A 54,982-nucleotide genomic window follows, 5' to 3' on the forward strand; every position below is an offset into this window, starting at 1 on the left:
ACCGGGTTCGACGCCGGTGATGCGCAGCCGTTCGTCGTGGTCGACCTCCTTGTCCTTGTCGTTCAGGGTCTGGTTCGGCCCCCAGTCGTTCTTGCCGGCGGGAGACAGCTGAAAGCCGGAAATCGTCGCGGTGGTCAGGTTCCACAGCCGGATGCCCTTGCCTTTGCCTTGCGCCATCAGCGGGTTCGGCGCGACGAGCAGGACGGCGATGATGATTAACAGAGCGCGCGGCATGGTGACCTCCCGAAATATTGGTTACGTCCTCAGGGCAGAAGACAGCTCATACGTTTACAACATTCAACCGCGCCAGGTCGGCCTTGATCCTGTTCAAGTCAGCTTCGCTGCGTGCAGCCCGTGGCGTCAGAATCGGGACTGTCGCAAGGATCTGAGCGGGCCGCGGCGATAGAAAGAACAACCGATCGCCGAGCCGGACGGCGTCGTCGATGTCGTGGGTCACCAGCATGGTCGTCACCGAGCGATTGTCCACCAGCGCGGCGATCTGGTCACGCAGATTAGCGGCAAGGGTGGCATCAAGCGACGCTAGCGGCTCGTCGAGAATGAGGATGTCGGGCTCGACCGCGAAGGCGCGGGCGAGCGCGACGCGGCGGGCGAGGCCGAGCGACAATTCGTGCGGGAAATGATTGCGGTGCCCGTTCAATTCCAGCGCGGCAAACAGCTGGGAGAGCCTCGCAGCGCCTGCCTGCGGCGCGGCGAGCCGGACATTGTCCTCGACTGACCGCCACGGCAACAGCCGCGGCTCCTGGAACACCATGCCGATCCGCGCATCGGCCGGGCGGGAGACCTGGCCCTGAAAGTCGTGGTCGAGGCCGGTCAGAATTCGCAGCATGGTGCTCTTGCCACAGCCCGAAGGGCCGATGAAGACGCCGACTTCTCCGGTCGCCAGCACAAAGTTGATGCCGGACAGCACGTCGGTGCGTTCGCCTGCCGCGTTGATGAACGTCTTGCGCGCGATATCGACGTCAAGCCGCATGGGGGCGCCACCGAAATAGCCGGGCTTCGAGCGGCTGCACCAGCACGGTTTCGATGACGAGGACCACTGCGGCGAAGGTCAGCGAATAGGCGAGCAAGAGCGGGATATCGAACAGCTGGAACGCCACGCCGATCTCGAAGCCGACGCCATTGGGACGTCCGAGCAATTCCGCAACCAGCACGATCTTCCAGACCAGCGACAAGCCCGAGCGCGCGGCGGCCGCGATATAGGGCGCCAACTGCGGCAGGATAACGTGCCGAAACGCTCTGCTGCGGGGCACCGCAAAGATGGCCGCCATTTCCTCGAGCGCAGGATCGAGTGCCCGCGTTCCCTCCCGCAGGGTGACGACGGCGGTCGGAAGCTTGTTGATCGCAATCGCCGCGATCGCGGCGGCCTCGGTCAATCCGGCCCAGATGTAGGCCAGCACGATGACGACGAGCGCCGGCAGGTTGAGCAGCAGGATCAGCCAGGGATCGCCGAGCCGGTCGGCCAGCCGGACCCGGCCCATCAGGTAACCGATCGCGGCGCCCAACGTCATCGCCAGCGTGAAGGCGAGAGCTACCCGCGCCAGGGTCACGCCGAGATTGAAGAACAGTGCGCCGGATCTGGCTTCGGCTACCGCCGCGGCGAGCACGGCGGGAGGAGCCGGCAGTTTCGCGTCGCCGACAACCAGTGAGGCGATCCACCAGCTGGCGAGGAACACGACGAATGACAGCAGTCGCAGCACCTCAGTCTCCCGGGATCGCGTGATAGAATGTGCCGGGTTCGAGATCCGGCACCGGCCCGACCAGTTCGCGCCCGCCGATTGCGGCCAGCACCCGATAGATCACCCGCGCGTCGGTTTCTTCGTCGGCGATCGGTCGGCGCGGAATTCCTTCGCGATAGCGTTCGCGGTAGGCCCGCAGCGTCGCTGCGTCGGCGCCCCCCGTAAGTGGCCCGATGGTGTCCCACTCTGCGTCGGACGCCGCCAAGATCTCCTTTGCCTTGCGGGTGACGGCGATGAAACGCGCGACTACGTCGGGCTTTGCGCTCGCCCATGCTTCATCGAAGACGTAGCCGATCATCGCGATGCGGCCTTTGGCTCCCAGTCCGGGCAGCAGGTTCTCGATGCCGGCGACGCGGCGGAAGCCCTTGGCTTCCAGCGCAGCGGAAAAATTCCAGTAGTTGACCGCCGCATCCATTTCGCCGCCGAGCATCTTTGCCGCCAGCAGCGGCGGCGCGCCGTACACGATGGTCGCCTCCGACTTCAGGTCGATGCCGTCCTGTTTCAGCCGGGCTTGTAGCAGCAGCCAGTTTTTGTCGAGCGGGCCGCCGGCAACAGCGAGGCTGCGGCCCTTCAGATCGGCCAGGCTCCGGATCGGAGACCGTTCCGGAACCATCACCGCGCCGAGTGCGTTCGAATAGGGATAGAATGTCAGCTTGGCACCGAGCCCGCGTTCGCGAGAGACCCACAGCCAATCGGATACGATGATATCGGCGTTGCCGGCGCGTAGCGCGATCTTGCCCGCCTCGGGACTGGCGAGTTCGAGAGTCTGAATCGAGAGATCAGCCTGCCTGTCAAGGCCGTGCGCGCGGATCACCGCCAGCTCCCAGGCGAACGTTCCGGTCTTCTGCACCGCAACCCGCACCGTCTCTGCGCTGCAGCATGCGACCGGCACCGTCGTCAAGATCGCCACAGCCAGCGCTCGACCAAGGAGTTTCATGGTCACCTGATCCGTTTTCTTGATCGTTTCCTTTTCTGCATGTTGGTCATAGCATAACTTCCACGCGGTGCGGCGGAGTGAACACATGGCATTTGACAGATCGAGACGGCTTATTGTCTCCGTGCTGGCAGCGGTGTCGGCGACAGTTAGCAGCGCACCCGCGCAGGAGGTCAACGACTATCCGACGTCGGCGCGGGCGGAGTATGTCTTCGGCTGCCTGAAAGCCAATGGCGAGACCCGCCAGGCGATCGAACAATGCTCGTGTTCGATCGACGTCGTCGCGTCGCTGGTGCCGTTCGAACGGTATGTCACTGCCGAAACCGTCCTGAGCTTATCGCAGGTCCGGGGCAATTTGGGCGGACAGTTCCGCACCTCCGAACAGGCCACCAACGCACTCAACGATCTCAGGCGCGCCCAGGCAGAAGCGGAAGTCCGATGCTTCTAGCGCCGTCCCGCTTCGAGAGGATCAGGTGAATTGTATCGCATCAGATGCCGGAGTCGTCGATTTTCCATTCGTGTTGGAACAAATGGCCTTCGGTGTCCTTGGCCTCTGCCCGGAACCGCTTCGCGCCATTCGAAACGTAGGTGAATCGAATATTGGGGTCTTCCGAAATCGAAATGCCGCCTTCCACCGCCAGCACCAGGCTGTCGTCTTGCCACAGCCGCAATTCGTTGACGAAGAAGGCCGGAATATAGAGTTGCGTGACCTGATCCATCTGCAGGCCTGAATTGTTGGGATGTCCGATCATGATCTGCGCCTCGCGGAAGCCGCTGACAGGACCCTGACCGGGCTTCGCGAATTGCCGGTATCGCATCTGGCCCAGTCTGTTCTTGGCTTCGTCGGCGTTCTTGGCGGCCGGGGCGGAGCATCCGCCGGACGCCTTGACGTAGGTCTTGGTCATATAGAGCTTGCCGTCGCTCAGTTCGGCCACGGCGTGAACGTCGGTGTAGTTGTTGACGCGCACCCGAGTGGAGATTTCCGAAACCCGCGCCTCCGGCCCCAATTCGAACTTCGCCGCCATCGGTGCGGGATTCTGATCGATCACCAGGGTGATCCTCAGCACGCGGCGGCTGTCGTCGAGCGGAAGCAGCGTGCGCAGGGTGACCGGAACGATCGCCGCATCTTCGGCGCGGTAGGGCATCTCGATAGCGATCACGCCGGCGCCGTCGTTCATCGGGCGGTTTTCGAAGATGTCCTGGGCGAGAAGGGGCCACGGGTCGTATGCATCGGGTCCCGCAGCCTGTACGAGGGTCGCCCCGGTGATGCCGCTCAGAACGCCGGCGACGCAAAGTAAGCGAAAATGCAATCCGAACATGGTCGCGCCCTCCGCAGGGTGGAAGTACCAATGAAGTCAACATACGGCATCGAGATCGCTATTCCCATTCAATTTCCGAAAATGCTGCAGTTGCGTTCCGCGCATTGAAGTCGTCGAACAGCTGCCAATGCGACCGCTCGGTCGCTGCGGCGGTGTCGGCAGCGGCCCTGATCTGTTCGCCGCGGCCGATTAGTGCGCGAATATCCGAGGCCAGCGTTTCGAGATAGCGGCGTTCATCGGCGAGTCCCGCCGGCCAGCCGCTCACGGGACCGTGACCAGGAACCACGCGGAGTGCGGGGACGGCACTGAGTTCGCCGATCGCGCTAAGCCAGCCATGAAGATTACCGTCCAGCACCGGCGTGTGGTCCAGAAACACAAGATCGCCCGCGAACAGTGTTCCGGTTTTCTCGTCGAGGACGGTGAGATCGTTGTCGCTGTGCGCGGCTGGCCAAGCTCGCAAGGCCAGGCTGCGCGAGCCGAGATCGAGCTTCAGCGAGCCATCGACCAGCAGTGTCGGCGGTACCAGCCGCACCTCGTCGATCAGCTCATCGCCCATGGTCCGGCGAAATGCATCGATATAGAACGGTCCGTGCGTGGCGAGGGCGCGCGGCAGGTTTCGATGACCGACAAACGTGATTCCGTCATTCGAGAAGGCTGCGTTGCCGAAAACGTGATCGGGATGGCCGTGGGTGTTGATGACGTATCGGATCGGCTTGGCGGTCCGGGCACGGATGGCCGCAAGTAATTGCCGTCCCTCACGAACGCTGCCGCCGGTGTCGACCACCGCGACCGCGTTGTCGCCGATGATGAATCCGACATTGGCAATTGCGCCGTCGTTCTGGCGCGTCATCAGTTCGGTCACGCCGTGATGCACGAACAGACCGGGAGCGATCTCGGTGACGGACAACTCCGGTTGCTGCGCCAACGAAATTGTCGAGGCACCGAGTATAGCGAGCGCAGCAAGTAGCGCGCGATGAACCATACGTCGACCTCCCTGTTTCCTCGAAGCAATGCCGAGCACCACGCATTGAGTGATCGGGACTTGTTTGCGTTGCAGCACGTGCAGCAGTTCCATCGCAAGGATATTCCTGTTGCAGGCTGCAATCGAGCAGCATAGCATTTTGCTTGTCTACGGCCTCCGTGAACTTCGGTTCATTTCGATTGCGGATGTTTGTTAGAAATTGGCAAGGATTGGCAGGCCGGTCGTGCGAGAGCCTTTGACGATACATCCCATTCGGCATCGCTGGCTGCTGATTTTGCTTCTCGGCATTGCCACTGTGTTCGTCAGCCCGAAGTTGTCCCGGGCACAAAGCAATGATGCCACCGATCTTTCGATCGAATTGGTCGATCCCAAGGTGTTGAGAGTATGTGCGGACCCGCGCAATTTGCCGTTCTCGAACGACAAGGGCGAAGGGTTCGAGAACAAGCTCGCCGAATTCTTCGCGGCGAAGCTGCAGAAGAAGCTGGACTATATGTATTTTCCGCAGGCGACCGGCTTCGTTCGGATGACGCTTGCAGCGCATCGCTGTGACGTCATCATGGGCTTTCCGCAGGGTGACGAACTGGTCCAGGGCACCAATCCTTATTACCGAACCGCCTACGCCCTGGTCGCCAAGCAAGGCAGCGGTTTGGAGGATGTCGCGACGCTGGAAGATCAGCGGCTGAAGAACAAGCACATCGGCATCGTCGCCGGCACACCGCCCGCCACCAACATGGCGGTCAACGGCTTGATGGCGAATGCCAAGCCCTATCCGCTGATGATCGACACGCGCTTGGATTCCTCCGCAGAGGCGATGATCACGGATCTGACATCGGGGCAGATCGACGCCGGCATCCTGTGGGGACCGATGGCGGGCTTTTACGCCAAGCGGGCGAATCCGCCACTTCATGTCACGCCTTTGGTCAAGGAGACGACGGGACCGAAGCTGGCCTACCGCATCGGCATGGGGGTGCGGCCGGCAGACCAGAACTGGAAGCGCCAGCTGAACCGTCTGATCCAGGAGAACCAGCCCGCCATCAACAAAGTGCTGCTCGACTTCGGCGTTCCCTTGCTCGACGAGAACGACCAGCCGATCGGCGCGGTGGCGGCGACCAAGTCGCCATGAACTGGACGCTTGCGGGCGCCGCGCTCGCGCTCGTTGCCTTCACGGCACCGATCGCCGCGCAGGAAATCGTTTCGGAGCCTGACGAGTACCGTGGCGAAAACTATCGCGCGCCTGTCCCTGCCACCCTAAAGGGTGCTCGCGTTCTCACGACGGAGCAGGCCGAGACGATCTGGCGCGCCGGCACCGCTGTTTTCGTCGACGTGCTGCCGCGGGCGCCGAAGCCGCCAAATCTTCCTGCCGGCACGATCTGGCGCGACAAGCCGCGGCGCAACATTCCCGGCAGCGTATGGCTACCCGACACCGGCTACGGAAAGCTGTCAGCCGCGACCGAAGACTATCTGCGGCGTAGCTTGGCCGGCGCCTCCGGTGGCGACAATGCCAGGCTGCTGGTGATCTATTGCCTGACCAATTGCTGGATGTCCTGGAATGCGGCAAAGCGAGCCCTGTCGTACGGCTATCGCAATGTGGCCTGGTATCCGGACGGGACCGATGGCTGGGAGCAAGCCGATCTGCCGATGACGGAATCGCAACCGGAGCCGCGAGCGGATCAGCAGATTCAAACACCGAAGTAGTTGCGCTACCTCGCGCGGCGTTCGCTATTCGATCTCCTGCTGGATCGTGCGGCCGAGCGCGAACAGGCGTTGGTCGATGGCGGTGGGTACTTCGCAGACGAATTTGATCACCCGCCGCCGGTCCTCGAAAATTCGGGTTTCCCACACCAACTGATTGCCGAGTTCGTCGATCTTGGCTTGATCGGGCGGAGACGCACCCTGCAGCGCTTGCAGCGCCAGCGAATCGGATCGGATCTTGTCGGCGGCTTCGCGTTGTTTGCGGGTCACCCGTTCCAGGCCGTTCAGCACCGAGGAGCGCTGGGCGTTAAGCGTATCGAACAGGCCAGCGAACAGCAGCCTGCCGGCCATGGCCTTATCAGTCGCCGCATTGGCGAGAAATTCGGTGATCTGCTTCTCGGCCTGGTCGAGTGGCGTCTTGCGCGCAGCTAGGACCGGCACCAGCGCATTGATCCTGGCATCGTCTTTCCATTTGGTCCCGACCTCATCGAGCGGTGGGCCGGCCCACACCGCTGCGATCGAAATTTCCGGCACTTTTGCCTGGGCGCAGGGCCAGTCCGGATAGCGCGGATCGGCGGCGAAGCTTGATCCGCTCGACATCGTAAGCAGCAGTCCCGCGATTGCGATTTGGCGTCTCATGCGTCGCCTCCGGCCGGGCTGCGGCGGATCAGGCCGCGCGATGGATCATAGGCATAGATCGCGCCGATCATGAAGACCGCGGTGCAGCCGCCGACCACCGCCAGCGACATCCAGTTGACCTGTCCGTACAGCGCAAAGCGGATCAGTTCGACGGCATGGGTGAAGGGATTGAACTGGCAGACATAGTACAGCACCGGGCTCCCCTCCTGCACGCGCCAGAGCGGATAGAGCGCGGAGGAGGCAAAAAACATCGGAAAGATCACGAAATTCATTACCCCGGCAAAGTTTTCGAGCTGCTTGATGCCGGAGGAAATCAGCATGCCCAGCGCGCCGAGCATCAGCCCCGCCAGCATCAACGCCGGCAACACCGTCAGATAGCCGATCGGCGGCGGCGCAATATCCCAGAACCAGGCGATCAGCAGGAAGGCATAGACCTGCAGCAGCGACACCGCGGTGCCGGCGAGCAGCTTGCAGAACAGCAGATAGCCGCGCGGCAGCGGGCTCACCAGTAAGGTGCGCATATTGCCCATCTCGCGGTCATAGACCATCGACAGCGAGGACTGCATACCGTTGAACAGCTGGATCATCGCCATCAGGCCGGGCGCGATGTAGACCTCATAGAGGATGTAGGTTTCGTAGGGCGGAATGATCGAGATGCCGAGCACCTGGCGGAAGCCGGCGGCAAAGATGAACAGCCAGACCAGCGGCCGCACCAGCGCGGAGACGAAGCGCTCGCGCTGATGCAGGAAGCGCAGTGCCTCGCGCCAGACGATGCCATTCAGGCAGGTCAGGTACTGCGCGAAGGAGAAGCCGGTTCGGGCTGGCGTGACGGCGCTGATACTCATGGCGCGGGACTCCCGCCGGCCACCGCGCCGGTCAGCCGCATGAAGGCGGCGTTGATATCCTGCGCGCCGGCTTCGACGATCACGCGCGTTACCTCGCCATGCGCCAGCACCCGACCCTGGTGCAGCACCACAAGGTCGTCGCTGGGCGCGATTTCGTCGAACAGATGCGTGGCCCACAACACGCCGATCCCCTGTTCGGCGACCAGCTGCCGGACGTGGTGCAGGATGTCGGCACGGGCCTTGACGTCGAGTCCGACGGTGGCTTCGTCGAGCAACAGCAGTCTTGGGCGATGCAGCAGCGCGCGGGCGATTTCCAGCCGCCGCATCTGTCCGCCCGACAGGTCGCGCACCTTGCTGGCGGTGCGGTCCGCCAGGCCGATCCGCGCCAGCACCTCGCCGCTGCGCAATCGTGCTTCGCGGCGATCGATGCCGTGCAGAGCGGCGTGATACAGCAGGTTTTGTGTCACCGACAGATCGAGGTCGAGGGTGCGCGGCTGGAACACCACGCCGAGCAGCCGCAGCGCTTCGCCGGGGGCGGTGCCGATGTCGTGGCCGAAAATGCTGATCCGTCCGGTCTGAATGCCGAACAGTCTTGTCACCAGCGAAAACAGCGTGCTCTTGCCGGCGCCATTGAGGCCGAGCAACGCCGTGAAGCTCGCCGGTGCGACGCCGAAGCTGATATCGATCAGCGCACGTCGCGCGCCATAATTATGGCTAACGCCGGCGATTGACAGCGCAGGAAGCGCCGCGGGATCTCTCCGGGCTGTAGCGTCCGGCGCGGTCCGAACGGTGGGCGTTGCGTCAGTTGTGATCATTGCGGCGCCATCGTGATGCCCCAGGGCAGCTCGCCGACCTGGATCGTCTTGACTACTTTTTGCGCGGCGACATCGATCACCGAGACGTCGTTGGAGACGCCATTGGTCACCAGCAGATATTTTTCGTCCGGGGTAAACACCATGTGCCAGACCCGCTGTCCAACCAGGAGATATTTGCTCACCTTGTGAGTTGCGGCATCCACCACTGCGACGCGGTTGGCGGGACCAAGCGCGATGAACGCGGTCTTGCCGTCGCGGGTCATGCCGATGCCGACCGGCTGGATCGCCTCGCGGCGCAGGCCGGGAATGCTGAACGCAATTTTGTCGATCACCGCGTGGCTTGCCGGATCGATCACCGACACGGTGCCTCCGATCTCCGACGAGACCCACAATTCCGAGCCGTCGCGCTTGAATTCGGCAAAGCGCGGCCGCGCATCGACCAGCACATTGCCGACAATCTCGCGCGTCGCGGTGTCGATGAAGTGCGCCATGTTGGTGGTTTCCGAGGTGTTGATCAGGATCTTGCCATCCGGGCTCAGCGCCATGCCTTCGGGCTCGACGCCGACCTGGATGTCACCGACGCGAACCCGCTTGTCGAGATCGATCACCGTCACCGTGTTGTCGTTCTCGTTGGCGACATACAGGGTCTTGCCGGCGGCATCCTGGGTGAACAGTTCGGGGTCGGGACCGGAGGGCAGCGAGTCCACTACCTGCTGGATCGCAGTGTCGATCACCTCGATCTTGTCGTCATCGCCGACCGCGACCATCACGAACTTGCCGTTTCGCGTGAATTCGATGCCGCGCGGCCGCTGGCCGACCTTGATCGTCTTGGTGACGCTCCAGCTGTCGGTATCGATCACCGACACGGTGTTGCCCTTCTCATTCGAGACATAGGCGATGAAGGCGGCGGCGGGCGTCGCGGCGGCGAGCCACGCGGCCAGAATGGACAGCAGACAACGACGCCACATGTGCGATCCATCCTTGGTCATTGCAGCTTGCACTTGGTTTCAGGGTGATCGACGCCCAGCGTGTCGAGTTCCGAGACTTGATGCAGAAAGCCTTCCTGCGGCGACACTGAGACCACCATGCGGCCATCGACCAGCAGGATCGGCTGACGCAGCTGCAGGTTCCAATCCCGCAGCGTCAATCGCTGACCCTTGAAGGCGGCGATCGAAAAGTCCGGTCCCTTGATGAAGTCGAAGGCCAATTTGGCATCGCCGGAATGAACGCGGGTGGCGGCTTCTCCGATCATTCGCGCGGCTGTCCATGCCTGCATGTCCAGCGCGGTCATGCGTCGGGAATTCAGCTTGATGAAGCGGTTCTGCATCTGGATTGCGCCCCATTGATCCTGCGCCGCGTCCCAGCTGGTCGGCACCAGACCGGCCGAGCCGGCGACGGGCCGGGCATCCCAGGTCCGGTACGGCAGATAGGACGCGAACACCTCGCTTTCGTCCGCCGCGACCAGCACATCGTAGGCCGGCGCAGCTTGCGTAAACACCGGCATCTGCCGCTGGATCAAGGTGACGCCGCTGTCGGTACGACGGGCGCCGCCGGTATCTTCGAACACCCGCTCCTGAACGATCTTCGCGCCGAAGCGTGCAGCGGCACGACGCAGCGCAGCCGCGTAGGCCTTGTCGGCCTCGTGCGAACCGACCACCAGGAGCCAGCGCTTCCACTGCTTCCACACCAGATACTGGGCCAGCGCATCCGCCAGCATCGAGCGGGTCGGCGCGACGTGGATCAGATTGGCGCGGCATTGTTCCTCACGCAGCAGGTCGTCGGTCGATCCGGCGTTGAACAGCACGGTTCCGCGCTCGCGCAGCGCGTCGGCGGCCTTCAGCAGGGCGCCCGTGGGAAGATCGGCAATGATGAATCCGTTGCGGCTGGCCAGCGCCGTCGCTGCCTCGGCGGCATCGTCGCCGTCGCCGAGCCGAACTTCTTCCAGGCTGAAATGCTGATTCAGGAACTTGCCGGTGGTGTTGTTATCCTCGATCGCGAGTCGTGCGCCAGCGATGCCGTCGTTGCCGGCCGGCTGTTCAACCAGCGACAGTTTCGATGCGACGCCGGAGCGGCCGAGATAACCGATGCCGATCTCGACCGGGTCAGCCGCAAGCGCGTGCGGGGCCACGACGCAGAGGCCGATCGCACCGACCAACCATCGGATCATTGTTCCTCCCTGAATTCCTGCTCGACTGAACGGACAACGGAGAGCCGCTTGGCCTGCAAGGATTGTTGACTTGAAACATGACCGAATTGTCCTAGCTTGCAACCCTCATTTTGCGTCGCATTGGGATCACTCCGATGAGAGCACTTTTGATATTCTTCGCACTGATGTTGGTCGTTGCAGTGCCGGCGCATGCCGATCAGCCCAAACTAGCGGTTTTCGACTTCGAAATGATGGATACCAGCCTGCAGGGCGAGGTCGATGGCGTACGGCGTGACGAGCAAGACCGGTTGCTGCGCGTCAGCGATCAGCTGCGCCGGGAGTTGACGCAATCCGGGAGGTTCGATCTGCTCGATATCTCCCCGATCAATGCTGCGGCGCACGGCAGCCATCTGCAGGCTTGCGGCGGCTGCGACGTGCAGTATGCACAGCGGATCGGTGCCGATCTCTCCATCACCGGCGTGGTGCAGAAGGTTTCCAACCTCATTCTCAGTGTCACGATCTATTTGCGGAACGCCCGTACCGGACGCCTCATCACGTCGGCGAGTGCCGACATGCGCGGCAATACCGACGAATCCTGGTCGCGCGCGATCAGTTACCTGGTTCGCAACCGGCTGCTTGCGCCGAATTACGGCGTGCCCCAACCGCAATAACGGCGCAGGTCATGCCGCCAGACGTTTGGCGTGCCAGCGCAGGTGATCGGCCATGAAGGTGGAGATGAAGTAATAGCTGTGGTCGTAACCGGGCTGGCGGCGCAGCAGCAGTGAAATGCCTGCCTTCTCGCAGGCACTCTGCAGCAGTTCCGGTCGGAGTTGTTCGGCCAGAAACGGGTCGGCATCGCCGTAGTCTACCAGCAAATCGGGGAGCCTCGCGCCGTCCTCGATCAGCGCAACCGAATCGTGCCGGCGCCACGCTTCCTTGTCGGTACCGAGATAGCCGCGCAATGCCTTGATGCCCCACGGCACTTGCGAGGGGGCAACGATCGGCGAAAAGGCGCTGGCGGCGCGGTAGCGATCGGGATGACACAGCGCAACAGTGAGCGCGCCGTGGCCGCCCATCGAGTGACCGAGGATCGACTGCCGGGCCGGATCGACCGGGAAATTGCCAGCAATTAGCTGCGGCAATTCCTCCGTGACATAGCTCCACATCCGGTAATTCACCGCAAATTGCGCTTCCGTCGCATCGACATAGAAGCCGGCGCCAAGACCGAAATCATAGGCGTTCGCCGGGTCGCCAGGCACCTGATCGCCGCGCGGGCTGGTGTCTGGTGCGACCAGGATTAATCCAAGCTCGGCGCATGTGGCGCGGAATTCACCCTTTTCGGTGACGTTGGCGTGAGTGCATGTCAGTCCGGAGAGATACCACACCACCGGCAGCTTCGCTCCCTCCCGGTGCGGCGGCACAAAGACCGAAAAGGTCATGTCGGTCTTGGTCTCGCGACTGGCGTGTTTGTAGACGCCCTGAGCGCCGCCATGCGAGCGATTGAGAGAAATGGTCTGCAGCGTCATGATTTTCGTACTCCGGCGCGCGATGGGCGCGATCTCAGGCGACGCCGCTCGCTATCGCCAGCCGCACCAGTTCGGCGGAGGTCCGTACGCCGAGCTTCTGGCGCATCAGCGACGACGTATTGGCGACCGTCTTGTAGGACGAATGAACCAGCCAGGCGATCTCGGCGAGACTTTTACCCGTACTGAGCAGGCGCAATATTTCCATCTCGCGCGACGACAGCCTCGACAGCGGACTCTGGGCGAACCCCGGTCCCGCGAACGCAATGCCCCGCGCGATCGCCGCCGGCAGGTAAACCCCGCCATTGCCGACTTCGCGGATCGCTTCGACCAGGTCGCAGGGATCGCCGGTTTTCGACACATAACCCCTGGCGCCGACCTCGATGGCACGTGCCGCGAAGGCCGGATCGTCGTTCATGCTGAACATGATGATGCGGGCCGAGGCAACGTGCGCCAGCATCCGCCGTGCCAGTTCGAAGCCGGACACCGTCGGCAGGTTGATATCGAGAACGCAGACATCCGGCTGCTCGGCCAGAAAGACACGCTCGCCGCTTTCGGCGTCGGCGGCCTCCAGCAGCTGGATCTCGGGTTGGTCTGCAAACAGCGCACGGCAGCCCGAAGCGACAATGGGATGGTCGTCAACGATCAGTACGCGCATTGGCATAGGCCCCGAATACCGCGCCAGTCGTCATGCTGCATTGCATCACAGTTAGCAGCAGGCTCAGTTAGCGTCGCGACGTCCGCCTCGACCGCTCATGCATCGCGAGCGAGACTGCTGTACGCTGCATTTAGATAGCCGCCTCGTTTTTCTGTCAACGTCGCTGTTGGCAAGGAACTGCGGGAGCTCGCTGGCGGACAAACTCGATGTGGCAGAAACTTTCGCTTCGCGCCCGGATCAACCTGCTTCTGGCGTTGGTGCTCACGCTCGGTCTGGGCGTCAATATTGCGCGGCTGGTGCTGGACGCGGCACCTCGTGTTCAGGCAGAAGACCAGAGCGTCATTCGGCTGGCGCGCGAATTCGTCGCGACGCTGGTCGTTGGTCTTGACGAAGCTCCGGACCCGGAGGCCCGGCTCGGTCAGATTGTCCAGGACCTCAGTCGGCTGCGTCACGTCAGCGTCCGCTGGCAGAAGGATGCGGTCGAGGCTAACCGCGCGATGCAGGATCGGCTCGTCGATGACGGCGAGCGTGCCGTGCCGGCGTGGTTCGTGGCGCTCGTTCACCCGGAAACGACCGCCGTGACCGTCCCGATCTCGATCAAGGGCAAGCCCGGTTCGCTGCTGATCACCTCCCATCCGAACGACGAGATGGCCGAGATCTGGGACGGCATCGTTACCCAGCTCGAGGTCGGGTCGGCGATTGCGATCGTTCTTTTCCTCATCACGACCACGGTCGTTGGTCGGGCGCTTGCACCGATCGAGAAACTGTCCGAGGCGATGAGCAGCATCGAATCCGGCGACTATGCCACGCGGGTGCGGCCGGACGGTCCGCCCGAGCTGGCCGCAATTTGCGACAAACTGAATCAGCTTGCGGCAGCGCTCGGAGCGGCGGTCGACGACAAACGGCGGCTGGCCGAGCGTGTCGTCTCGCTGCAGGATGTCGAACGCCAGGAGATCGCCCGCGAGCTGCACGACGAATTTGGCCCCTATCTGTTTGCGCTGCGCGCCCATGCAAGTTCGCTGATGCGGATTGCGGATGCCGGCGGGCCGAACGGGGAGGCGGCGCGAAAACACGGCAGCGCGATCCTCGAGCAGGTCAACGCCTTGCAGCAATCCAATCGGCGGGTACTCGAAAAGCTGCGTCCGGTCGGGCTGACGGAGCTTGGGCTCCGGGAAGCGCTTGGCTCGCTGTTTCGGCTGTGGGGTGAATCTCACCCCGGCGTCCGCATCGAAACGACGATTTCGCCGGCGCTCGGCGAGACCGGCGAGACCGCCGATCTGACCATCTACCGCACCATTCAGGAAGCGCTGACCAATGTGTTTCGCCACGCCGGCGCCACGTCCGTCAGCGTCGCCATTGCGCCGACCGAGTTGATGTCGGGGACTGCCGGCCGCGGCGCGGCGCTGGTCCGGGTGCGGGACAACGGCATCGGCTTGCGGCCGGACCACAGGCTCGGCCTCGGCTTGACCGGGATGCGCGAGCGCATCCTGGCGCTGGGCGGCACGCTCACGGTCGCCTCCGGCACCGACGGCGTGACGGTGGAAGCGGTGGTCCCCAACGACGCGCGCGATTGATCCGGGAGGTTTTCCCGATTCTTTCGGGAATGATTCCGCCGTCCAACCCGGACGTTTTGAAGATGCGCAACCTGACCGACGCACTAGGATCATCTGCACCTAACCGGCGCACGCCAACGCAGCCGGAACGGACGGGATGAGACCAATGGGCGCGCGAGTTCTGTTGATCGGAATAGTTTCGATCTGTCTATTGTCCGGGGGTGATCATGCGCAGGCCCAGAGCGCCACCGATGCCTCCGAGGCCTTGCCGGCGATCGAGGTGACCGCTCCGACGACCGGCGCCAAGCCTGCCCGCAACAGGACTGCGTCTCGGGCGGGGCGAAACCTGCGACGGGTCTTCGTCTACCCGACCGGCCCCACTCCGACGCCGGGGTCGGGCATTGACGTCGACAAGGTGCCATCGAGCATCAATGCGGTCGGCGCCGCTCAAATCCAGCGGACCGGCTCGCTCAACATCGCGGATGCCCTGCAACAACAGGTGCCCGGCATCGTGATCAGCGAGGTGACCGGCAATCCATTTCAGCCGGACATCCAGTTCCGCGGCTTCGTCGCGTCCCCGGTCGCCGGCACCCCGCAGGGGCTAGCGGTTTACCAGAACGGGGTCCGCGTCAACGAGGCGTTCGGCGACACCGTCAACTGGGACCTGATCCCGACGGCTGCGATCAGATCCGTGACGGTGGTGACCAACAATCCCGCCTTCGGACTCAACGCATTGGGCGGTGCCGTCAATGTGCAGATGAAGGATGGTTTCAATTACCGCGGCGCCGAAATCGACACCATGGGCGGCTCGTTCGGGCGGATCCAGAGTTCGGCGCAATGGGGCAAGCAGGTCGATAATTTCGCGGTCTACGGCGCGCTCGAAGGCTTGCACGACGGCGGCTTCCGCAATTTCTCGGCGTCGGATGTTCGACGCTTTTACGGTGACGTCGGCTACAGGAACGACAACAGCGAATTTCACCTCAACATGGGTGTCGCCGACAACAAGTTCGGCGCTGCGGCCACGGTGCCGGCCGAATTGCTGCAGCAATATTATGGCGCGACCTACACCACGCCGCAGACCACGGCCAACCGGGTTGGCTATCTCAATCTGACCGGGAAGGTCGAGGCGACGCCGAATTGGACGATCGAAGGCTCGGCGCATGCAAGGATGTTCGACCAGAAGGCAGTGGATGGCAATCCGACCGAAACCCGGCCATGTGCCGCCGATCCGACCCAGCTTTGCTTCAACAACGACGCCACGCCGGCCAATGGGCTCGACGGAGCCCAACTCGCAAACCCGTTCGATCCCAATGCGGTGCTGGGGCAGATCGACCGCACGACTACCCGCTCGACGACCACCGGCGCTTCGCTGCAGGCCACCAACACCGACCAGTTGTTCGGGCACAACAATCATTTCATGGTCGGCGCCAGCGTCGACTCCAGCGTGACCCGTTTCTCGGCCAGCGCGGAACTGGGCACCATTGGCACGAACTATGTCGTCGGCGGCAATGGGATATTCCTCGGGCAATCCGGCGATCCGGTGTCGATCGGCCCGGTTTCGCTCCGGACCACCAATCAATACACCGGGGTCTACGCGCTCGATACGTTCGACGTCACGAATGCGTTCTCGATCACCGGCGGCGGACGGTTCAATCATGCCCGGATCGTACTTGAGGATCAGATAGGTACCGCCCTCAACGGCAACCAGACCTTTGACCGCTTCAATCCGATCATCGGCGGCACCTACAAGATCAGCTCGGGTCTGACCGCCTATGCCGGCTATTCAGAAGCCAATCGGGCGCCGACCCCTCTTGAGCTGGGATGCGCCGATCCGGCCAATCCCTGTATCATCGCCGCATTCCTGGTCTCCGACCCACCGCTGAAACAGGTCGTGTCGCGCACCCTGGAGGCCGGCTTGCGCGGCAGCAGGGAGCTGGAGATCGGCACGCTCAGCTGGAAGCTCGGCGCATTCCGCACCAAGAACACCGATGACATCCTGGCGATTCCGAGTCCGGCGTTGCAGGGATTTGGCTATTTCCAGAACGTCGGATCGACCCGCCGCCAGGGCATCGAAGCCCAGGTCAATCTGACTTCGAAGGAGCTGCAATTTTACGCCAGTTACGCTCTCGTCGATGCGCGGTTCCTCGATGCCCCGCAGGTCGGCTCCAACAGCCCATTTGCCGACGCCAACGGCAACGTCCAGATTCTGCCCGGCAATCAAATCCCGGCGATCCCGCGCCATCGCGTCAAGCTGGGCATCGACTATTCGATCACCGACGCGCTCAAGATCGGAGGCGATGCGTTGTTCGTCGGCAGTCAATATCTTGTCGGAGACGAATCCAATCAGGCGCAGCTGCTGCCGTCCTACACGGTCTTCAATGCCCATGCGTCGTATAAGATCGACAAGACGTTCCAGATCTACGCGCGGGCGGACAATCTCCTCGATAGCCGCTATGCGACCTATGGCAGATTTTTCGATATCGGAGCGCTGCCGAATTTCGCCAACGGCGGAGCTGCGTTCACGGACGCGCGTTCTCTCAGTCCGGCGCGACCGCGCGCTTTCTACGCCGGCTTGAAGGTGGCATTCTAATATTCTGTGGATACTGATCGAAATGTGCCCCCCAACGGCGTGCGGTTGACCGTTTTAAACTCTTGAGTCCATTCGAACGGGACTCTTTGACCCCGGCGCCGATTTAGGACGAGACCCCGCGCCGAACCAGAGCCGCCGACGCTCTCTCAGAGTTCACTCCCATCGAATGCGAACCTCTTTGCTCACGCCTGATACGGCTCGAACTAACGGGAATCTGCTCTAGGAAGTCGTCGTCACGAAACGGAAAAAGTTTTACGGCCGGTTCTACGAAGCCTGTGAACGGCCCAACCTATGCGTCTGAAATGTGTGCTAAGTATTTGATTTTGCTATGGTAGCGGGAGAGGGACTCGAACCCCCGACCCCAGGATTATGATTCCCGTGCTCTAACCAGCTGAGCTACCCCGCCACGGCATTCGCAATCGAAGCCAAAGCTTCTTCAAACCGGCTCCTTGCGAACGCGCGGCATATAAGAAGTCACCCGAGGGCATGTCAAGCAAACCGGCCGGCAAAGCGCAGCAAACGGCGACGAATGACGCAGCCAACGTGGCGCGGTTTCCGTGCGCGATCAGGTTTTGCGATAGCGGATCAGGGAAAAATGCCCCATCGGCGGCATCGGCCGGCGCTCCTCCAGCGTCACGCCGCCATGCCGCGCCGCCCAATTGACCAGCCGCGCCCAAGGGAACTCCGGGCGCCATCCCAGCCTGCGCGCCAGCGGCGCGAAAGCCAGTTCGAACAGCCGCCGCGGGCCGCTCTCGGCGCCGATGTGATTGACCAGAATCAGTTCGCCGCCCGGCTTCAGCACCCGGATGAAATCATCCAGCGTGGCTTCCGGGTCCGGCACCGCGGTGATGACATATTGCGCCACCACGGCGTCGAAAAACGCTTCCGGGAACGCCAGATTCTTGGCGTCCATCACCGCCAGCGTCTCGACATTTGTCAGCTTCAGCGTGCGCACGCGCTCGTGCGCCTTGCGCAGCATCGGCTCGGAAATATCGACCCCGCACAGCCGCGTCGACGGCGAATAGTCCGACAACGACAGCCCGGTACCGACACCGACGTCGAGCACGCGGCCGCCGATCGCGTCGGCCACCGCGATGGTCGATTGCCGGCCGCTGTGAAACACCTTGCCGAACACCAGATCGTAGATCGGCGCCCAGCGCGCATACGCCTTCGCGACGCCGGCGCGATCGATATCATTCCCCATAGCCTGCCCCGGTAATTCCTGTCCGCGTCGTCACGCGACCAGCGGGCGCGAGCCGACGGCGTCGCTCGCCGGAGAGTCGCCGCTGCTGCGTGGCATCGCGCGCTTGATGAAACCGCCGCCGAGCACGCGCGCCTGCCCCAGCGGCGCGTCGTAGAACACGCAAGCCTGGCCGGGGGAGACACCCTCCTCGCTGGCGATCAATTCGACCTCGTAGCCGCCATTCACCGCCCGTAACCAAGCCGGCTGCGGCGCGCGGGTCGAGCGCACCCGCACGAACATTTCCAGTCCATCGCCGACCGCGTGGTCGAGCGCGCCGTCGCCGATCCAGTTCACGTCGCGCAAGATGATGCGATCCATCCGCAACGCCTCGCGCGGGCCGACCACGACGCGCCGGCTGGCGGCATCGAGCCGCACCACATAAAGCGGCGCACGCGACGCGATGCCCAATCCGCGGCGCTGCCCGACCGTGAAATGCACGATGCCGGGATGGATTCCGAGCGCGCGGCCATTGAGGTCGACGATCTCGCCGGGCTCCATCGCGTTCGGCTTCAACCGTTCGACGATATCAGTGTAGCGTCCGGTTGGCACAAAACAGATGTCCTGGCTGTCGTGCTTGTCGGCGACCGACAGGCCGAAGCCGCGCGCCAGTTCCCTGGTCTGCGGCTTGGTCATGTCGCCGAGCGGGAAGCGCAGGAAGTCGAGTTGATCGCGCGTGGTGGCGAACAGGAAGTAGCTCTGGTCGCGGTCGCGATCGGCGGCGCAGACCAGCGCGCGCGAACCGTCGGCGAGCCGGCGCGACGAGACATAATGGCCGGTGGCGAGCGCGGAGGCGCCGAGTTCACGCGCGGTCGCCAGCAGATCGCGGAACTTGATCGACCGGTTGCACTCGATGCACGGCACCGGGGTTTCGCCCGAGGCGTAGCTGTCGGCGAAACTGTCGATCACGGATTCCCGAAACCGGCTTTCGTAGTCGAGCACGTAATGCGGAATCCCGATCCGCTCGGCGACCGCGCGGGCGTCGTGGATGTCCTGCCCGGCGCAGCACGAGCCCTTGCGATGGGTGGCGGCGCCGTGATCGTAGAGCTGCAGCGTGATGCCGACGACGTCGTAGCCCTGGGACTTCAGCAGCGCCGCCGTCGCCGAGGAATCCACGCCGCCCGACATCGCGACGACTACGCGCGTGTCCTGCGGACGACCTTCGAGATCCAGGCTGTTGAGCATTGCTGTGGTCATTCGATGCGATCGCGGCATCGACCTTCACGTTCAGATGTTCAGCGTTTCGCGGAAACGGTGGAGCCGAATTCCGCAATGTTTCTAATGCCAGTCTTTAATATAGGCCGCATTCCGTCGAAGCAATCGCGGAGCGCGGTTTTGCGGGTTTGCAGCGGCAAATCTTGCCGGCAGGGCAGAAATCGCGCGGCGCGCCGCTCGCTCGACAATCCGGCCCGACACCCAATCGATTGAAATGTCAGGATTTTTCGCTGAGCTCGGGGTGGCCCGGTCCTTGCTGCAGGAATGATGGATGATCGTGAGAGGCCGGCGGTGCGGTACTCCAGCGGTTTTCCCCGGTGCGCCGGCACGGCGTTCGAGAGACGAACTGACCAAGACCACACTGAAAGCAATCGTTTCCTTGGTGTCCCTTTGTATCCGAAGTTCGCTCAAAGGGCGCTGCAGAGTTTGGCGAACTTCGGATTCGGGACACTTGTGTTCAACGCCACATCAGAGTTAGCAGCAACGGTTCCGGCGCAAAATACCCGGACGACCGCGCGATCGGACCGTGGCGCGGACGACTTCTCCGCGCTGGTCGACAGCAACACCGCGTCCGACAATTCCCGTTCGTTGCCGCCAGCGCCGGACCAGCGCACGCAGCCGAGCCCGACGGACGACCCATCGGCATCGAACGCCCAATCGTCGAGAGCCGACCGGGCGGACGCCGCGAGCCGAGCCCGCGACCGCAACGACGACGCCAAACGCGCCTCGGACCGGAATGACGATGCCAGCGCCAGCGCGGCATCCGGCGCAGATGCCAGAGCCGACGCCAACGCGAAGTCGAGCGCCAAATCCGATGCCGAAGCAAGGGCCGAGCACCACGAGTCCAAACCCGTCCAGCGCAGCAAGACCGACGTGACCAACGATAAAGCGGATGCGACCGCCGATCCAGCCAAGGCCGAGGATGGCAAAGATGCTGTGATCGCGACGCCTTCCGGGGCCGCCGTCGTGGTCCCGGTCGCCGTTGCGGCCGCCGTCGACGTTGCAGCAACCAACGCAACCGGCGCGGCCGACGCGACAGCGGCGACCGCACCGTTGGCGATCGCGGCGGCGGCGGCCTTGAAGGCCCAGGCGGCGATCGCCGATCTGACCAGCAACGGCCAGCCGGGGTCGGTCGTGGCGGCAAAATCCGCCACGGCGGTCGCGGCAGTCGCCGCCGACGCAACCGATCCGGCGGCGAGCGACCCCACCAACGCGGCCGCCGGGGCCGGACTTGAGGCGGCGTTTGCCGCAGCAAAGCCGACCAAACCCGCGGTCAAGTCCGCAACCTCGTCGGGGCCCGCCGCATCGGCGGCGACCGGACCTCGGGCTGATGCGTCCGACGATTCGGCTGCGACCGTGGCTTCGCCGCAGACGGCGACAGCCACGGCAACGCCGACCGGCAAAGCTGGCGAACACGACAACGCCGGCGCGCCGGCGGTTGCGATCGACGCAGCGACCCAATCCGCAACGCCGAACACCCCTGCTTCGGGCCATCAACACAACGCCGCAGTCGCGGCGCAGACAACGCCGGATCCGGCGGCGCTGAACCAGACGCCGGTCAATACTGCGCAGCAGCTGCCGGCGCTCAATCCGGCGACCACGCCCGCGCCCGCAACACAGTTCAGCGTCGCTGTCGCCACCGGCGCGCCGGTGGCGCTGCAGGATCTCGCGGTGACGATCGCGGCGACCGCGCAGAGCGGCAAGAGCCGGTTCGAGATCCGGCTCGATCCCGCCGAACTTGGCCGGATCGACGTCCGGATCGACGTCGACCGACATGGCCAGGTCACCTCGCATCTGACGGTGGAACGGCCGGAGACGCTGGCGATGCTGCGGCAGGATTCGCCGCAGTTGCAGCGCGCACTGGACGACGCCGGCCTGAAGACCGGCGATAGCGGGCTGCAATTCAGCCTGCGTGACCAGTCCTCGTCCGGCCAGAACAACGGCGGCCAAGATCAAGGGCGCAATGCGCATCGGCTGATCGTCAGCGAAGAAGAACTCGTTCCCGCGGCGGCTGTGGGACGAAGCTATGGCCGGATGCTCGGTTCGAGCAGCGGCGTCGATATCAGGATCTGAGGAACAGCCATGTCAGTCGACGCAACCACCGCCACCCCGCCGGTCTCAGCCCCCAGTGCCGTCACCCCGAACACCACCAACACCTCGACCAAAACGACGGGGATCGCCGACAATTTCCAGACCTTTCTGACGCTGCTGACCACCCAGCTGAAGAACCAGAATCCGCTCGACCCGCTGGACACCAACCAGTTCACCCAGCAGCTGGTGCAGTTCGCCGGCGTCGAACAGCAGCTCAAATCCAACGATGCGCTGGCGTCGCTGGTGAAGCTGCAGACCACCGCGCAGGCGACCCAGGCGCTGAACTTCGTCGGCGCCACCGCGGTGGTCGACGGCAGCAAGGCAGCGTTGGCCAATGGCAAGGCGAGCTGGTCGCTGGCCACCGACAAGCCGGCGGCGGCTGAGGTCTCAATCGTGAACTCGACCGGGCAGACGGTATATTCCGGCAAATACACTATCACCGCGGGCAGCAACCAGGCCTTCGCTTGGGACGGCAAGGGCAACGACGGCACGCAGTGGCCTGACGGCAACTACACGCTGTCGATCACCGCGACCGACGCGGCCGGCCAGAACGTCGCAGTCTCCACCGAGGTGCAGGGCGTGATCGATTCCGCCGATCTGTCGAAGACGCCGCCGCTGTTGTCGATTGGCGGCCAGACCTTCACGCTGGACCAGGTCAAGAAGGTGGTCCGCGCCGGTACCACAGGCTAGACTAGTTCAGCGCTCGATCAGCTGGTCGGCGAAATAGGCGATGGTCTTTCGATAGATCGTCGCGCGATTCCACTCGCGCATCGCCTCGAAATTCGCCGAGCCTTCTTCGTAGGAGCCACCCGGCCGCCAGCCCGCGCTGTGCAGCAGGTTGGCGGTGGAGGCCAGCACGTCCGGCACGCTGTGGCGCAGATCGACATGGCCATTGCCGTCGTAATCGACGCCGTATTTGATGTAGGACGACGGCAGGAACTGGGTCTGGCCAATCTCGCCGGCGAAGGCGCCGATCAGATCCCGCAGCGGCAGGTCGCCGCGCTGCACGATCTTCAGCGCCGCCAGCAGCTCGCCCTGGAACAGTTCGGTGCGGCGGCAATCATGCGCCATCGTCGCCAGCGTGCGGATCACCGGCATCTTGCCGATGTCGCCCTTGCCGAAATCCGATTCCAGCCCCCAGATCGCCACCACGATCTGCGGCGGCACCCCGAACTGCCGCTCGATCCGCGACAGCAGCGACGCGTGCCGCTGCAACATCAACCGCCCGGCCTTGATCCGGCCCGGCCCGACCCGGGTCGAGACGTATTGCTCGAAGCTCTTGTTGAAGGTGCCGCGCTGACGGCGGTCGAACGACAACACCGCTGGATCCTGGGTGACGCCGCCGAGCGCCTGCGCGATCACGGCCTGCGAGACCCCGGCGCTGGCGGCCTCTTGCGACATCGCCGCGACGAAGGCGTTGAAATCGCCGCCGCAGCGCGCGGCCTGCGCGGGAAGCGCAATCAGAAGGGAGAACAGAAAGCCGGCGAACGCGCGAATGATCATGAATCAACCAGATTGTTGTGACGACGCATGATGACATGGGATCTGTGTCCGAACAACGACTGCTCCGGCCCGCCAGCGTCGATGAGGTGAGGATGCCAACAAGGCTGCACCGCTTTGCCCCGAAGATCCGCATGCCCGGGATGCGCTTGAAAGCGGGGCCGGTTCTGCGAAGCGGCATGAAGAATGCCGCATCGCGCCCGGGACAGGTCCAACGAGAGTTCGGATTGGTTTTTCAAACATCCACAATGAGTCCGGATGCGTGCCATCGTTCCCGCGGCGCGATGCGCCCGGGCTGTGGGGTGAGCATTCCCGCCCTTTCCGGAGAGAGGGCGCGCGGAACGCCGGGTGCGCGATGCACCCGCAGCCTCGTGTGCGAAATTGAAAAGCACACGAGCGTAGTCACCACGGCTACACCGGCTTCACCCGGCGTTCCGCACGCGATGGTTTTAAAGGCTTATCTCGTTGCTCCCCGGCGGCCGACACGGTTTCTCGTCGCCGTCCCCGATAAGCTCTTCCCGCAGGATTTTGCGGGAACTCCTCGGGTTGATGCCACGCGGGGCATCGGGACCACACGCCTTGGGCCGTCCGCGAAGCGATGGTCGCAAAGCGCACCCGGTCGAAACCGGCTGCAACCTCGCGGCCGTCGCGCAGCGCCGTCGTCAGCGTTGTCTCCGACCGGGTCATGGACGCCTCGCGACCACCCTCCCGACCGGCCTTCCCGCCTGACGCTGCCGCGTCCACCGCATCCCGCCCCGCAGACCGTGACGATCGCGAGCCGCCCCTCTCAGTGAGGCGGGATGCGTGGAATATAATCCTAATCTGATCAGGTTGTCAACTACGTGGGAATTTTTCATTCGTCATTTCCGGGGCGCAAGCGGCGCCAGCCGCGAGTGAGCACGGAATCCATAGCTCGTATGCGCAACGGCCTGCTGCGTCGATCGCATGGCAAGCGGCAAACGTGGTACGCTGCGCGCATTGCGATCGAGAGGAAGCGACAATGGCAAGCATTCGTTTCTTCGGTATCCACTACGGTTGGGAAGATTGCGTCAGCATGGCGCTGGGCGCGGTGATCCTGCTCACCGCCTGGCTGACCGGCAGTTCGGATTCGGACAGTCATGCCGTGGCAGCGAATGCCACGATTGTCGGCATCCTCGTATTGGCGCTTGGCGCCGCGGAGCTGGTCGATCTGCGCCGCTGGGAAGAAGCTTGCGAAGCCGCCTGTGGCGCGTGGCTGATCGCCTCGCCATTTGTGTTCGGTTACGCGGGCACGGTGCGTCTGTTTCATATCACTTTGGGAGTTGCCGTCGTTTTGTTGGCGGTGCTGGAGCTGCGCCAGGACTGGAACCTGTCCGACGCCGAGTTCGCAAGGAAAGGTGGGCGTCGTTAGCTGGTCGGGCGGATTGGCCGGAGCCGTCCGGACTCCACAGCCCCGTATTCCGGAACGCCGAACGAGACTGCGCGATCGCGGGCCGGCCGGTGCTGCGATCAGCCAGGCTCGGATTGCGACAATTCGATCGAACTTGTTTCAGCGCTCGTTCACGCAATGCCGGAGCCCGGCGGCGGCGCGCCGGATCCACACCACTCGTTAACGGCTTCGCCGCATGTTGGTGGTTCCGCGCCGCGTGGCGCACATCCACCCCTAACGGAAGGTTCAGTTTTGTCGACGGTCACACATACTTCCCTCGATCACGACGAGTTCGAAAGCCATCGCGGGTTCTATCGCGCCATTCAGGACTTCGTCCGCGGCTTCCTGATCGCCGCGTTCAATCCGCGCCGGCCCAGCTAAACTGCCGTCTCGCGCATTCAGCTGGTAGCTATGTAAGGGCGCGTCTCGCGCGAGCGATCGACCAGCGGCAATTTGCTTCCGGCGTTGCATGAAATTTGCTAGGGTTGTGGATGATATCGACTTGCAGGTGATGCGATGACCAAGCAACGGCGACCATGGGCGCGGCTTCTGCCGAGGCATCGGCTGTTCAAGGTGCCGCTGTTCCGGCTGCTGGCGATCAATCTGGCGATCGGGATCGCGATCGCCTCGGTGGTGGTCGGCGGGCTGCTGGCGATCAATCCCGGCGGGCTGCGCGACCTGATCCTTGCCGACGATTCGCCCGGCACCGCGCTCGGGCTGTTGCTGTTCGGCTTCGTGGTGACGTTCGGCTCGGCGGTGATGGGCAGCGCCATCATGGCGATGGGCCGCGAGGATCGCGACCATCATGGCGGCGGCAAGCTCGCGCTCGCCCGCATCTCGACCGCCAAGCCCGGCCGCGGCTGATCGCGGTCCGGCAGCGTCGACCCCGCGCTCAGGGACAGAACACCGCCAGCCACACCGTCGGCGGATCGCCTTGGGTCGCCTCGACGCGATGCCGACAATGCGCCGGGATCTCGACGAAGCTGCCGGGCGTCAACGCCAGCGCGCGATCGTCGGCCTCGAACCGCAGCGTCGCCGCACCGGCCAGCAGCACCACGAATTCGTGCTCGGCCTGATCGTACCAGAATCCCGGCGGACTCGCCTGCCCGGTTGAGACGATGCGCTCGATCCGGACGTCGCCGCGCGCCAGCAGCGTCTCGAGCCGCTCGTCGGGCGCCGCGACGGGGAGATGGTCGAGTAAATTTCCGCTGCGCATCGGCACTGCTCCTGTGTCGCGCCGGCCGCGCGCGACGTGGCCGCGAGGTGAGCTGACGTCCGCCGTTCAAACGGCGATCCGTGACCGTATCGACCCGGCCGTTCCAACAGCGGTGCAGAGCAGTTGGACAGCGCGATCGGCCTGCGAGCAACAATCGTCGAGCACCGGATTCAATTCAACCAGGTCCGCGGCGACAATGCGGCCCGAGCGACCGATCCGCCCCACGATCGCGAGCAGCTGGTCCCAATGCTGCCGCGACACCGCTCGCGTGCCCGCCGAGGCCGCACGCACCACGCTGACATCGATGCTGACGTGAATCACGCCGTCACATGCGGCGATGCGTTCAAGCAGATGATCCATCGCTGCCATCGCCTGCCGGGCCACAACTCCTTCAAGAGAAATCGCGATGACGCCGCGGCGCGCCAGTGCCTGCCGCTCCTCCGGAGCGGACCATTGCAGGCCAAGCAGCGCAAGGTGACTGGGCGCGAGCGCGAGCGCCGGTCCGTCGGCCATGAAATCGTCACAGCCGTCCTCGCTGAGCACGACGGCCGCCGCCATCTCGGCGAGGCTGCCGCTTGGCGAGGTCGAAGGCGTATCCATATCGGCGTGCGCGTCGATCCAGATCACGAAATAGGGGCGTCCCCGCTGCTTCCAGTAGCGGCCAACGCCGTTGATCGTTCCGATCGAAACGCTGTGCTCGCCGCCGAGCACGATCGGGATGCTGCCGCTCCGGGCCAGCTCATAGGACTGACGGCTGATCGCGCAGATCCAGCTTCTCAGTTCGGCGGCATGGTGAACGCCGGGGGAGAACGCCGAGCTATTCGTGGTGAAAGGTAGCACCTGGAGGTCGCCGCAGTCGGTGATGTCATATCCGCCATCCCGCAGGCGAGCGATGATCTCAGCTGAGCGGAGCGCTGCCGGGCCGAACGCCACACCGGCGTGGCTTGCTCCAAGTCCAAGTCCCACTCCGAGCACGGTGACGCTGGGACCGGCGAGCTTTCGGGGACTGCGCAACCCGCTGATACGGTCGGCATCGATTTCGACTTCGTGGAAACCCACGATCTCGCGGTCGACCGTCAGCAAGTTTGCGTCCATCTGCTCCCTTGCTCCGAATCACGAGGAACATGTTTGCAGATTTGTGACATGTATATGTCAAAAGCGGAAATACTGGTAGATTTCCTAGTTCGCCAATGGCTGCGTAGTCGGCGACTTGAGCAGTGTTCGGCGCGCAGGTCGCTCTGGATTGCGGCGTCGATAAAACATGCGTCATCGCCCCTGTTGTTTGACGGCGCGGGGACGCCGGAGGGTTTTGGCGCGGGGAGCTTCCCCTTCGCGCCGCGCCCACAACGAGGGCGCGCGGAACGCCGGACGCGCGATGCGTCCGCAGCCTCATGCGCAATGAAAACAAGCGCACGAGTTAGTCACCACGGCGCACCAGAGACGTCCGGCGTTCCGCACGCGGTGAGGCTTCCGGCTTGCTTCGTGCTCTCCCCGGTGGCGTTTCGCTTGGGTTCGTCACCGTCGGGACTGAGCTGTCCGGAAGACCGGAGGGTCTGAACCGGTGGTTTCCTGCGGCCGGTTGGCGTACAGGCGCTCCATCCCTTGACGCCAGCGACGGGCGTCGGGACCACACGACTTGGGCCGGCGCGCAACGGCGATGTGAGTGGAGCGCATCTCCGCCCCGGCCCGCACCGCACAGCGTCGTCGTCAGCGTTTCGGTCCGGCGGCTCCATAGATGCCGCGGCCGAGCCCTGCGGACTCGCAGCCACGGCATCCCCTGCCGCCTTCCCTCCGCGCCTGACGCTGCCGCGTCCACCGCACCCCGCCCCGCGACTAGTGACGATCGCGAGCCGCCCCTCGTTGGTGGAGCGGGGTGGATAGGAATATAAACCGAGAAACTTGTGTTGTCAACGTCGAGCGTCTTGCGACCCTAAGGTGTCGCCAAAATGTCGTGCAGTACGGCGTCGATGTATCGTTTCACCTGCAGTACTTGTCTTCTTTCTGATGCCACATGGGTCGCAAGGGACCCCAAATCGTAGATTGACCGAGTGAGGTTGCTGACAATCTCATCAACAGCGCTTGCTGACCCTTCGGGAGACGCACTCTTCGTTTTTCCTACGCCGCGCGACCGAAGGATGTATCGAACTTTCTGTTTCATAGTTGGGCTTGATCGGCCTTGTTCTAATTTGAAGCCAATCGCCCCGGTGACTTTTTCGTCTGGCGCCATATGATCTAGTACTTCACGGAGAACTTCTCTCAGTTCAAGAGCGGGCCCTCTGAAGGACATTCTTTCGTTGTAGCGCAAATCGAGCAAGGCTTGGTGATAGGATAGGGCTGCCGACGGCACAACCTCTCTAAGAGATTCCAATAGCTTACACTCGTCCTCAGTCATCAACCCTTCTGTATTCGATAAAGCTTTTTCCGGAGGATCATTAACCTCGATAAACTTCGCTGCAAGCCGCTCGCGATAATGTCTTTGCAGCTTATAGCCTCCATTAGCCTTGATGTACTTTTGAGGCTCTGAACTAAGACCTTCTGATAAATAGGGTGCGACACGCGCTGGCGGCGCTAAATCGCAAGCTTTGAAGCAGTCGCTTACAGAGGTAACGGTCGCAGATTGCTCTCCGCTTATTGCTGTTAAGTAGTACACAAACAGGCTGACAAGTTCGGAGTCCTTCAGCGCTGATGCGGCCGCAATCGAGTTATAGAATTTATTGACGCCATCGATCATCGCGAAGCTCATTTGAGAGATTCAGGCTCTAGTCACGAGCAGATGCCGGCAACTCTTTTTCAACCCGACTATGGCCAAGGAACTTTACGAAATAACCGTCCTCGCCTCTGTCCATCTTCTGATCTTGAATTAGTCGCTGAATAACAACGTCAATGGCTTTGGGTAGCGGATCTACACCGGCCCGCCACAGCAACGTGTAAAGTTCATTGTATGAGAATCCTTGGCGTTTCAGAAGCTGCTCTCCTTTATGCGCCGCCACCAAGACCTGATCTTCCTGATCTAGCGGAGCCTTTTCCCGCATAAAGGCATGGATCGCTTTGTGCTGATCCTCATCTAGAAGGTCCCGTATAGGGTCAAAGCTGCCTATGCGACCTGGCCGGCCTGTGGAAGGCTTAGCCCCCGACGCGCGTCCTCGCTCGCGAGTCTTGACCGTCGGTGCGGGCTCTGATGGCGATTTTGACGCCGCACTATCTGATCTTGAGTCGGGCAACCCCTCACCGATTCCCTTTTCGCCAAACTGAAGACTAGCAGCCAACTCTCTCGTCTTCTGAATTGCGTTGTCGAAATCATCAGGCAGACAATCGAGTTCGAGAGTGCCGCTCTTAAGATCGATCCGAAGTTTGATGCGTTCGTCTGACATCACTTATCTCCATAACGTGCAAAACAATACCACCCCAATCAAATTTCGTTTTTGCAGAACCGTGTTGGCTATGCGACTTCGATTTGCAGCTTATGTTCCCGATATGATCACTGTCAATCCCCAAAAAGCGATAGATCCTTGCATTATTTTATGGATGATAGCTATCCCACAGTACGCATTCAACATCCTCTCCAAAATTATCTATAACATATTGTCTATAAAAGGATTTATCAGAATTGTTGGAGCTGTATGCAAGATATGCTCAAATGTAATGGCATACATTGTGGGAATCTAGCTGGGCTGCCGTTGATCGTAGGCGCATGCCGATCCAACGCTGGAATGACGTAGCGATCCTCTTCGCGGAGGGACGTTTAGCGAACAAAATCCTCAAAGTAGTCTATTTATAAGGGAACTTCGCGACGATCGCCTTTTTGACAGTTCGTCGCTCGTTGCGTCGAGCTAAGGGCAGAATGCCACAGGCAGCCATTTGTGAGGTCGCGCTAATATTCTGAATTTGTAAGTTGGCGAAACGTCCAAACCAATTTATAAAATAAAATAGATTAATAACAAATACATAGATCATATGCGACTTGTGGAATAAAAGCTGAGCCAAAGATGAAAGCGAAAAGCTGAGCTGCCATTGATCGTAGGCGCATGCCGATCCAACGCTGGAATGACGTAGCGATCCTCTTCGCGGAGGGACGTTCAGCGAACAGAATCCTCAAAGTAGGCTATTTATAAGGGCAATTCGCGACGATCGCTTTTTTGACAGATCGTCGCTCGTTGCGTCGAGCTGAGGGCAGAATGCCACCAGCAGCCGTTTGTGAGGACGCGCTAATATTCTGCGTCCATGAGCTGGCGGAACGCCTAGCTCGTAGCTCGTAGGGCGGATGAGCCGAAGGCGTAATCCGCCGCGCTCGAAATGGTGGGTTACGGCTTCGCCTAACCCACCCTACGGCGCTGGAAGGTGATTGTCGCTTCTCCCCTCCCCCTTGCGGGGAGGGGTCGGGGGTGGGGGCCACAACGGAAGCCTCGCCTCGTGGCACCCCCACCCCGGCCTCCGCTTCGCTCGGCCGACCCTCCCCGCAAGGGGGAGGGGGACCGAGATGCCTCGCGGACAAACGAATGGCCGGGACGAGCCCGGCCATTCACGCAAGCAGATAGTCTATTTCGTTTGTCAGCCTAGTTGTCCAAGAAGCTCCGCAGCTTCCGCGACCGGCTCGGATGCTTCAGCTTCCTGAGCGCCTTCGCCTCGATCTGCCGGATACGTTCGCGGGTCACCGAGAACTGCTGGCCGACTTCTTCCAGCGTGTGGTCGGTGTTCATGCCGATGCCGAAGCGCATGCGCAGCACGCGCTCCTCGCGTGGCGTCAGCGAGGCCAGCACCCGCGTGGTGGTTTCGCGCAAATTGGACTGGATCGCGGCGTCGATCGGCAGGATCGCATTCTTGTCCTCGATGAAATCGCCGAGGTGTGAATCTTCCTCGTCGCCGACCGGGGTTTCCAAGGACAGCGGCTCCTTGGCGATCTTCAGAACCTTCCGCACCTTCTCCAGCGGCATGCCGAGCTTTTCGGCGAGCTCTTCCGGGGTCGGCTCGCGGCCGATTTCGTTCAGCATCTGCCGGCTGGTGCGCACGATCTTGTTGATGGTCTCGATCATGTGCACCGGAATGCGGATGGTGCGGGCCTGGTCGGCGATGCTGCGGGTGATTGCCTGCCGGATCCACCAGGTCGCGTAGGTCGAGAATTTGTAGCCGCGGCGATACTCGAACTTGTCGACCGCCTTCATCAGGCCGATATTGCCTTCCTGGATCAGATCGAGGAATTGCAGGCCGCGATTGGTGTATTTCTTGGCGATCGAGATGACGAGGCGCAGATTGGCCTCGACCATTTCCTTCTTGGCCTGGCGCGCCTCGCGCTCGCCCTTCTGCACGCCGTGCACGATCTTGCGGAACTCGCCGATCTCGAGCCCGGTCAATGCGGCGAGCTGCTGGATCTCGCCGCGCAGCTCCTTGATCCGGTCCTTCTCGTGGTGGACGAAGTTCTTCCAGCCCTTGGCGGAGAGCTTGGAGACGCGATTGAGCCAGCGCGGATCGAGCTCGGAGCCCTGGTAGTTGCGCAGGAAATCCTCGCGGGCGACGCCGTGGCTGTCGCCGAGCCGCAGCAGGCGGCCCTCGAACGACACCAGCTTCTTGTTGATGTCGTAGAGCTGCTCGACCAGGGAATCGATACGGGCCTGGTTCAGCCGCAGCGACTTCACCTCGACGATGATCTCGTCCTTCAGCTTCTTGTACTTGCGCTCCTGGGCCGGCGACAGCGTTTCGTTCTGCAGCTGGTTCGAGATGTCCTGCTCCTGCAGGCGGCGCAGCTTCTTGTAGTTCTCGGCGATCTTGTCGAAGGTCTCGACCACCTTCGGCTTCAGCTCGGCCTCGATCGCGGCGAGCGACATCTGGTTCTCGAACTCGTCGTCGTCGCCATCATCGGCGGCTTCCGACGTGCTCTCGCCCGCGGGAGCAGCGGCCGGCTGCGGCGCGGCGCGGAACGGGGTCGGCGACGGCGGCGCGGCGGGCGGCGCGACATGCGCGGGCGCGGCGCCATTGCCGTCGGCGGATTCATCGCTCGCCACCGGCGGCGCGATCAGCGCCGGGTTCATGCCGTTCTTGGCGTCGGGACCCGCATAGGTGGCCTCGAGGTCGATGATGTCGCGCAGGAAGATCTTGCCTTCGTTGAGCTCGTCGCGCCAGATGATGATGGCCTGGAACGTCAGCGGGCTTTCGCACAGGCCCGCGATCATCGCCTCGCGACCGGCCTCGATCCGCTTGGCGATGGCGATTTCGCCCTCGCGCGACAACAGCTCGACGGTGCCCATTTCACGCAAGTACATGCGGACCGGATCGTCGGTGCGCTCGCCGGGCTCCGACTTCTTGGTCTCGGTGACCGCCTTTTGCGTCACCTCGACCAGTTCGTTGTCGGGCTCTTCCTCGGCTTCTTCCTTGGCTTCCTCTTCGTCGCTGTCGGCGTCATCCGACTCCGACACATTGATGCCCATCTCGGACAGCATCGACATGATGTCCTCGATCTGCTCCGGCGAGGTGGTGTCGCTGGGCAGCACGTCATTGAGCTGATCGAAGGTCACGAAGCCGCGCTTCTTGGCCTGCTTGATCATCTTCTTGACGGCGGCGTCGGACAGATCGAGCAACGGCGACGGCGCGTCGGGGGAGTCCTTCTCGGGCGCGTCGGCCTTGTCGTCCTTTTCCTTGTCCTTCACCTGCAGCGTCTTTGCCTTGCTGGCCATTCAATGCTCCTGAAACGCGCTCACGCAGGGGGCGTCGCCGCCCCGCCATTCAAATTGTTGGGTCGATCTCGACGCCGAAAGGGCGGCGCACGACCTCGCCACCCGACACGATCTCACTGATCTCTCAACTCTCGCTGGAGCCTTCTACCGGAAGGCCCTTAAGTCCTGATTAACCCTGTTTCTGCAGCCAAATCCGAGGTTTGGCGAGTCTTTTCGCGGTTTCGGCGGCCGCCGTCCGCAGCTTTTCGAATCACATGCTGCGCTGGAACCGGCCGGAGGATTCGCCGAATCCCTCGATCAGCGCCTCGGTTCCGTCCACTTCGGACAGGCGGGCCTTGACGTCGCGCAACCAAGCGATGTTGGCTTCGCTGCCGTCCTCGCCCAGAGCCAGCTCAGCATCCTTCAATTCCCTAAGTAAGGAGTGGGATTGTCGATGCAAGGCAACAAGTTGATGCCAGGTCGAAAGAACGTCCTCGTGGGCCGCGCCGGGTTGCGCGCCCCACACCGCGTGGGTCGTGATCGCCCGCTCAACCCGTTGCAATTGCTCGGATAACCCGGCCTTTTCCAAATCGGCGCGGAGTTTTTCGCTCTGTTCGGACGGGTCGTCGCCATGATGATGGTCGTGGGCGAAGGCGGCGATGATCCCGGCGCGCAGCCGGTGCGCCTCCGGATGCGCCAGTTCCAGCGCCGCCACCTCCTCGAGGTGGTCGTGCAACAACCAGGGGTGGTTGAGCAGCGATTGCAGGATCAGCGCCTCGCGGCGCGACATCGCGCTGCGCTGGCCGCGCATGATCGGGCTGTTGGCGAGGTGGGGGCTGGCCACCTGGTAGGGGCCGCGGTTGATGGTCTGGCTGCCGGCCGAAGCCTGCCCGCGCCGCGGCTCGATTCGGCCCGCGGCACCCGGGGTGAAGGTGGTGCGCGGCTGAAACCGGCGGCCTGATTCGCCGCCGAACCCGCCGGCCTGGCCGCGGAAACCGCCGCCGCCATAGCGGCTGCCGCCTTGCGGTGCGAAGGCCAGCCGCAGCCGCTCGGTCAGGTCCTGGCGGTAATAGCGCCGCACCACTTCGTCCTGGATCCCGGCCGCGAGCGCATTGATCCGCGCCTCCAGCGCCGCCCGCCGCTCCGGCGTGGCGAACACGCCGCCCTCGATCTCGCGCGTCCACAACAGATCGGCGAGGCCGCGCGCCGCCCCGATCACTTCCTCGACCGCCAGCCGGCCGCCGGAGCGCGCCAGATCGTCAGGGTCCTGGCCCTCGGGCAGCAGCGCGAATCGGAGACTCTTGCCGGGCTTCAGATGCGGCAGCGCCAGATCGGCGGCGCGCCACGCCGCCTTCTGACCGGCCTTGTCGCCGTCGAAGCACAGGATCGGCTCGTCGGCCATCTTCCACAGCAGCGCGAGCTGGTTTTCGGTCAGCGCGGTGCCGAGCGGCGCCACCGTGGCGGCAAAGCCGACGCCCACCATGGCGATGACGTCGACATAGCCTTCGACCACGATCAACGGCGCGCCGTCATGCGCGGCCTTCCGCGCGGTGGCGAAATTGTAGAGATTGTCGCCCTTGTGAAACAGCGGCGTTTCCGGCGAATTCAGATACTTCGCCGCGACGTCCTTCTCCAGCGCGCGGCCGCCGAAGGCGATGACGCGACCGCGGATGTCGGTGATCGGAAACATCACCCGATCGCGAAACCGATCATACGGCACCGGGATGTCTTCACCGGCGACCAGTAGCCCGGCCTCGACCATGTCGGCGACCGGAATTCCGTGCTTGCCGAGATGCTCCTTCAGCGCGAAGCGGTCAGCGCCCGCATAGCCGACGCGGAATTTCAACTGCGCCGCCTGCGTCATCGCGCGGTCGGCGAGATAGCCGCGGGCGCGGGCGCCGGCCCGCGACGCCAGATGGTCGGCGAAGTATTTCGCCGCGAGTTCCATCACGTCGTACAGCGTCTTGCGATGCTGCTCGTGCCGGGCGGCGTCGGGCGAGGCGACCGGAATTGCCAGTCCCGCCATCGCGGCCAGCCGCTCCACCGCTTCGGGGAAATCCACCCCCTCGGTCAGCATCACGAAGTCGAAGATGCTGCCATTCTTGCCAGAGGAAAAATCGAACCAGGCCTGCTTCTCGTCATTGACGAAGAACGACGGCGATTTCTCCTGCTGGAACGGCGACAGCCCCTTCCACTCCCGCCCCGCCTTCTTCAATTTCACGCGCCGGCCCACCACTTCCGACGCCGGAAGCCGGGCCTTCAGTTCGTCCAGAAATTGCGGCGTGAAGCGCATCGGGCAAGTCTACTTCGAGTCGTGGGGGGTTGTCCGGCGGCTGAGCCAACCGATCATGGATATAGGGTTGCTCGGCCGCCGTACCGAGGGGCCGCGACTTGTCCAACATATAAACATCGCCAAACATTGAATTTGATGAAATACAAGTGTATATACAAAATTGAGGGCCAGCGGCCCGCCGTCATCCCCGGAGAATGGGCAACACGCACCGTATCTTCAAATTCGGGAGTAACGGCATGGCCGGCAACGAAGCCAATCCGTATTGGCAACCGCATTCGTTCACATGGGATGAGAACAAACGGCGCATCAATATCTACAAGCATGGAATTGATTTTGTCGACGCGGTCGAAGTCTTTCGCGACTCGGCAAACTACACTTATCGGTCGAAGCACCCGCCCGGCGAGATTCGCTACGTCACCGTTGGCAGGCTTAGGCAATTTGTCATTGCTGTCATCTCCACCCCCCGAGTTGACTCGCTAAGGATCATATCGGCACGACTTGCGCGGAGGTCTGAGAGGAAACGCTATGGCTGAACCCGCAGAAGACATCGTGAAGCTGATCGCCACCTTGGACGATGGGACCAACATCCTCGAACATGCCGACGGACGCCTTGAGCGCTCGCGAGGAAAGACTGACTGGGCTCGCGTGGCCGCTATTACCGAAGAAGAGTTGGAAGCCGCCATCGCCAACGATCCTGATTGGGCTGAGTTCGAGAATCTCGACTGGTCGGACGCCGTCCTCGTCATCCCCCCAAAGAAGAAGGCGATTTCGATCCGCCTCGACGAGGACGTGCTGGACTATTTCAAACGCGACGGCGACGGCTATCAGCGCCGCATCAATGCGGTGCTGCGCTCCTACATGCAGCAAAAGAATAAGCCAAAAAAACGGGCTTGAACCCGTCGCCGTTCCACGGTTCGATGATCCATGTTCACGATCTTTCGCGGCGGCGACGATGGCGTTTGGCGGGTGACGATGCAAGCACCGGTCAGCGGTGCAGCGTTGCCGCCGGTCCGGTATCTTGCGATCGAACAAGCAACCGATCTTGCGTGCTCTGTTGGGCCGTCCGAGTCCAGCTGGCAACTCACCGGCGTGGCCAGCCACGTCCGCTATGTCGAGCGCAACGAGAAGATCCAGCTCGGCGCCCGGCAGGCCGGGCTTGGACGCAGCGGGGCAACCTGCGCCGCGCTGATCCCGATTCAAAAATCCGCCGCCTGGTGGGAGCTGACTCAGGACGAGCGTCGGCAGATTTTTGAGGACAAGTCGCACCACATCGCCGGCTCGCTGAAATATCTGCCGGCGATCGCGCGGCAGCTCTACCACTGCCGCGACCTCGGAGAGCCGTTCGATTTCCTGACCTGGTTCGAATATGCCCCGACGGATGCCACGCTGTTCGAGGATCTGGTCGGCGAATTGCGGCGGACCGCGGAATGGGCTTACGTGACGCGGGAAATCGATTTTCGACTGGCTGCTCATCGGTAGTTCAGTCGGGCGTCCTGCGTCGCCCACTCGACCAATGGCTAAGTCGCGGCTCGTGGATTTTGATCTGGCGCATTGCGGTGCAGCAAAACTGGGCCTCCACTGCCTGCCCGACCTGAACGTCGGCACAACGCTAGGGAGATTCGGACAATCCAGGCAGGGCTCGCTTTGCGGCCGCTTCCGACAGGAACCGGCCACGCCAACCACCAAAGGAGCGGGTACCATGGCGATCTGCAATCGATGCCACAATCTCATGACGCCGCTGGGCGCCGAAGCCATTGATGGCGTCTATGAAATTCATTCCTGGAAATGTTCGGATTGCGATCTGACGCTCGACATCGCGATGGGCTGCGTCGAGACCTACGACTTTCCGAGTTTCTGCCTGACCGAGCCGGGCGATCCGGACTGGCTGGCGCTGCTGCCGCTGGCCGTGACCGCGCGTCTCGAGATGCGGGCGATGCAGGCCCCCTGAACCGCTACCGATCCGGACGCGGCAGCTCGACGTCGAATCGCCCGGAGGCGATTCGCGGCAGTTGCGCGACCGGCCAATTGTAGAGGTAGGTCCAGGCCTCGCTCGGCGCTTCGCTTAGTGCGCCATCGCCGAGCGTGACCGGATAGAGCTCGCGGCGATATTCCGCGGGCGCTTCGGCATCGGCTCCGCAGCCTTCATAGGCGTCGAGTTGTGCCAGCAGTTCGCGCGGCCGATGCAGACGGAACAATTCGCCGAATACCAAGTCGGCGGCATTGTCCGATGGCGTGAGCCCGGGATAGTGCCGCACCAGATAAAGCCGGCCACGCACCGTGGCCGCGCCGAGAAAATCCGCTTGCGCTGACAGCAGCCGCGACATCGGATGGTCGAAGCCGCGCATCAAGGTGCCGTAGACAAACAATCGGTCCTGCATCATGTGCCGCCGCGTGATGGAACCCGGTCGTCTTATACCAGAGTCCGATTCAATGATGTGGAATCACCTCGCCGCGGGTCCTTCTTCACCTCTCCCATAGGGAGAGGTCGGCGCGTAGCGCCGGGTGAGGGGCTGCGGCCCATCGATAGGCATTACCCCCTCACCCCAACCCTCTCCCCATGGGAGAGGGAGCGCGTTTCCGATGCCGCGCTGCTTCGACTCGACTTGATCAGAATCTAACTGAACCGCAGGTTGTCATTCCGCGGCGGGTCGACCGGGTCGCCGGCCGACACCACACTGATGCTGACATCCATGCCGAGAAATTCGTCGGCGCCGCCGATATAGGTGCCGTGCAGCGGGATCGCCTGCTGCGGATCGCGCGCCACCGCGACGCGCACCAGATCGCGGCTGCCGACGATGCCGTTGGTCGGATCGAATTCGATCCAGCCGGCGGCCGGCAGATAGACCTGCACCCAGGCATGGGTCGAGCCGCCGCCGACATAGCCGTGGGCGCGGTCGCCGTGCACGAACAGATAGCCGGAGACGAACCGTGCGGCGATGCCGAGCCGCCGCAGCGCCTCGATCATCAACAGCGCAAAGTCGCGGCAAGTGCCGGTGCCGCTCTGCAGCGTGTCGAGCGGATGCTGGGTGCCGTGGGCGTGGCGCTTGCGATAGGCGAAGCCGGCGCGGATGCCATGGGTCATGCCGGCAAGGATATTGAAGGTCGGGGTCGGCCCCTCGGCGTCGAGAAAGCCGCGCGCCCAGAACGACAGCTCGCCGTCGGGGTCGCCATATTGCGGGGTGATGAAGTGCACGAGGTCGGGGAACTCCTCGTCCTCATAGAGGAACGGGTAGAAATAGGCGCGGTCCTGCGGCGTCAGCGCGAATTCCTCGGTCGGGTTGTGCTCCACCGTCGCGGTCGAACTGAAGGTCAGCGTGGTGGCGCGCTCGTCAAAGGTGGCGATCGCCACCGAGTTGCCGAACACGTCATGAATCCAGCGCAGCGACATCGGCTCCGGCGAAATCTCCAGCTGACCGGCCAGCATCCGCAGATCGTGACCGTCGCGCGGCCGCAGCATCACCCGGTGCTCGCCGAAGGCGACCGGGCGGGCATAGCGATATTCGGTGGTGTGATGGATCGTCAGCAGCGGCATCGGCGAGGCATTCATATCGAGTATTCATGGCGTGACTTTGCGCGCTCACATCTATACCGATGCCTGCTCGATTGTGATGCTGTTTCGATAGGCACGGGCAGGACATGAACGCAGCGGGTGAACAACGACGACTCCTCGGAACCCTGGAGGTTCCTGTCATCGAGAGGAATTCCGCGGGCCGCTCGCCGTTCCTGCTGACCTGCGATCACTACGGCCGCCAGATTCCGCCGGAACTCGGCGATCTCGGGCTGCCGGCCAGCGAGCTTGTCCGCCACATCGCCTGGGATGTCGGCATTGCCGGCGTCGCCGAGCGATTGTCGGACATGTTGGGCGCGCAGCTGATCGCGCAGCGGTTTTCTCGGCTGGTGATCGACTGCAACCGGCCGCCGCAGGCGGCGAGCTCGATTCCGCTGCTCAGCGAGGCCACCGCGATTCCCGGCAATCAGAAGCTGACGCCGGCGGCGGCCGACGAGCGACGCCAGCGAATTTTCGATCCCTATCACCAGCGCATCGCGCAGGTGATCGACCAGCGGCTCGCCAAAGCCAAGCCGACGATCCTGCTGGCATTGCATTCGTTCACGCCGGTCTATCATGGCGTGGCGCGGCCGTGGCATATCGGCACGCTGTACAACCGCGACACCGTGCTGCCGCCGCTGCTGCTGGAAGCGTTGCGTAGCGAAGCCGGCCTGGTGGTCGGCGACAACGAGCCCTATGCGGTCGACGATGCCACCGACTACACGATCCCGGTGCATGGCGAGCAGCGCGGGCTGATCAATTCCGGCCTCGAGATCCGGCAGGACCAGATCGAGACCGAGGCGGGCCAGATCGCATGGGCGGAGCGGCTGGCGAAAGCGCTGCGCGCGATCGAACAATCATTGCGTGCGCAGGCGCTGCTGCCTGCTTCGGCCTGACCTACCGCGCCCGCGACAACGCCAGCCAGATGCCGCCGCCGATCATGAAGCCGCCGGAGATCCGCGACAGCAGCCGCGTCCGCCGCGCCGAGAAGAACTGGCGCGCCCGGCCGGCGAGCAACGCATAGACCGCGTCGGTGACGACGACCGTGGCCATGAAGGTGACGCCGAGCAGCGCCACCTGCGGGACATGATCGCGGTTCATGTCGACGAACTGCGGAATGAAGGCGCCGAAGAACACCATCACCTTCGGGTTGCTGAGCAGCACCAACAGGCCTTGCAGGAAGAATCCGCCGCGCGGCGGCGGCGGCGGCGTATCGTCGGCCAGCGCATGCACCGGCGCCCGGATCAGGGCGATGCCGAGCCAGACCAGATAGGCGGCGCCGGCAAAGCGGACCCAATCGAACCAGTAGCCCATCGTCGCCATCAGCGTGGTCAGCCCGACCGCGACCAGCGCGATCACGATGCCGAGCCCGAGCTGGGCGCCTGCGATGTTGGTCAGCGCCGCGCGGGTGCCGTAGCGCAGGCCATTGGCGATCACCAGGGTCACCACTGGCCCGGGCAGCAGCGCCAACACGATGCAGGCGGCGACATAGGTGAGATAGAGCTGGAGCGACATCAGGGGGCTCGTTTGCGGTCGACGGGCGCGCTTTATGCACGACCGCGAGAGCCGCGACTACCCCGCAGCGGTCGGTACCGGCGCGACCAGATGGCGGTACAGATGCCAGGTGGCGTGGCCGAGCACCGGCAGCGTCACCACCAGGCCGATGAAATAGGGCAGCGCCGAGACGATCAGCAGCACCACGATGACGGCGGCCCAGCCGATCATCGGCGCCGGGCTGGTCACCACCGCGCGCACGCTGGTGATCATCGCGGTGACGAAATCGACATCGCGATCGAGCAGCAGCGGGAACGACACCACCGTCAGCGAGAACAGCACCAGCGACAGCGCGGCGCCGACCACATTGCCGATCGCCAGGAACAACAGCCCCTCATTGGTGGTCAGCACCACGGTGAGGAATTCGCGCAAGGAGCCGAACGAGGCGTTCAACCCGAGCAGCAGCGCGATCAGCAGCCGGACCTGATACATCCAGATGATGAAGACGAACAGCGTGACGAACGCCATCCAGCCGAGTTCGCTGCGGCTGCGGATCATCGCCCAGATCCCCCGCAGCGACGGCTTCTGCCCGACCTCGCGCTGCCGGCTGACTTCATACAGACCAATGGCGACGAACGGGCCGATCAGCGCAAAGCCGGCGGCCAGCGGATAGGCCAGATAGACCATGCCGAAAGCGGTGAGCGACAGCACGATCACCATGCCGCCGACGGCGTAGATCGCGCCGAACGCCAGACCGAACCACGGCGCGGCCTGGAAATCGCGCAGGCCCTGGCTCAGCGCGTCGGCGATATCGGCCGCCTTGATGCGCCGCACCACGGGGTCGCTTGTTCCGGAGATCGAGGTCATCGACATCCTCCCTGATATTATTATTTGTTGGCGGCCATTGTTGGCCGCGCCGCCGGGCGCGTCAATCGATCAGTTACGGCGAAATCGTCTTTGTCATTCAGGGGCGCGAGCAGCTTCGCTGCGAGCGAACCCGGAATCTCGCTCTGCGCTCTGCTTTGCCGCAAGATTCCGGGTTCGCTCGCCCTGCGGGCTCGCGCCCCGGAATGACCGAGTGAGAGGTAGGAGCGCTGAAAGGAAATTTTGGCGATGAGCAGCCGCAACGGCGGCGCGCTCCCTCGCCCCGCTTGCGGGGAGAGGTGAAGAGAAGCGCCCGCTCAGCTCGTCAGCGCCGCCTTGACCAAGCCGCTGGCCTTGCCGAAATCCATTTGGCCGGCGTATTTCGCCTTCAGCGCGGCGATCACCTTGCCCATGTCCTTGATGCCGACGGCGCCGGATTCCGCGATGGTCGCGGCGATCGTGGCCTTGACCTCGTCCTCCGACATCTGGCTCGGCAGATAGGACTGGATGATGGCGATCTCGGCGCGCTCCTGATCGGCGAGTTCGGCGCGACCGCCCTTGTCGTAGAGTTCGACCGATTCCTGGCGCTGCTTGATCATCTTCTGGAACACGCCGAGCAGGTCGCCGTCGCTGAGCGGCGGCTTGCCCTGCCCACGCGCCTCAATGTCGGCGTTCTTGATGGTCGAATTCACCATCCGCAGCGTCGACAGCTTGCGCTCGTCCTTGGCCCGCATCGCGTCCTTGACCGCGTTGTTGATATTTTCGCGCAACATCATTGGCTCCTGTCGCGACGCGTCGCGCCGCCTGTTCGTCGGGCTGATTTAGGCCGTTCGGACGCGCGAAACAACTCAGTTCGCCAGCCAGCCCAGCAGCGCGGCGGTCACCGCTTCCGGCCGCTCGATCTGCGACAGGTGCCCACACTCCGGAATGATCACCAGTCTGGCGCCCGGGATCCCGTCCGCGATCTCGACCGAGAGCGCGTTCGACAGCGTGTTGTCCTGATCGCCGCTCAGCACCAGCGTCGGGCAGGTGATCTGCGCCAGCGTCGGCCGCGAATCCGCCCGCCCGATGATCGCGATCAGCTGCCGCACGAAGGCGTCGGGGCCGATATCGTCGGCCATCTCGTAGATCACCCGGCGCAATTCGGGGTCTTCGGCGCGCGAGGGATGCAGGAAGCCGGGAATCATCGTAGCGATCCCGGCGTTGTAGCCGCCGGCCTCGATCCGCTCGATCATGCCGCGGCGGCGCTCCTTTGCCGCGTCGTCGTCGGGCCGCGCCTGGGTGTTGAGCAGGGCCAGTTTCGCCACTCGCTCCGGCGCCTGCCGCATGATCTCGAAGGCGATGTAGCCGCCCATCGAATGGCCGGCCAGCGCGAAGCGCGGCGGCGCCTCGGCCAGAATCCGACGCGCGATCGCGCCAATCGAATCGTCGCGGATGTGATTGGCGACCGTCACCGGGCCGTGGCGCCACAGCGCCGGGAGCAGCGGCGCATAGATCCGCGGCGAGCCGCCGAGCCCCGGAACCAGTAGAATCGGCATCGAATTGTCCATGGATTCCCCCTCCGCGGCGGCAAATTCGCCGTCCGGCGCGGCGCCGACCCTAGTTGCTGGGCGGAACCTGTCAAATAGCGACAAAACTCCGGGGAACCGACGGTTTCCGGCTTTGACGGCGGCGGATACGACGACTATGTAATGCGCTCATGACGACCTCAGAAACCAATCCAGCCTGGCCGGACCTCAAGCCGACCGCGCTCCTCGTGCTTGCCGATGGCACCGTGTTCGAAGGCTTCGGCCTCGGCGCGGAGGGCCACGCCGTCGGCGAAGTCTGTTTCAACACCGCGATGACCGGGTACGAGGAAATCCTCACTGACCCATCCTATGCCGGGCAGCTAATCACCTTCACCTTCCCGCATATCGGCAATGTCGGCACCAATGACGAGGACATCGAGACGGTCAACATGGCGGCGACGCCAAGCGCGCGCGGGGTAATTCTGCGCGCCGCGATCACCGATCCGTCGAATTACCGCTCGTCGCGCCATCTCGACGCCTGGCTGAAGGCACGCGGCATCATCGGCCTGTCCGGCATCGACACCCGCGCGCTGACCGCGCTGATCCGCAGCAAGGGCATGCCCAACGCGGTGATCGCGCATGCCGAAAACGGCGTGTTCGACCTGCACGCGCTGAAGGAAGAAGCCCGCGAATGGCCCGGCCTCGAGGGCATGGACCTGGTGCCGATGGTCACCTCCGGCCAGCGCTTTGACTGGGACGAGACGCCGTGGGTCTGGGAAACCGGGTTCGGCCGCCAGACCGCGCCGGAATTCAACGTCGTCGCCATCGATTACGGCATCAAGCGCAACATCCTGCGGCTGTTGGCCGGCGAAGGCTGCAAGATCACGGTGGTGCCGGCCACCACCTCGTCGGACGACATTCTGGCGATGAAGCCGGACGGCGTGTTCCTGTCGAACGGCCCCGGCGATCCCGCCGCGACCGGCAAATATGCGGTGCCGGTGATCAAGGATGTGATCGCCTCCGGCGTGCCGACCTTCGGCATCTGCCTCGGCCACCAGATGCTGGGCCTCGCGCTCGGCGGCCGGACCGTGAAGATGCATCAGGGCCATCACGGCGCCAACCATCCGGTCAAGGACCTCACCACCGGCAAAGTCGAGATCACCTCGATGAACCACGGTTTCGCGGTCGACAAGGACTCGCTGCCCGCCAATGTGCAGCAGACCCACGTCTCGCTGTTCGACGACAGCAATTGCGGTATCGCGCTGGCCGACAGACCGGTGTTCTCGGTGCAGTACCACCCCGAAGCCTCGCCCGGCCCGCGCGACTCGCACTATCTGTTCCGCCGCTTCACCGATTTGATGCGGGCGAACAAGGGCGCGTAAGCATCGTTCTGCGCGCTACGCCCTTCACAATGAAACCGTCATTCCGGGGCGTGCGCAGCGCAAGCTGCGCGCGAACCCGGAATCTTGCGACACTCGCATGCCCTGCCTTGTGGGGAGATTCCGGGTTCGCTCGCCTGCCGGCTCGCGCCCCGGAATGACGGCGCAATGCAGTGCTCGCTTCCGTGGATGGCCGCGACACGCCTAGCCATGACGCGGAAACGCCGCAGCAAAATGGCTGGCGTTATTCGCCGTCGATTGATATGATGTCCATCATATTAACGCCCCCCGGAGCACGCACCCATGGACGACCGCCCCTCGCCTGCCATCGAATATGGCGTCACCCCGACTCACGTGATGGCGGCGATGCCGGGCCTCGACTTCGTCCGCGCGATCTTCGACGGCAAGCTGCCGGCGCCGCCGATCATGCAGACCGTCGAGCCGTTCGACACCAGCGCCGAGCCCGGCGTGGTGGTGATGCACTCGGTTCCCGGGTTCCGGCACTACAATCCGATCGGCTCGGTGCATGGCGGCTATGCCGCCACCTTGCTGGATTCGGCGATGGGGCTGGCGGTGCACTCGATGCTGCCGCCGGGCCAGGGCTACACCACGCTGGAATTCAAGATCAGCTTCATCAAGGGCATGACCCAGGACAGCGGCGCGGTGCGCACCGAAGGCCGGACGTTGAATGTCGGGCGCCGCACCGCCACCGCTGAAGCGCGGATCACCGACGCGAAAGGCCGGCTGCTGGCTCATGCCACCACCACATGTCTGGTATTCGAGATTCCGGGAACCACGCAAGCGGTTCGCTGACCGATCGATGGCCGTGATCCGCCTGTCCACATCCAGGGTCTCATCCTGAGGAGCGCGCCGCTTCGGCGCGCGTCTCGAAGGATGGGCGACAACATCCTCATCCTTCGAGACGCGGCGAAGACGCCGCTCCTCAGAATGAGGGTATTGTGCTAGGTCGAGGCCGATCGACGCTACGCCGCGTTGTCGCCTTCCCGGCGGCTGGCCTCGAACAGGAACCAGGTGCGGCGCTCGGTCTCGTCGATGAAATTTTCCAGCAGGCCCGCGGTGGCGGCGTCCTCGAGGTCGTCGACGGTCTTGTGCGCCTTGCGCATCGCCGCGGCGACTTTCTTGTTGTCGTTCATCAGTTCGCGCAGCATCTCGCGCGGCGGCACATAGTCTTCGTTGTTATCCTGGATGGTCTGCAATTTGGCGATCTGGCCGATCGAGCGCAGCGTGGTGCCGCCGACCTTGCGGACCCGCTCCGCCAGCGCGTCGGTAGTGGCGAAGATCTGGTCGGCCTGCTCGTCGAGCAGCAGATGGTAGTCGCGGAAATGCCTGCCGCTGACATGCCAATGGAAATTCTTGGTCTTCAGATACAGCGCGAAGGCGTCGGCCAGCACCACGTTGAGGGTCGACGAGATCTTTTCGACCGCCTGCCGCGGCAGATCGGTCGGCGTATCGAGTTCGGGGGACACCTTGTCAGACCTGGCTTTGCTCACGATGAACCTTCCTGTTAGGAACCGGACATTGACGGCATGGACACCGCCCGTCGGACCTTCTAACGCTCTTGTCGAAATCCGGTTCCCACACCGGAACACCCATTGCCGGACCGAAATCATGGACGACTGGATCGACTATTACGACTCCACGCATACGATCTACGTCAGCAAGCTGCATCGCGACGTGCACTTCGAGGAGATCGCCCGGGACATCGTCGGCTACATCTCATCGCCCGACGCCACGGTGCTGGACTATGCCTGCGGCGAAGCGCTATCGGCGGCGCAGGTCGCGGACGCCTGCGGCAAGCTGATCCTCGCCGAGCCCGCGCCCGGCGTGCGCGGCCGACTGATCGCCCGGTTCGCGCCCAACACCAAGATCAGGGTGCGCTCGCTCGACGATCTCAGGAAGATGGAGGAAAACTCCGTCGATCTCGCGGTGATGAATTCGGTGGCGCAATACATGACGCCGGCGGAGCTCGACACCGCCTTCGCGGTGATCGGTAAATTGCTCAAGCCCAGCGGCAAGCTGGTGCTCGGCGACATCCTGCAGCCCGACGTCGGCATGGCTAAGGACGTCGCCGCGCTGCTGCGCTTCGCGGCGAGCCACGGCTTCATCAAGGACGCGCTATGGGGACTGGCGCGCACCGCGATGTCCGACTATCGCCAGCTGCGCGCCAAGATCGGGCTGCAGCGCTACAGCGAGGCCGAGATGATCGCCAAGCTGAAAGCGGCCGGCCTCACCGCCACCCGCGCACCGCGCAATATCGGGCACAATCCGTGGCGGATGACGTTCGTCGCACGGCACGCGTTCTAGGCGGCACTTACGCTGGTCATTCCGGGGCGCGAGAGCGAAGCTCGCGCGAACCCGGAATCTTGCGGCAAAGCCGGGCGCTGAGCGAGATTCCGGGTTGGCTCGGCCTGCGGCCTCGCGTCCCGGAATGACATCAATGTTCGACGTTCACACCACGATGCTGAGCCGCTTCGCCGCTCTTGTGATGCCGGTATAGAGCCAGCGCGCGCGGCTCTCCTGGAACGCGAAACTCTCGTCGAACAGCACCACGTCGTCCCATTGCGAGCCCTGCGATTTGTGCACGGTTAGCACGTAGCCGTAGTCGAACTCGTCATAGGGCTTGCGCTGCTCCCACGGGATCTCCTCGATCGCGCCGCCGAAGCAGTCGCCGCGCACCGAAACCTTGGTCACCTTGCCGCCGAAATCCTCGTCCGGCGCGAGGCGCATGGTGATGATCTGCGACTTCGACGCGGCGCGCGACTTGACCCGCCACAGCCCGCCGTTGAACAGCGCCTTCTTGCGGTTGTTGCGCAGGCAGACCAGCTTGTCGCCGGCCACCGGCAACGGGTCCTCGATGTCGAGCCGCTTCCGGAACCGCATGTTGTAGGCGCGCCGCGTGGCGTTGCGGCCGACCAGCACCTGGTCCGCCTGCATCACCCGCTGCGGGTCGAGTTCATCGCGCGACACCACCTGGCTTTCGCCGTAGCGGCCGATGTCGAGCTCGCGGCCCTCGCGCACGTCCATCGACATCCGGACGATCGGATCGTCCTGAGCCTGGCGGTGTACCTCGGTCAGCATCACGTCGGGTTCGCAATTAGTGAAGTAGCCGCCGCCCTGGATCGGCGGCAGCTGCGCCGGATCGCCGAGCACCAGCAGCGGACACTCGAACGACATCAGATCGCGGCCGAGTTCCTCATCGACCATCGAGCATTCGTCGATCACGATCAGCTTGGCCTTCGAGGCCGGCGCGTCGTCCCATAATTCGAAGCTCGGCTGCTCGACGCCGGATTCGCGGGCGCGATAGATCAGCGAATGAATCGTCGAGGCTCCATCGCAGCCCTTGTTGCGCATCACCAGCGCCGCCTTGCCGGTAAACGCCGCGAACTTCACCTCGCCGCTAACGCCGTCGGCGATGTGGCGCGCCAGCGTGGTCTTGCCAGTGCCGGCATAGCCGAACAGCCGGAATACCGGCGGCGTGCCGGCCTTGCCGGGCTTGGCCTTCAGCCAGTCGGCGACGGCTTTCAGCGCGGCATCCTGATGCGGGGTAAAGGTCGGCATGGGATCTCTGGAATGCGGCCAGCCGCGCCCGAAAGCGCCGACTCAGGCGCGCAAGCTAGCCAATCGGGCGCTTAGCGCAAGACTCCGGCGCTCTCGTCGATCTCGTCGGTCCAGACCTTGAAGGAGACCAGGGTGTTTGGGCCAAAGGTATGGGTGATCGGCACGTCGGCAGCGTCGCGGCCTTGCGCGATCAGCACGCGGCCCAGTCGCGGGATATTGTTGCGCGGATCGAAGGTGTGCCAATGGCCGCCCAGATAGGCCTCGAACCAGCCGGCGAAATCGCCGACACCCCACGGCTTCGGCGTGCCGACGTCGCCCAGATAGCCGGTGCAATAGCGCGCCGGAATGTTCATGCAGCGGCAGAAGGCGATCGCCAGATGCGCGTAGTCGCGACAGACGCCGCGACCTTCCTCAAACGCGTCCCAGGCGGTGCGGGTGGGTCGGGCGTGTTGATAATTGAATGCGATGTGGTTGTGCACGAAATCGCAGATCGCCTGGACCCGCGGCCATCCCGGCGCTGTCGATCCGAACATCTGCCAGGCGACGTCGGACAACCGATCGGTGTCGCAATAGCGACTGCCGAGCAGATAGACGATGGTCTCCGCCGGCAGGTCCTCGACGGCATGCTGGATCGCGTCCGGCACCACCGGATCGGGCGGACCGAGATCGCGAACGATGCCGTCGGCTGCGAGCCGCATCCGGCCGGCCGGCGCGACGATGCGGCTGCACCAATTGCCGAAGCCATCGCGATAGGGCGTGATCGGCACCACCGGATCGGTGGTGAGGAAGTCCGGGACGATCACGTCGGAGGCGCGAGTGTAGTGCACTCCGAGCACCATCAGCATCGGAGTCGGCTGTGGAAAATCGTAGATCATCTCGTAGCCGACGCGAAGCTTCATCAGACAAGTCCTCAATGAGTTGGGGCGGGCCGACAGCAACGCGGGATGTTGTTCAACGTTCCGCGATGACGATCGCCGTCAGCGCCTGCATTTTGACAAGCCGCAGGCGCAAGCAACTGCCGTCCGCCCTCCATGTCGCGCATTGATCAGTATAATCACAAAGATGGCGATACAAATGCCCAAAAGCAAGGTTGTAAGCCCTGTTTGCAGGCGCCAAGCGGCGTCGCAGCCAGAATAGAATAGCTATTGCGAGCGAAAGAGCGCACAGCATCGCTGCAATTGCCCACATCCCGCGCGGCGATCCGCCAAGCCCGGATCCGCACACCGCGCAATCCGAGCCCTCGCTCCGTGTCGCCACGCCCAAGCGTGCAGGAAGGTGCTCGTGACCACCAGAACGCGCCGAGAGACCTTGACCTTCCATCATCCGTTCCGGCTCGCCGGGATCGATCGGCTGCTGCCGGCCGGCGCCTATGACGTGGTGACCGACGAGGAGATGATCGAGGGGCTGTCGTTCGCCTCGTTCCGGCGCATCGCCACCATGATCACGATCCCGGCCGCGCCGCCGCACCATTCGTCGATGGAAATGATTTCCGTCGACGCCACCGATCTGGCGGAAGCGCAGCGCCAGGATGCGGCCGCGCCTTCGTCCTAGTTTCGCACCACTTCAATCGTCGGAGTTATCAAATGGCTTTCAACAGCGGCAAGTTCCAGGGCTATGACATGGACCGGTCGGTGGTTCTGTTCTCGATGATGAACGATCTCACCGAGGTCCCCTGCGCGATCAGCACCACGGCGATGGACGATCTCGACGGCGCGAAACGCACGCCGGCGGCTCTGCGCGAGGAGCAGTTCATGCGGCTGCGCGCCAGCATCGAGGAGAAGGCCGGACTGAAATTCTCCAATTCCGAACTGGAAGGCAAGCCCGCGGGCATCATCCTTCGCAGCATCGACTTCCGGAAGTAAGATCGCTATTCCGGGCGTGACGCGGCCGGACTGACGATGCGAAATCAGCCGCGCCACATGATGGTGCGGAGCATAGGATGAAACGCGTCGCGATCTGGCTCGCTTACGGCGTCGGCGCCCTCGCCTGCCTGTATCTGGCGCTTTACACCTATCGCATGCTCACCGCGCCAAACCTCGCGCCCGGCGAGCCGATCCATATTTTCAGAAAGCCCGACGCACCGAAATATTCGTGAGTACGAGCGTGTAGTGCCCAGTATGAGACTTCGAGGTGTTATCTAGTGGTCGATGCAGATATTGTTGCAGTTCCGGCCCAGCTCCACAGTTTAGGAGCAATAGTCATGAGCCCGCCGGCGATGACTAAGAACGTCGTGACGACAACAACAATGAACCCCTTACTTGGAAGATGGTCAACCTTCACTTCAAGCTTGGCCATGCGATCCCGGATATCGCGCATATCCGCTTGAAGTTCACCCAGAAATTTCTTGGTGTAATCTCCATCAACTTGAATTTTTGCCAACTCAGTTTGCAAAACATCTAGCGAGCGACCAGAGTCGCGCGGGGGCGTCCCCACACCGGGATCGGGCGTTTGAATGGTTGTTCGATCCTTCGCCACGAACGCTACCCTGAATTAAGAGTTAGCCACTCCCAAAGATCCTTACGGAAATACCCGTAGTGGCCAGCAATGGAAAATACTACAAATTGACCCGCTGCACCATTTAGGCCTATCCGGTCCGCAACTTGCTGCGCCGTCACGCCGGTCTCGGCAACAACCCATTGTCCGGGGCCGATCGCATAGTGTTTGGGAAATCGCGAATTGATTATTCCGGGAAGGACAGAGTTGTCGATCGGGGCGAGTACCGCAAAGGCTGCCATTGGCAAGCTGTCCTTGGCCTAAATCGTGCGATGTGCTTACCGGTAAGCAATCCACGAAAACATAATATGCCAACCGGGCCTGCGGGTCAAAGACGCGCAGCCGCCGCAATTGTTTCGTCATTCGGAAAAAAAGCCATCCGGAAGCCTTGAAAGATTCCGAGGAGTGCAAGAGCTGGCCTCATGGCCACAAAGACTGGAAGATTCGTTGCAGGTGGTCCTCCAGCCCGAAAGAAATACCAATCCCGGCGGCCAAAACTCGGGGATCAGCATACAGGGCTCGTAGACCCGCCCTATGCCGTCGCGACGAACGCCCGGTATTCGCCGGAGCCGGCCGGGGTCACCGGCAGGCCGCCGTCGGCATATTCGTTCAGCTTGTTGCGCAGCGTGCGGATCGAGATGCCGAGGATGTTGGCGGCGTGGGTGCGGTTGCCGAGGCAATGTTTCAGCGTCTCCAGGATCAGGTCGCGCTCGACATCGGCGACCGTGCGCCCGACCAGCGCGCGCGTGACCTGTTCGGCCGCGAAGGTGGCGTGCGCCACCGCCGGCACGGTCTTCTGCAGATCGAGCCGGTCGCCGTCGGGCGTCAGGATCGCGTCGGCGCCGATCTCGTCGCCCTGCGCCATCAGCACCGAGCGGTGGATGGTGTTTTCCAATTCGCGGACGTTGCCCTGCCAGCGATTGCTGGTCAGCACGCGGCGCGCGTCGGCGGAAATCGGCCGCACCGGCACGCCATTGGCGTCGGCATATTTGCGGGCGAAATGCTGCGCCAGCTCGAGAATGTCGGCGGGCCGCTCGCGCAGCGGCGGGATCTTCAGATTGACGACGTTGAGCCGGAACAGCAGATCCTCGCGGAACGTGCCTTCGCGCACCGCGTCGGCGAGGTTGCGGTTCGAGGTGGCGATGATGCGGATGTCGATCGGCACCGGGCGGGTGCCGCCGACGCGGTCGATCACCCGCTCCTGGATCGCGCGCAGCAGCTTCGACTGCAGCCGGACGTCCATTTCGGAGATTTCGTCGAGCAGCAGCGTGCCGCCGGTGGCCTCCTCGAACTTGCCGATCCGGCGCGCGATCGCGCCGGTGAAGGCGCCCTTCTCATGGCCGAACAATTCGGATTCCAGCAAGTGCTCGGGGATCGCCGCGCAGTTGATGCTGATGAACGGCTTCTTGGCGCGGTTGGAGCGGGTGTGGACGTAGCGCGCCATCACCTCCTTGCCGGTGCCGGATTCGCCGGTGATCATCACCGAGGCGTCCGAGCCTGCGATCTGCTGCGCCAGCTTCACCACCTTGGCCATCGCCTCGTCGCGATACACCAGTTCGCGGGAATCGTTGGCGACCGCGGCCAGCACCGCGGCGATCAGCTCCGGATCCGGCGGCAGCGGGATGTATTCCTTGGCGCCGGCGTGGATCGCGGCGACCGCGGCGCGGGCGTCGGTGGCGATGCCGCAGGCGACGATCGGCACGTGGATGTGCTCGGCTTCAAGCCGCATCACCAGATCGCGGATGTCGAGCGCGACGTCGACCAGCAGCAGGTCGGCGCCCTTGCCGCCGCGCAGCACCCGCATCGCCTGTTCGTTGTTCTCCGCGTGCGTCACGGAGGCGCCATTGTCCATGGCGATCTTGGTGGCCGTCGTAAGCTGGCCCTTCAAGGTACCAACGATGAGAAGCCGCATGGGTTGCTCCTGTTATCCTGCCGCGAAATCCGCCGGCTCTAAGTGTTAGGCGCGTTCCGCCTTGATGATTTCCGTCATGGTGACGCCGAGCTTGTCCTCGACCAGCACCACCTCGCCTCGCGCCACCAATCGGTTGTTGACGTAGATGTCGATCGCTTCGCCGACCCTGCGATCGAGTTCCAGCACGGTGCCGGGTCCGAGTTTCAGCAGTTCGCCGACGTCCATCTTGGAACGGCCGAGCACGGCCGACACCTGCACCGGGACGTCGAACACCGCCTCGAGATCGGCGGCGATCCGCGAGACCTGCTCTTCGTCGTTGTAGGCGACGTCGCCCAAGGGCGGCGCGTCGGCGCTATTGAGATCCGGAAGCGGCACCTGGCCTTCATTGTCACTCATCTTGGTTCCTCAACTCCGGGACTGGCCGGCTTCATTGCGGGACGCCATGTAGCGGCCCACCAATTCACTGATCTTCGCTTCGATCGCCGCGCGCTCGAGCACCACGCCGCCATCCGCCCATTCGATCCTGCAATCGCCAGTCTCGATTTCGGGCTCGGCCAGCAGCACGAGGCGGCCCTCGAAGCCGCTTTGCTTGGCCAGCCGCTCGATCCGCTCGCGGGCGGCTTCAAGCAGTTGGTCGTTGATCCGCACCACCAGATGCGGCGTCGAGACCAGATGCCGGAAGCAATCCGCCACCAGCGCGGTGATCTCGGTCAGAGGCTCAGTCGCGATCAATTCGCCGCAGAGCTTGCGCGCGACCGAAACCGCGACCTCGACCGCTTCGGTTTCCATCCGGATTTCGACACCGGACAACCCGCGGGCGATGCTGCCGATCGCAGCGCCGATCTGCTCCAGCGCCGACGCCATGCGGCGGTCGCTCTCGACCTTGGCTTCGCGCTGAGCGGCGTCGAAGCCGGCGCGATAACCCCGCGCCTCGCCGGCGGCGACCTGCTCGGCGATCTCGGCGGCGGTCGCGGGTTTCTCGCGGGCCTTGTCCGGCACCCCGAAGTCCATGTCGAATAGATATTTCGCGGGCGCGGCCATCAGTACACCAGCTCGTCGTCGGCGCGGTTCTTGGTCAGCACGATTTCACCCTTCGCTGCGAGGTCCTTGGCCAGATTCACCAGCAGCGCCTGCGCCTCGTCGACGTCGCGTAACCGCACCGGGCCGAGCGCCGCCATGTCGTCGAGCAGCATCTTGCCGGCGCGCGACGACATGTTGCCGAGGAAGAAGGCGCGGACTTCTTCGTTGGCGCTCTTCAGCGCGATGCCGAGCTTGTCCTTGTCGACCTGACGCATCAGGGTCTGCGCCGATCCGGCGTCGAGCTTGACCAGATCGTCGAAGGTAAACATCAGTGCCTTGATGCGCTCGGCGGCTTCGCGGTTTTCCTCTTCCAGCGAGGTGATGAAGCGGGTCTCGGTCTGGCGATCGAAATTGTTGAAGATTTCCGCCATCACCTCGTGGGCGTCGCGCCGCCGTGTCTGCGACAGGTTGGACATGAATTCGGAACGCAGGGTCTTTTCCACGCTCTCGATCACGTCCTTCTGCACCGCTTCCATCTTCAGCATCCGGCCGATCACGTCGAGCGCCATGTCTTCCGGCAGGATCGCCAGCACCCGCGCGGCGTGTTCGGACTTCAGCTTCGACAGCACCACCGCGGTGGTCTGCGGATATTCGTTCTTGAGGTAGTTCGCCAGCACCTCTTCCTGCACGTTGGAGAGCTTCTCCCACATGTTGCGGCCGGCCGGACCGCGGATTTCTTCCATGATGCCGCTGACGCGATCCGACGGCAGGTATTTCTGCAGCAGCCGTTCGGTGGCGTCGAACGTGCCCATCAGCGCCCCCGACGCCGACATCCGCGACACGAATTCCAGCAGCAGGTCTTCCACTACTTCGGGCTCGATGGTGCCGAGCGACGACATCACCACCGAGAGTTCGCGAACCTCCTCGTCGTCGAGCAGGGCCCAGATCTTGCCGCCATACTGCTCGCCCAGTGCCAGCATCAGGATCGCCGCGCGCTTCGGACCCGAAATCGGCTTGCTCGGCGGCCGACCGCCCTGGCGTTGCGCCAGCGTCGCGACGACGCTGGCGATGTCGTTGCTGTTGTCACCTGTGGTCTGCGGGACTGCCATGTCAGATCACGCCGGCTCGGTCAGCCATTGACGAACAATGGCCGCGGTTTCGTTGGGATTGCGCTCGGCGAGTTCGCCGACCCGGTGCACCGACTGGGCGTGCACCTGGCCTTGAACCTGGGCGATGTCGATCATGCTGGGGCCGGCCGGCAGCGGCTGGCCATCGGGACCGAGCTGCTGGCCGGTGGCGTCGGTCAGCGCAGGTATCGAGGAGACTTCGGGAACGGGCTCGGACGCCAGGATGCGCCGGACCAGCGGCCGGATCACCATGAACATCACCACCAGACCGAGCAGCATCATCACCCCAAGTTCGATGACATACATCACGTCGTCCTTTGTAAATTGCAGCATGCCGAGCAGCCCGGTGGGCTCGGCGATCGGCGGCACGGTCGGGCCTTCGGCAAATTTCAGATTGACGATCTCGACCTGGTCACCGCGCTTCTGGTCAAAGCCGATCGCCGAACGCACCAACGCCGCGATGCGGTCGAGCTGGTCCTTGGTGCGCTCGGAATAGACCATCTCGCCCTTTTCATTCTTGGTGTAGATGCCGTCGACCAGCACCGCGACCGAGATCCGGTTAACCCGGCCGGCTTCGGTCACCTCGGTCTTGGTGACGCGGGAAATCTCGTAATTGTTGGTTTCCTCGGTCTTCTTGCTCTGGTCGCGCGCGGTGGCGCCGCCTTGACCCTGATTGCCAGGAAGCTCGTTGTTGACGGTGACCTGGCCGTCGGACGGACCAGCGGTCGCCGAGGATTCTTCGCGCGACTGGCTCGAGCGCAGAACGCGGCCTTCGGGATCGAATCGGTCGGAGGTTTGCGTCACCTTGTTGTAGTCGAAATCGGCTGTGAGCTGGACCCGGGCGCGACCGCTCCCGACCACCGAGGAGACGATCGCCTCGACCTGGTTGCGCATCCGCTTCTCGAAGCCGGCGCGGCGTTCGTCGCCGGTGGCGCCGTCGCTGGCCGGATCGCCGGCGGCGCCGTCGGCGAGCAGTTGGCCGGCCTCGTCGACAATCGA

Annotated in this window: 61 protein-coding genes and 1 tRNA gene (2 of these 62 only partly in view); 22 read left to right on the forward strand and 40 right to left on the reverse strand. The window is 63.4% G+C overall.

Annotation, left to right across the window (positions count from 1 at the left end):
* The 4 genes in view from HXX15_RS02625 to HXX15_RS02640 are tightly spaced (at most 46 nt apart) and all read right to left on the reverse strand, a layout consistent with a single transcriptional unit that may run on beyond the window.
* On the reverse strand, positions 1-234 hold the 5' portion of the coding sequence (locus HXX15_RS02625) for a hypothetical protein (RefSeq protein WP_296512345.1). The gene continues 120 nt to the left of window position 1, outside the view; 234 of the gene's 354 nt are visible here — the first part of the coding sequence; it begins with the start codon at positions 232-234; its stop codon lies beyond the left edge, outside the window.
* 46 nt (positions 235-280) lie between these two features.
* Positions 281-991: an ABC transporter ATP-binding protein gene (locus HXX15_RS02630; protein WP_296512347.1), complete on the reverse strand. Its 711-nt coding sequence runs from the start codon at positions 989-991 to the stop codon at positions 281-283.
* The gene (locus HXX15_RS02635; RefSeq protein WP_296512350.1) at positions 981-1,718 is read right to left on the reverse strand and encodes an ABC transporter permease subunit; all 738 of its coding nucleotides are present in this window, start codon (positions 1,716-1,718) and stop codon (positions 981-983) included. Before HXX15_RS02635 ends, HXX15_RS02630 begins: the two co-directional genes overlap by 11 nt.
* Before the next feature lies 1 nt (position 1,719).
* Positions 1,720-2,694, reverse strand: a complete 975-nt coding sequence (locus tag HXX15_RS02640; RefSeq protein WP_296512353.1) for an ABC transporter substrate-binding protein — start codon at positions 2,692-2,694, stop codon at positions 1,720-1,722.
* Between the two features lie 85 nt (positions 2,695-2,779).
* Here HXX15_RS02640 and HXX15_RS02645 point away from each other — a divergent pair, with 85 nt between their 5' ends.
* Complete coding sequence (locus HXX15_RS02645) at positions 2,780-3,139, forward strand: hypothetical protein (RefSeq protein ID WP_296512355.1); 360 nt, start codon at positions 2,780-2,782, stop codon at positions 3,137-3,139.
* 40 nt (positions 3,140-3,179) lie between these two features.
* Here the strand turns inward: HXX15_RS02645 and HXX15_RS02650 are convergent, their stop codons facing one another.
* A complete protein-coding gene (locus HXX15_RS02650; protein WP_296512357.1) occupies positions 3,180-4,010 on the reverse strand; it encodes a quinoprotein dehydrogenase-associated SoxYZ-like carrier in 831 nt (276 codons plus the stop codon).
* A gap of 58 nt (positions 4,011-4,068) precedes the next feature.
* Positions 4,069-4,992 carry a quinoprotein relay system zinc metallohydrolase 2 gene (locus HXX15_RS02655; RefSeq protein ID WP_296514785.1) on the reverse strand — a complete coding sequence of 308 codons (924 nt, stop codon included), beginning with the start codon at positions 4,990-4,992 and terminating at the stop codon, positions 4,069-4,071.
* 265 nt (positions 4,993-5,257) lie between these two features.
* Here HXX15_RS02655 and HXX15_RS02660 point away from each other — a divergent pair, with 265 nt between their 5' ends.
* A complete protein-coding gene (locus HXX15_RS02660; RefSeq protein WP_296514787.1) occupies positions 5,258-6,115 on the forward strand; it encodes a substrate-binding domain-containing protein in 858 nt (285 codons plus the stop codon).
* On the forward strand, positions 6,112-6,687 hold the full coding sequence (locus HXX15_RS02665) for a PQQ-dependent catabolism-associated CXXCW motif protein (protein WP_296512358.1): 576 nt from the start codon (positions 6,112-6,114) through the stop codon (positions 6,685-6,687). Before HXX15_RS02660 ends, HXX15_RS02665 begins: the two co-directional genes overlap by 4 nt.
* Positions 6,688-6,711: 24 nt before the next feature.
* Here the strand turns inward: HXX15_RS02665 and HXX15_RS02670 are convergent, their stop codons facing one another.
* From HXX15_RS02670 to HXX15_RS02690, 5 genes are read right to left on the reverse strand one after another with little or no spacing between them, the layout of a single operon-like run.
* Positions 6,712-7,323: a hypothetical protein gene (locus tag HXX15_RS02670; RefSeq protein ID WP_296512361.1), complete on the reverse strand. Its 612-nt coding sequence runs from the start codon at positions 7,321-7,323 to the stop codon at positions 6,712-6,714.
* Positions 7,320-8,168 carry an ABC transporter permease gene (locus HXX15_RS02675; protein WP_296512363.1) on the reverse strand — a complete coding sequence of 283 codons (849 nt, stop codon included), beginning with the start codon at positions 8,166-8,168 and terminating at the stop codon, positions 7,320-7,322. Before HXX15_RS02675 ends, HXX15_RS02670 begins: the two co-directional genes overlap by 4 nt.
* Positions 8,165-8,983 (reverse strand): ABC transporter ATP-binding protein, encoded by an 819-nt coding sequence (locus HXX15_RS02680; RefSeq protein ID WP_296512365.1) that lies wholly within the window; start codon positions 8,981-8,983, stop codon positions 8,165-8,167. The genes HXX15_RS02675 and HXX15_RS02680 overlap by 4 nt, the downstream gene beginning before the upstream one ends.
* Positions 8,980-9,951, reverse strand: coding sequence for a YVTN family beta-propeller repeat protein (locus HXX15_RS02685; RefSeq protein ID WP_296512367.1), 972 nt, complete (start codon positions 9,949-9,951; stop codon positions 8,980-8,982). The genes HXX15_RS02680 and HXX15_RS02685 overlap by 4 nt, the downstream gene beginning before the upstream one ends.
* Before the next feature lie 17 nt (positions 9,952-9,968).
* The gene (locus HXX15_RS02690) at positions 9,969-11,150 is read right to left on the reverse strand and encodes an ABC transporter substrate-binding protein (RefSeq protein WP_296512369.1); all 1,182 of its coding nucleotides are present in this window, start codon (positions 11,148-11,150) and stop codon (positions 9,969-9,971) included.
* 134 nt (positions 11,151-11,284) lie between these two features.
* Between HXX15_RS02690 and HXX15_RS02695 the strand changes: the two genes are divergently transcribed.
* Positions 11,285-11,800 carry a DUF3280 domain-containing protein gene (locus tag HXX15_RS02695; RefSeq protein WP_296512371.1) on the forward strand — a complete coding sequence of 172 codons (516 nt, stop codon included), beginning with the start codon at positions 11,285-11,287 and terminating at the stop codon, positions 11,798-11,800.
* Between the two features lie 9 nt (positions 11,801-11,809).
* Here HXX15_RS02695 and fghA read toward each other — a convergent pair whose 3' ends face one another.
* Complete coding sequence (gene fghA / locus HXX15_RS02700) at positions 11,810-12,655, reverse strand: S-formylglutathione hydrolase (RefSeq protein WP_296512373.1); 846 nt, start codon at positions 12,653-12,655, stop codon at positions 11,810-11,812.
* 34 nt (positions 12,656-12,689) lie between these two features.
* A complete protein-coding gene (locus HXX15_RS02705; protein WP_296512375.1) occupies positions 12,690-13,310 on the reverse strand; it encodes a response regulator transcription factor in 621 nt (206 codons plus the stop codon).
* A 206-nt stretch (positions 13,311-13,516) separates the two neighbouring features.
* Here HXX15_RS02705 and HXX15_RS02710 point away from each other — a divergent pair, with 206 nt between their 5' ends.
* A complete protein-coding gene (locus HXX15_RS02710; RefSeq protein ID WP_296512378.1) occupies positions 13,517-14,884 on the forward strand; it encodes a histidine kinase in 1,368 nt (455 codons plus the stop codon).
* Positions 14,885-15,029: 145 nt separating this feature from the next.
* A complete protein-coding gene (locus HXX15_RS02715) occupies positions 15,030-17,453 on the forward strand; it encodes a TonB-dependent receptor (RefSeq protein WP_296512380.1) in 2,424 nt (807 codons plus the stop codon).
* A 329-nt stretch (positions 17,454-17,782) separates the two neighbouring features.
* Here the strand turns inward: HXX15_RS02715 and HXX15_RS02720 are convergent.
* The 4 genes from HXX15_RS02720 to HXX15_RS02735 all read right to left on the reverse strand — a co-directional run bounded on the left by HXX15_RS02720 (position 17,783) and on the right by HXX15_RS02735 (position 21,185).
* Positions 17,783-17,859 (reverse strand) — tRNA-Met (locus HXX15_RS02720).
* Between the two features lie 159 nt (positions 17,860-18,018).
* Entirely contained in the window at positions 18,019-18,657 is a 639-nt protein-coding gene (locus HXX15_RS02725) for a class I SAM-dependent methyltransferase (protein ID WP_296512381.1), read from the reverse strand.
* A 30-nt stretch (positions 18,658-18,687) separates the two neighbouring features.
* Positions 18,688-19,878 carry a tRNA 2-thiouridine(34) synthase MnmA gene (mnmA, locus tag HXX15_RS02730; protein ID WP_296514789.1) on the reverse strand — a complete coding sequence of 397 codons (1,191 nt, stop codon included), beginning with the start codon at positions 19,876-19,878 and terminating at the stop codon, positions 18,688-18,690.
* Positions 19,879-20,315: 437 nt separating this feature from the next.
* Positions 20,316-21,185 carry a hypothetical protein gene (locus HXX15_RS02735; RefSeq protein WP_296512383.1) on the reverse strand — a complete coding sequence of 290 codons (870 nt, stop codon included), beginning with the start codon at positions 21,183-21,185 and terminating at the stop codon, positions 20,316-20,318.
* A 79-nt stretch (positions 21,186-21,264) separates the two neighbouring features.
* Between HXX15_RS02735 and HXX15_RS02740 the strand changes: the two genes are divergently transcribed.
* Together HXX15_RS02740 and HXX15_RS02745 are read left to right on the forward strand one after the other, a co-directional pair.
* Positions 21,265-21,981 carry a flagellar hook-length control protein FliK gene (locus HXX15_RS02740; protein WP_296512386.1) on the forward strand — a complete coding sequence of 239 codons (717 nt, stop codon included), beginning with the start codon at positions 21,265-21,267 and terminating at the stop codon, positions 21,979-21,981.
* Positions 21,982-21,990: 9 nt separating this feature from the next.
* Positions 21,991-22,689, forward strand: coding sequence for a flagellar hook capping FlgD N-terminal domain-containing protein (locus tag HXX15_RS02745; protein ID WP_296512388.1), 699 nt, complete (start codon positions 21,991-21,993; stop codon positions 22,687-22,689).
* A gap of 6 nt (positions 22,690-22,695) precedes the next feature.
* On the opposite strand, the gene HXX15_RS02750 is transcribed toward HXX15_RS02745, so the two are convergent.
* Positions 22,696-23,502, reverse strand: coding sequence for a lytic murein transglycosylase (locus tag HXX15_RS02750; RefSeq protein ID WP_296512390.1), 807 nt, complete (start codon positions 23,500-23,502; stop codon positions 22,696-22,698).
* A 997-nt stretch (positions 23,503-24,499) separates the two neighbouring features.
* Here HXX15_RS02750 and HXX15_RS02755 point away from each other — a divergent pair.
* From HXX15_RS02755 to HXX15_RS02765, 3 genes are all read left to right on the forward strand, one after another.
* Positions 24,500-24,889, forward strand: coding sequence for an SPW repeat protein (locus HXX15_RS02755; protein ID WP_296512393.1), 390 nt, complete (start codon positions 24,500-24,502; stop codon positions 24,887-24,889).
* Between the two features lie 270 nt (positions 24,890-25,159).
* Positions 25,160-25,288, forward strand: coding sequence for a hypothetical protein (locus HXX15_RS02760; RefSeq protein WP_296512394.1), 129 nt, complete (start codon positions 25,160-25,162; stop codon positions 25,286-25,288).
* 135 nt (positions 25,289-25,423) lie between these two features.
* Positions 25,424-25,771, forward strand: coding sequence for a hypothetical protein (locus HXX15_RS02765; RefSeq protein WP_296512396.1), 348 nt, complete (start codon positions 25,424-25,426; stop codon positions 25,769-25,771).
* Positions 25,772-25,799: 28 nt separating this feature from the next.
* Here the strand turns inward: HXX15_RS02765 and HXX15_RS02770 are convergent, their stop codons facing one another.
* The 6 genes from HXX15_RS02770 to dnaG all read right to left on the reverse strand — a co-directional run bounded on the left by HXX15_RS02770 (position 25,800) and on the right by dnaG (position 35,060).
* Complete coding sequence (locus HXX15_RS02770) at positions 25,800-26,123, reverse strand: cupin domain-containing protein (RefSeq protein WP_296512399.1); 324 nt, start codon at positions 26,121-26,123, stop codon at positions 25,800-25,802.
* A 66-nt stretch (positions 26,124-26,189) separates the two neighbouring features.
* A complete protein-coding gene (locus HXX15_RS02775; RefSeq protein WP_296512401.1) occupies positions 26,190-27,206 on the reverse strand; it encodes an arginase family protein in 1,017 nt (338 codons plus the stop codon).
* 847 nt (positions 27,207-28,053) lie between these two features.
* The gene (locus HXX15_RS02780; RefSeq protein WP_296512403.1) at positions 28,054-28,866 is read right to left on the reverse strand and encodes a hypothetical protein; all 813 of its coding nucleotides are present in this window, start codon (positions 28,864-28,866) and stop codon (positions 28,054-28,056) included.
* Between the two features lie 16 nt (positions 28,867-28,882).
* Positions 28,883-29,494, reverse strand: coding sequence for a hypothetical protein (locus tag HXX15_RS02785; RefSeq protein ID WP_296512404.1), 612 nt, complete (start codon positions 29,492-29,494; stop codon positions 28,883-28,885).
* A 1,182-nt stretch (positions 29,495-30,676) separates the two neighbouring features.
* A complete protein-coding gene (gene rpoD / locus HXX15_RS02790) occupies positions 30,677-32,788 on the reverse strand; it encodes an RNA polymerase sigma factor RpoD (protein WP_296512406.1) in 2,112 nt (703 codons plus the stop codon).
* 250 nt (positions 32,789-33,038) lie between these two features.
* Positions 33,039-35,060 carry a DNA primase gene (gene dnaG, locus HXX15_RS02795; protein ID WP_296512408.1) on the reverse strand — a complete coding sequence of 674 codons (2,022 nt, stop codon included), beginning with the start codon at positions 35,058-35,060 and terminating at the stop codon, positions 33,039-33,041.
* A 236-nt stretch (positions 35,061-35,296) separates the two neighbouring features.
* On the opposite strand from dnaG, the gene HXX15_RS02800 reads away from it, so the two are divergent.
* The 4 genes from HXX15_RS02800 (at position 35,297) to HXX15_RS02815 (ending at position 37,008) form a co-directional block, all read left to right on the forward strand.
* Positions 35,297-35,593 carry a BrnT family toxin gene (locus HXX15_RS02800; protein WP_296512410.1) on the forward strand — a complete coding sequence of 99 codons (297 nt, stop codon included), beginning with the start codon at positions 35,297-35,299 and terminating at the stop codon, positions 35,591-35,593.
* On the forward strand, positions 35,586-35,954 hold the full coding sequence (locus HXX15_RS02805) for a BrnA antitoxin family protein (protein WP_296512411.1): 369 nt from the start codon (positions 35,586-35,588) through the stop codon (positions 35,952-35,954). The genes HXX15_RS02800 and HXX15_RS02805 overlap by 8 nt, the downstream gene beginning before the upstream one ends.
* Before the next feature lie 30 nt (positions 35,955-35,984).
* Entirely contained in the window at positions 35,985-36,539 is a 555-nt protein-coding gene (locus HXX15_RS02810) for a chlorite dismutase family protein (protein ID WP_296512413.1), read from the forward strand.
* Positions 36,540-36,759: 220 nt separating this feature from the next.
* Complete coding sequence (locus HXX15_RS02815; protein WP_296512416.1) at positions 36,760-37,008, forward strand: hypothetical protein; 249 nt, start codon at positions 36,760-36,762, stop codon at positions 37,006-37,008.
* A gap of 4 nt (positions 37,009-37,012) precedes the next feature.
* Here HXX15_RS02815 and HXX15_RS02820 read toward each other — a convergent pair whose 3' ends face one another.
* Both HXX15_RS02820 and HXX15_RS02825 read right to left on the reverse strand, forming a co-directional pair.
* On the reverse strand, positions 37,013-37,441 hold the full coding sequence (locus HXX15_RS02820; protein ID WP_296512418.1) for a gamma-glutamylcyclotransferase family protein: 429 nt from the start codon (positions 37,439-37,441) through the stop codon (positions 37,013-37,015).
* A 233-nt stretch (positions 37,442-37,674) separates the two neighbouring features.
* Entirely contained in the window at positions 37,675-38,592 is a 918-nt protein-coding gene (locus HXX15_RS02825) for a transglutaminase family protein (protein ID WP_296514791.1), read from the reverse strand.
* A gap of 104 nt (positions 38,593-38,696) precedes the next feature.
* Here HXX15_RS02825 and HXX15_RS02830 point away from each other — a divergent pair, with 104 nt between their 5' ends.
* Positions 38,697-39,503: an N-formylglutamate amidohydrolase gene (locus HXX15_RS02830; protein WP_296512420.1), complete on the forward strand. Its 807-nt coding sequence runs from the start codon at positions 38,697-38,699 to the stop codon at positions 39,501-39,503.
* A 1-nt stretch (position 39,504) separates the two neighbouring features.
* Here the strand turns inward: HXX15_RS02830 and HXX15_RS02835 are convergent, their stop codons facing one another.
* From HXX15_RS02835 to HXX15_RS02850, 4 genes are all read right to left on the reverse strand, one after another.
* Positions 39,505-40,122 carry a LysE family translocator gene (locus tag HXX15_RS02835; protein WP_296512422.1) on the reverse strand — a complete coding sequence of 206 codons (618 nt, stop codon included), beginning with the start codon at positions 40,120-40,122 and terminating at the stop codon, positions 39,505-39,507.
* Between the two features lie 57 nt (positions 40,123-40,179).
* Positions 40,180-40,968: a DUF2189 domain-containing protein gene (locus HXX15_RS02840; RefSeq protein ID WP_296512423.1), complete on the reverse strand. Its 789-nt coding sequence runs from the start codon at positions 40,966-40,968 to the stop codon at positions 40,180-40,182.
* A 314-nt stretch (positions 40,969-41,282) separates the two neighbouring features.
* On the reverse strand, positions 41,283-41,738 hold the full coding sequence (locus tag HXX15_RS02845) for a GatB/YqeY domain-containing protein (RefSeq protein ID WP_296512426.1): 456 nt from the start codon (positions 41,736-41,738) through the stop codon (positions 41,283-41,285).
* 75 nt (positions 41,739-41,813) lie between these two features.
* The gene (locus HXX15_RS02850) at positions 41,814-42,515 is read right to left on the reverse strand and encodes an alpha/beta fold hydrolase (RefSeq protein ID WP_296512429.1); all 702 of its coding nucleotides are present in this window, start codon (positions 42,513-42,515) and stop codon (positions 41,814-41,816) included.
* Positions 42,516-42,664: 149 nt separating this feature from the next.
* Between HXX15_RS02850 and carA the strand changes: the two genes are divergently transcribed.
* Positions 42,665-43,855 (forward strand): glutamine-hydrolyzing carbamoyl-phosphate synthase small subunit, encoded by a 1,191-nt coding sequence (gene carA, locus HXX15_RS02855; protein ID WP_296512431.1) that lies wholly within the window; start codon positions 42,665-42,667, stop codon positions 43,853-43,855.
* 300 nt (positions 43,856-44,155) lie between these two features.
* Entirely contained in the window at positions 44,156-44,665 is a 510-nt protein-coding gene (locus HXX15_RS02860) for a PaaI family thioesterase (RefSeq protein WP_296512433.1), read from the forward strand.
* Positions 44,666-44,835: 170 nt separating this feature from the next.
* Here HXX15_RS02860 and HXX15_RS02865 read toward each other — a convergent pair whose 3' ends face one another.
* Positions 44,836-45,363, reverse strand: coding sequence for a DNA starvation/stationary phase protection protein (locus HXX15_RS02865; protein WP_296512435.1), 528 nt, complete (start codon positions 45,361-45,363; stop codon positions 44,836-44,838).
* Positions 45,364-45,481: 118 nt separating this feature from the next.
* Between HXX15_RS02865 and HXX15_RS02870 the strand changes: the two genes are divergently transcribed.
* Positions 45,482-46,177, forward strand: coding sequence for a class I SAM-dependent methyltransferase (locus HXX15_RS02870; protein WP_296512437.1), 696 nt, complete (start codon positions 45,482-45,484; stop codon positions 46,175-46,177).
* Positions 46,178-46,321: 144 nt separating this feature from the next.
* Here the strand turns inward: HXX15_RS02870 and HXX15_RS02875 are convergent, their stop codons facing one another.
* Together HXX15_RS02875 and HXX15_RS02880 are read right to left on the reverse strand one after the other, a co-directional pair.
* The gene (locus HXX15_RS02875; RefSeq protein WP_296512439.1) at positions 46,322-47,431 is read right to left on the reverse strand and encodes an ATP-dependent RecD-like DNA helicase; all 1,110 of its coding nucleotides are present in this window, start codon (positions 47,429-47,431) and stop codon (positions 46,322-46,324) included.
* 71 nt (positions 47,432-47,502) lie between these two features.
* Positions 47,503-48,330 carry a transglutaminase family protein gene (locus HXX15_RS02880; protein ID WP_296512440.1) on the reverse strand — a complete coding sequence of 276 codons (828 nt, stop codon included), beginning with the start codon at positions 48,328-48,330 and terminating at the stop codon, positions 47,503-47,505.
* 382 nt (positions 48,331-48,712) lie between these two features.
* Between HXX15_RS02880 and HXX15_RS02885 the strand changes: the two genes are divergently transcribed.
* The 3 genes from HXX15_RS02885 to HXX15_RS02895 all read left to right on the forward strand — a co-directional run bounded on the left by HXX15_RS02885 (position 48,713) and on the right by HXX15_RS02895 (position 49,526).
* Positions 48,713-48,982, forward strand: a complete 270-nt coding sequence (locus HXX15_RS02885) for a hypothetical protein (protein ID WP_296512442.1) — start codon at positions 48,713-48,715, stop codon at positions 48,980-48,982.
* A 32-nt stretch (positions 48,983-49,014) separates the two neighbouring features.
* The gene (locus HXX15_RS02890; RefSeq protein WP_296512444.1) at positions 49,015-49,293 is read left to right on the forward strand and encodes a DUF1488 domain-containing protein; all 279 of its coding nucleotides are present in this window, start codon (positions 49,015-49,017) and stop codon (positions 49,291-49,293) included.
* Between the two features lie 77 nt (positions 49,294-49,370).
* On the forward strand, positions 49,371-49,526 hold the full coding sequence (locus tag HXX15_RS02895; protein WP_296512445.1) for a hypothetical protein: 156 nt from the start codon (positions 49,371-49,373) through the stop codon (positions 49,524-49,526).
* Positions 49,527-49,564: 38 nt separating this feature from the next.
* Here HXX15_RS02895 and HXX15_RS02900 read toward each other — a convergent pair whose 3' ends face one another.
* The 7 genes from HXX15_RS02900 to fliF all read right to left on the reverse strand — a co-directional run.
* Positions 49,565-49,906, reverse strand: coding sequence for a hypothetical protein (locus HXX15_RS02900; RefSeq protein WP_296512447.1), 342 nt, complete (start codon positions 49,904-49,906; stop codon positions 49,565-49,567).
* Between the two features lie 5 nt (positions 49,907-49,911).
* A complete protein-coding gene (locus tag HXX15_RS02905; protein WP_296512449.1) occupies positions 49,912-50,166 on the reverse strand; it encodes a hypothetical protein in 255 nt (84 codons plus the stop codon).
* Positions 50,167-50,456: 290 nt separating this feature from the next.
* Positions 50,457-51,836: a sigma-54 dependent transcriptional regulator gene (locus HXX15_RS02910; protein ID WP_296512451.1), complete on the reverse strand. Its 1,380-nt coding sequence runs from the start codon at positions 51,834-51,836 to the stop codon at positions 50,457-50,459.
* Positions 51,837-51,881: 45 nt separating this feature from the next.
* Complete coding sequence (gene fliN, locus HXX15_RS02915; RefSeq protein WP_296512453.1) at positions 51,882-52,232, reverse strand: flagellar motor switch protein FliN; 351 nt, start codon at positions 52,230-52,232, stop codon at positions 51,882-51,884.
* A 9-nt stretch (positions 52,233-52,241) separates the two neighbouring features.
* Positions 52,242-52,877 (reverse strand): FliH/SctL family protein, encoded by a 636-nt coding sequence (locus HXX15_RS02920; protein WP_296512454.1) that lies wholly within the window; start codon positions 52,875-52,877, stop codon positions 52,242-52,244.
* Positions 52,877-53,965, reverse strand: coding sequence for a flagellar motor switch protein FliG (gene fliG, locus HXX15_RS02925; RefSeq protein WP_296512457.1), 1,089 nt, complete (start codon positions 53,963-53,965; stop codon positions 52,877-52,879). Before fliG ends, HXX15_RS02920 begins: the two co-directional genes overlap by 1 nt.
* Positions 53,966-53,971: 6 nt before the next feature.
* Positions 53,972-54,982 carry the 3' portion of a flagellar basal-body MS-ring/collar protein FliF gene (gene fliF, locus HXX15_RS02930; protein WP_296512459.1) on the reverse strand. Its footprint extends 600 nt past the window's final position, so only the last 1,011 of its 1,611 coding nucleotides appear in the window; the start codon falls outside the window, past its right edge — the gene reads right to left on this strand; its stop codon occupies positions 53,972-53,974.

It is taken from the genome of Rhodopseudomonas sp., assembly GCF_013377015.1.
GTDB lineage: Bacteria > Pseudomonadota > Alphaproteobacteria > Rhizobiales > Xanthobacteraceae > JARJEH01.

Coding starts and splice junctions, on each gene's coding strand:
- HXX15_RS02835 (WP_296512422.1), bottom strand. CDS start 40,122: ATGTCGCTCCAGCTCTATCTCACCTATGTCGCCGCCTGCATCGTGTTG.
- HXX15_RS02750 (WP_296512390.1), bottom strand. CDS start 23,502: ATGATCATTCGCGCGTTCGCCGGCTTTCTGTTCTCCCTTCTGATTGCG.
- HXX15_RS02845 (WP_296512426.1), bottom strand. CDS start 41,738: ATGTTGCGCGAAAATATCAACAACGCGGTCAAGGACGCGATGCGGGCC.
- HXX15_RS02830 (WP_296512420.1), top strand. CDS start 38,697: ATGAACGCAGCGGGTGAACAACGACGACTCCTCGGAACCCTGGAGGTT.
- HXX15_RS02860 (WP_296512433.1), top strand. CDS start 44,156: ATGGACGACCGCCCCTCGCCTGCCATCGAATATGGCGTCACCCCGACT.
- HXX15_RS02645 (WP_296512355.1), top strand. CDS start 2,780: ATGGCATTTGACAGATCGAGACGGCTTATTGTCTCCGTGCTGGCAGCG.
- HXX15_RS02725 (WP_296512381.1), bottom strand. CDS start 18,657: ATGGGGAATGATATCGATCGCGCCGGCGTCGCGAAGGCGTATGCGCGC.
- HXX15_RS02650 (WP_296512357.1), bottom strand. CDS start 4,010: ATGTTCGGATTGCATTTTCGCTTACTTTGCGTCGCCGGCGTTCTGAGC.
- HXX15_RS02695 (WP_296512371.1), top strand. CDS start 11,285: ATGAGAGCACTTTTGATATTCTTCGCACTGATGTTGGTCGTTGCAGTG.
- HXX15_RS02655 (WP_296514785.1), bottom strand. CDS start 4,992: ATGGTTCATCGCGCGCTACTTGCTGCGCTCGCTATACTCGGTGCCTCG.
- rpoD (WP_296512406.1), bottom strand. CDS start 32,788: ATGGCCAGCAAGGCAAAGACGCTGCAGGTGAAGGACAAGGAAAAGGAC.
- HXX15_RS02840 (WP_296512423.1), bottom strand. CDS start 40,968: ATGACCTCGATCTCCGGAACAAGCGACCCCGTGGTGCGGCGCATCAAG.
- HXX15_RS02675 (WP_296512363.1), bottom strand. CDS start 8,168: ATGAGTATCAGCGCCGTCACGCCAGCCCGAACCGGCTTCTCCTTCGCG.
- HXX15_RS02690 (WP_296512369.1), bottom strand. CDS start 11,150: ATGATCCGATGGTTGGTCGGTGCGATCGGCCTCTGCGTCGTGGCCCCG.
- HXX15_RS02785 (WP_296512404.1), bottom strand. CDS start 29,494: ATGTCAGACGAACGCATCAAACTTCGGATCGATCTTAAGAGCGGCACT.
- HXX15_RS02710 (WP_296512378.1), top strand. CDS start 13,517: ATGTGGCAGAAACTTTCGCTTCGCGCCCGGATCAACCTGCTTCTGGCG.
- HXX15_RS02670 (WP_296512361.1), bottom strand. CDS start 7,323: ATGAGACGCCAAATCGCAATCGCGGGACTGCTGCTTACGATGTCGAGC.
- HXX15_RS02805 (WP_296512411.1), top strand. CDS start 35,586: ATGGCTGAACCCGCAGAAGACATCGTGAAGCTGATCGCCACCTTGGAC.
- HXX15_RS02810 (WP_296512413.1), top strand. CDS start 35,985: ATGTTCACGATCTTTCGCGGCGGCGACGATGGCGTTTGGCGGGTGACG.
- HXX15_RS02680 (WP_296512365.1), bottom strand. CDS start 8,983: ATGATCACAACTGACGCAACGCCCACCGTTCGGACCGCGCCGGACGCT.
- HXX15_RS02825 (WP_296514791.1), bottom strand. CDS start 38,592: ATGCCGCTGCTGACGATCCATCACACCACCGAATATCGCTATGCCCGC.
- HXX15_RS02780 (WP_296512403.1), bottom strand. CDS start 28,866: ATGAGCTTCGCGATGATCGATGGCGTCAATAAATTCTATAACTCGATT.
- HXX15_RS02850 (WP_296512429.1), bottom strand. CDS start 42,515: ATGGACAATTCGATGCCGATTCTACTGGTTCCGGGGCTCGGCGGCTCG.
- HXX15_RS02920 (WP_296512454.1), bottom strand. CDS start 52,877: ATGGCCGCGCCCGCGAAATATCTATTCGACATGGACTTCGGGGTGCCG.
- HXX15_RS02745 (WP_296512388.1), top strand. CDS start 21,991: ATGTCAGTCGACGCAACCACCGCCACCCCGCCGGTCTCAGCCCCCAGT.
- HXX15_RS02815 (WP_296512416.1), top strand. CDS start 36,760: ATGGCGATCTGCAATCGATGCCACAATCTCATGACGCCGCTGGGCGCC.
- HXX15_RS02910 (WP_296512451.1), bottom strand. CDS start 51,836: ATGCGGCTTCTCATCGTTGGTACCTTGAAGGGCCAGCTTACGACGGCC.
- HXX15_RS02640 (WP_296512353.1), bottom strand. CDS start 2,694: ATGAAACTCCTTGGTCGAGCGCTGGCTGTGGCGATCTTGACGACGGTG.
- HXX15_RS02685 (WP_296512367.1), bottom strand. CDS start 9,951: ATGTGGCGTCGTTGTCTGCTGTCCATTCTGGCCGCGTGGCTCGCCGCC.
- dnaG (WP_296512408.1), bottom strand. CDS start 35,060: ATGCGCTTCACGCCGCAATTTCTGGACGAACTGAAGGCCCGGCTTCCG.
- HXX15_RS02765 (WP_296512396.1), top strand. CDS start 25,424: ATGACCAAGCAACGGCGACCATGGGCGCGGCTTCTGCCGAGGCATCGG.
- fliN (WP_296512453.1), bottom strand. CDS start 52,232: ATGAGTGACAATGAAGGCCAGGTGCCGCTTCCGGATCTCAATAGCGCC.
- mnmA (WP_296514789.1), bottom strand. CDS start 19,878: ATGCTCAACAGCCTGGATCTCGAAGGTCGTCCGCAGGACACGCGCGTA.
- HXX15_RS02890 (WP_296512444.1), top strand. CDS start 49,015: ATGGCTTTCAACAGCGGCAAGTTCCAGGGCTATGACATGGACCGGTCG.
- carA (WP_296512431.1), top strand. CDS start 42,665: ATGACGACCTCAGAAACCAATCCAGCCTGGCCGGACCTCAAGCCGACC.
- HXX15_RS02880 (WP_296512440.1), bottom strand. CDS start 48,330: ATGAAGCTTCGCGTCGGCTACGAGATGATCTACGATTTTCCACAGCCG.
- HXX15_RS02715 (WP_296512380.1), top strand. CDS start 15,030: ATGGGCGCGCGAGTTCTGTTGATCGGAATAGTTTCGATCTGTCTATTG.
- HXX15_RS02755 (WP_296512393.1), top strand. CDS start 24,500: ATGGCAAGCATTCGTTTCTTCGGTATCCACTACGGTTGGGAAGATTGC.
- fghA (WP_296512373.1), bottom strand. CDS start 12,655: ATGACGCTGCAGACCATTTCTCTCAATCGCTCGCATGGCGGCGCTCAG.
- HXX15_RS02630 (WP_296512347.1), bottom strand. CDS start 991: ATGCGGCTTGACGTCGATATCGCGCGCAAGACGTTCATCAACGCGGCA.
- HXX15_RS02705 (WP_296512375.1), bottom strand. CDS start 13,310: ATGCGCGTACTGATCGTTGACGACCATCCCATTGTCGCTTCGGGCTGC.
- HXX15_RS02905 (WP_296512449.1), bottom strand. CDS start 50,166: ATGGCAGCCTTTGCGGTACTCGCCCCGATCGACAACTCTGTCCTTCCC.
- HXX15_RS02820 (WP_296512418.1), bottom strand. CDS start 37,441: ATGATGCAGGACCGATTGTTTGTCTACGGCACCTTGATGCGCGGCTTC.
- fliG (WP_296512457.1), bottom strand. CDS start 53,965: ATGGCAGTCCCGCAGACCACAGGTGACAACAGCAACGACATCGCCAGC.
- HXX15_RS02875 (WP_296512439.1), bottom strand. CDS start 47,431: ATGCCGACCTTTACCCCGCATCAGGATGCCGCGCTGAAAGCCGTCGCC.
- HXX15_RS02770 (WP_296512399.1), bottom strand. CDS start 26,123: ATGCGCAGCGGAAATTTACTCGACCATCTCCCCGTCGCGGCGCCCGAC.
- HXX15_RS02870 (WP_296512437.1), top strand. CDS start 45,482: ATGGACGACTGGATCGACTATTACGACTCCACGCATACGATCTACGTC.
- HXX15_RS02895 (WP_296512445.1), top strand. CDS start 49,371: ATGAAACGCGTCGCGATCTGGCTCGCTTACGGCGTCGGCGCCCTCGCC.
- HXX15_RS02800 (WP_296512410.1), top strand. CDS start 35,297: ATGGCCGGCAACGAAGCCAATCCGTATTGGCAACCGCATTCGTTCACA.
- HXX15_RS02665 (WP_296512358.1), top strand. CDS start 6,112: ATGAACTGGACGCTTGCGGGCGCCGCGCTCGCGCTCGTTGCCTTCACG.